This is a genomic window from Planotetraspora phitsanulokensis, from assembly GCF_016863295.1.
Lineage (GTDB): Bacteria > Actinomycetota > Actinomycetes > Streptosporangiales > Streptosporangiaceae > Planotetraspora > Planotetraspora phitsanulokensis.
This window is the reverse complement of sequence record NZ_BOOP01000013.1, coordinates 284468-339964: the sequence shown is the minus strand read 5'-3', so window position 1 is coordinate 339964 and position 55497 is coordinate 284468. Positions and strand designations below refer to the sequence as shown.

Genomic DNA, 55497 nt, shown 5'->3' with positions numbered 1-55497 from the left:
TCACCCCCGATCTGCTGGACATCCTGCCGAAGATCACATGGCACTTCGACGAGCCCTTCGCCGATTCATCGGCGATACCCAGTTTCTACGTGGCCTGGTTGAGCCGCCAGCACGTCACGGTCGCCCTCAACGGCGACGGCGGCGACGAATGTTTCGGTGGATACAACCGCTACACACTGGCCGCCGGCAGCGGCCGGATTCCGGTTCTTCCCCGCGCGCTGGCCAGAATCCCGCTGCGAGTCGGCGGCTTCTTCGCCGAAAAGGGCGCACCGGGCACCGTCACCCGGCGTCTCGGCAGGGTACTGCAGTTCACAGCTGAGCCGCCGGCCCGGCGTTACGCCTTGATGATGTCCGCCTTCACCGGTGAAGGAAAGCACGCGCTCTACGGCGACGAGTTCCGGACGCAACTGGCCGGTGTGGACAGTTACAGCCTCCTGGAGGAGGCCTACCGAGAGTCGCGGGCGGGCACAGACCTCGGGCGGCTCATGGATGTGGACGTCAACACCTACCTTCCCGGGGATCTGCTGGTGAAGGTGGACATCTCCACCATGGCCAACTCTCTGGAGGCGCGGTCCCCCTTCCTCGATCACCACCTGATGGAATGGGCAGCACGCCTTCCGCTGCAGCTCAAGGTGCATGAAGGTCAGACGAAGCGGCTGCTCAAACGCGCGGTCGCCCCCTGGCTTCCGCAAGAGCTCATGCACCGGCCCAAACAGGGGTTCGGTGTTCCGCTGGCCACGTGGCTCCGACGGGAGTTGCGCGACCTGGCCTTCGACATGCTGACCGACCAGACCGCGCGGAGCAGGGGGATATTCCGCCCGTCGGCGGTGCGAGACCTGCTCCAGCGCCATCAGAGGGGGGCCGACCACTCCGTGAAGCTCTGGGCGCTGCTGCAGTTCGAGCTCTGGCATCGGGCACACGCCGTCCCCAGTGCGCAGGGCCCGAGCGAGGTGCGATGTTCCGCAGCTCACACGTGAACTCGTCGCTCAGCAAGGTCGCCCAGACGATGGCGAGCCGAGTGCTTCGGCTGCTGCTGGCCACGGTGACGGGCTTGCTGATCGCCCGCAGTCTTCAACCTGAAGGCAGGGGAACCTACGCGATCATCGCGACCACGGCGGGAATGGCCATGGTCATCGGGCACTTCTCTGTCGAGCAGACGCAGATGTCCCTTTGGGAGGAACCGAAGCGGCGCCACCGGCTTTCCGCGAACGGACTGCTCCTCGGTCTGGCGCTGGGGACCGCCACCGCGCTGGTCGCGATGACACTGACGTTCCTCGGCGTCATGCCGACGACGTCCCCGCTGCTCTACCTGGCACTGCTTGCCGTGCCGTTCGGTGTGATGACCACCAACCTGAGGAGCATCGCGCTGCTGCGGTCAGAAGTCGGCCTCGCCAACCGCGCGACGGTCGCAGCGGCCCTGACCCAGTGCCTCCCTCTTCTGTTCCTCATCGCCACCGGCAATGTCACGGTGACAAGCGTCGTGGTGTGCTGGACGATCTCCATGGCCGTCCCATCTCTCATTTTCATCAGGGCGCTGAGCCTTCGCCCCCTCAGAGGCGGAGGTCGGCTGGCCTGCCGCCAACTGGCCCTCGGGAGCCGCTACCACGTCGGGGTGGTGGCCTTCCACCTTCTGCTGACGGTGGACATCCTGCTGCTCCACGCCCTGGACTCCGCGACCGCGGTAGGCCTCTATACAGTGGCCGTCACAGTGCTCGAACTCGCGCGCATCCCAGCCGAGGCGATCACGCAGGTCGCCCTCCCCGGGCAGGCTGCGGGCACCATGAGCGACGCCGCGGAGGTCACCGCCCGCACCATCCGACTGAGCCTGCTCCTGTCCGCGGCCTTCGTCGGAATGCTCGCGGCACTCTCCCCGACCCTGATACCGCTTCTCTACGGCCAGGCTTATGCGGGTAGCGTCGCCCCGTTGCTGGTTCTGGCACCTGGAATGATCGCGCTCTTCCTGATGCGGCCGGTCGAGCAATATCTCGTACGCCTCGGCCGGCCCATCAGCATGACTGCCATTCCCGCCTGCGCCGTGGCCGCGAACGTTCTGCTCAACGTGGCACTGATTCCTCAATGGGGTGCAGTGGGCGCCGCACTCTCATCCACCGTCACCTACGTTCTCATGGCCGCATTGGAGATCTCATGGTTCGCACGGTCGGCGGGAATCCCCATGTCCGCGCTGCTGCCTCACCCGGCCACCATGCGGTCGGCGCTGGATCCACAGGTCGAGCCCGAGAGCATCTCCTGATCATTCGACGACCTGCGGTGCTGCAGGCAGGCGCGTGGATTCGGGCTCAGGCGCAGGACACGGAGCTTCTCGCAGCCGTATGGGTAATACCGGGGGCATAACTGCACAATGTGTTGGGGTCGTATGGTGCTGTCGCCGACGCCGTTCGCTCCATGACGGCGATGCTGATTCAGGTGAGCATCGAACATCACGCCAAGGGGATTCAGAACGGTTTCGGCCGCGCATCAGAAGAAACCGGGATGCACCGTGCCCACCTTTCATTCCGCCATCGTCGGCATGGGGAGTCTTCCGAGGCCGCATCGTGATGAAATTGCACGTCTGCGAAGTCATCGAAAACCTGGGGACAGGCGGCGGCGAGGACTTGCTCGTCAACTTCCACTTCCCTCTCCCCCGCGGCGGTGCTCCGATCGGCGTCACGGCTCTGGGGGCAGGGTCCTGCTCCTGACCGGGCCTGGAGATCCCCACGTGCTCGCGTAGACCATCCTGCGGTGATGCATGCCGAGAATCACGCGCGGTTTCGCGGATGGGCACGGAACAGCGCAGATCTTGTGGACATCAGCCAGACGGCGGAATCCTCGACCGACTTTATGACGAAGTCTGTGCTTGGAGCTGATTTCGACGGACCCGCCTCAGGGTCGACCTCAAGGCGTGTGGAGGAATTTTCCGGTGGAGTACCTTATCGTTGCCATCGCCGCAGCGATGCTCGGCGTGATCGTGCAAACGACGTTCGCTCCTCAGATGGCTCGACGCATACTACCGGTATTGCTGGTCGCCTTCGCCGTGAGAATAATTCTTCATGTCCTGGTGATGCAGGCCGATGTCATCGATTATGGCGGCGACGACGCCGCGTATATGGACCTGGCCACAAAGATATTGGCGCGCTGGGAGTGGGAGGGCTTTCATTACGTCACAGCAGAACAACTGCCGGGTCTATATTCAGTCGGCGCGGTCTGCCATCTCTTCGCGGCCATCATGTACGTATGCGACGGCCCAGCCGAACTAGCATGCACAGCGGTTGTGGCACTGATTTCGTGTGCGCTGTGCGTTGTCATCTACAAGATGGCGACACTGGTCGGGGCCGACGAGTCCGCGGCATTTCGGCTGCTCGTCATAACGGCGTTCATGCCGTCGTTCGTGCTGCACTCGTCCGACACGTTCAAGGATGGCATAAATGCTTTCCTGGTCGTTTCCTGCCTCGGCCTCGGCCTGTCGAACCTGCGACGCTTCGACATACGAAAGGTGATGCTGGCCGGACCGCTGCTCTGGACCCTGTGGCAAGTGCGGCCGTACATGGTCTTCATGTGCGCACCACCACTCCTCCTCAGTGCGCTCAGCCCCAAGCGCATCTTGTCATTGCGTAGCACTGCCGTGCTCATCGGACTGCTCGTGACCGGCCTGATGGTTCTCGTCGGAACAGGAGACCAACTCCTCACGGCGCCGATACAGGAAGAATTGCTTCATGCTCAGTCCACCCAGGTGCGCATGTTCAGCGCCGGCAGCGGAAGCTCCGGGGTGACCTTCGACGACGGCGGCAACGCATGGGGAGCTCTCGCGCCAAAGCTGCTCTACACGCTCCTGTCGCCGTTCCCGTGGACTGATGGGAGCCTTGTACTGCAGCTCGGCAAGATCGAGACGGCCATCTGGTATTACCTACTCTGGAACGCGATGATCGGGGCCCGCGAGTTGTGGCGGCGGGATCGAAGACTGCTGTTGGTGCTCGCACTGTTCATCGTTTCCGGCTTCATTATCTACGCGACCACAGTCGCCAATATCGGTCTGATCTTCCGGCAACGGATGCCACTCATGATGATCACGAGCCTGCTGGCCGCGGTCGCCTGGACAAGATGTCGGGCTCGAAAAGAGAGACCTGGCTTCCGAAGCCTGCCCCCATTCCATGAAGCGGTGACTGACGTCGATTCCCACCGTGACTCGGATTCCGTGAGGAGCGAGGGATCGCCGGCACGCTTCGGGTAGTCGGCGAGGGTGTGGACCGCTCGGCTCTCGAAGAGCAGGCACGGCGACTCTCCACGGACATCCGATCCTCGGCGTCCGTAAAAGACCTCGCCGCATCGTTGCGGCGCACGGACGTCGTCGTTCTGCCGTCAGGGCTCAGTGATGATCTCCCTGGGTGACGCGCATTCCCCATAGCGCCGGCCCAGGGCCGCATTCTCATCGCTGTAGCAGTCCTCAGCACCGGACCCCGGTGCACGATCACATCGCACCTCCGCCGCACGCTCTCGGGATCCGGCGTCGCCGTCGAAGCGATCCCCGTTATCCGCGCATCAGGCCTTCACGTCCCTGGCCAGTTCCGCGTAAAGCTCCTCGAACCACTCTGCCGTGTCGGCCATGTCCACACTCTCCGCACTGGCCAGGGCTCCGGCACGCAATTCACGGTGTGTCTGCGGCTCCATCGCCCGGAGCATCGCCTCTGCCAGGGCGCCGGCTGAGCCCGGCTCGGTCAAGATCCCGTTCCGGCCGGAGGCGATCAGGTCCGGCACTCCCCCGACCCGGGTGGAGACGACAGGCACCCCGGCCGCCAGCGCCTCCATGACCACCACCGGCAGCCCTTCATGGTCGGAGCTGAGCACCAGCAGGTCGGCTGCTGCGACCAGCCGCGCGGCCCGCGGAAGCCTCCCCAGCACGCGTACGTGGTCGCCGAGGCCCCGCGCCTCCACGTCGCGGACGACCTCGTCCCGCAACGGCCCATCACCTGCGAGCGCGAAAACAGCATCCGGCCGGCGCCGCACGACCTCTGCGGCCGCCTGAAGGAGCAGCCGGTGATTCTTCTGCGGGCGGAAGTTGGCGACGCAGGCGAACAGGAACGAGTCTTCCGGCAGGTTGAACTCACGCCGCAGGAGGCTCGCCCGGGCGGCCCACCACCGCTGTCCCTGCACGTCGACCCCGTGCATTCGGGTGAGCACGCGACGAGCGCCGATGACGGCACGCGACCGGGCCACGAGCGGCGACACGGCCACCGTGCAGTCGTCCAGCCATCGGGTCAAGCGGTCAAGGTGCATCGTTTTCGGCCAGCGTTCGTTGTGAACGGTCGAAACGAGAGCGGGACGCCGCCTGGCGAGCCGGACGAACGGCCGGAGGACGATGATGGGCGCCGGAGAGTGCACATTCAGCACATGAGGCGCGACTCGGCGGATCGCCGTGACGAGCCTGGCGTACACCAGCGGCCGGGGACACGCAGTGAGATCGATGACCGTTATCCCTGCCGAACGCAACCGCCGTATGAGTTCATCCGTCGATGCCCGCAGGCAGATCACCGTGTAGTTCACGATTCCTTCGCGAGCCTTCAGAAGCCGCTCGACGAGCAGCACCTCGACCCCTCCGAGGTCAAGGGTCTTCGTGACCTCGCACACCCGAAGATCACTCATCGTGCTCCAACGCGTCGTGCCTGCACTTGAAATAGGAATGGCCATTCACGTGCCCCCACTTGCCGATCCTTTGTCTGCGCCATCAGGAATCCCGGCACAGGACGGCCGGGAAGCGCTTTGAGCAGCCGACTCCCGAGTTCACCGGTAAACGTAAGGAAAATCGTCGAAACGGCCGGCCTCAAGCGAAACACGGTCCCTTGACTTTCTTTTTCCCCTCGAACTCCGGCCGCCCAGACCCAGGGGGAACCGCCCGGTCGACAATGCGTGACCAGGGCGTTCGCCGCTGATGAAACAGCGGCTACTCGATCATGTTCGGGTACCGAATTCGGAAACTCTTCGCCGTCACGGTGAGCGCGTCCCGGGGGAGACGCGCGTCTGAGTTAGTTTCTCCGGCGTGAACCACATCTGTCAGCGAGGGGCCCGTGATGACGCCAGACGGCCGTATTCGTGTCATGGAAATCATCGCGCGGATGAACGTCGGCGGCCCTGCGGCTCTGGTCATGGGACTGCACGAGCGGCTGAACGCCGATGAATTCGACCGTCGCCTCTATACGGGATATGTCGATGGCGCCGAAGGCGACCATCTTCAACTCCTGGACGCGACGCTACAAGTTCATCGGATCCCGGGCCTCGGCCGAGCGGTCAAGCCGGCCGATGACTATCGCGCGCTCCTGCGGCTGGTCAGCGCCATGCGCAGTTTCCGGCCGCACATCGTGCACACGCACACCGCCAAGGCCGGCGCGCTCGGTCGGATGGCCGCCCGCCTCGCCGGCACCGGTTCGGCCCGGGTGCACGTGTTCCATGGACATCTCCTTGAGGGCGGCTACTTCTCGCCGTCCAAGCGCCGCCTCTACATCTGGACGGAACGGCGCCTCGCCTCCATGTCCGATCGCTTGGTGACCGTCGGAGCCAAGGTCCGCGACGACCTGATCGCCGCCGGGATCGGCCGGCCGGAGCAGTACGTCGTAATCCCGCCCGGCCTGCAGCTGGGCCGGATTCCCGACCGCGAGGCGGCCCGTACCGCTCTGGACCTCCCCCTGGACGCGCCCGTCGTCGCATTCGTCGGCCGGCTCACCCAGGTGAAGCGGCCCGACCGGTTCCTCGCCGCCGCGCGGGCCGTACTCCAGCGCATGCCCACCTGCCGGTTCGTCGTCTGCGGAGGCGGCGAGCTCAAGGAGGAGGTGGAGCGGGGCATCGCGGACATGTGGGGCTCCTTCCGCCTGCTGGGGTGGCGACGAGACGTCGAGACCGTCTACGCGGCGGCCGACGTGGTCCTGATGACCTCCGACAACGAGGGCACGCCGCTGACCCTCATCGAGGCGGGGATGGCCGGGACTCCCGTCGTCTCCACGCGTGTGGGAAGCATCCCGGAGATCGTCCGCGACGGCGTCACCGGTCTGCTGGCCGGCCTCGACGCGGGTGAGCTGGCCGAGCACACCCTCCGCCTGCTGTCCGACCCAACGCTAGCGCGCCGGATGGGCGAGTCCGCCCGCGACTGGACGACGAGCTCCTACGGAGTGGAGCGCCTGGTGGCGGACACCGAAGCGCTTTACCGGTCGCTGCGCGCCGCGCCGCGACACCAACTAACACCGGGAAGCACACCATGAGAATCCTCGTAACGGGCGGCGCCGGCTTCATCGGCGCCAACCTCTGCCGGACGCTCACGACCCGGCCGGAAGTCGACAGCATCACAGTGCTGGACGATCTCAGCAGCGGGAACGTCGACAACCTCGCAGACGTGGGGGTCGACTTCGTGACGGGCAGCATTCTGGACCGGGAGCTGCTGGCGGAACTCATGGCCGGCGTCACGCATGTGATCCACCTCGCGGCACGGCCTTCGGTGCCCCGGTCCCTGATCGACCCCATCGCCTCGCATACCGCCAACGCGACGGGAACGCTCCACGTCCTCGAGGCGTGCCGGGACACCAAGCCGCACGTCATCCTCGCGTCCTCGTCCTCGGTGTACGGCGACTGCCCGGAGCCGTACAAGCACGAGGACCTCCCGACGCGGCCGCTCAGCCCCTACGGCGTCAGCAAGCTCGCCACGGAGGCCTACGCCCTGGCATACGCCGAAAGCTTCGGCCTGCCAGTCCTGCCGTTCCGCTTCTTCAACGTCTACGGGCCCATGCAGGCCGCCGACCACGCATACGCCGCCGTCATCCCGGCGTTCGTGTCCGCCGCTCTGCACGGCCGGCCACTCCCGATCTACGGCGACGGGAATCAGGCACGGGACTTCACCTATGTCGGATCGGTGACGCACGTCCTGGCCGACGCCGCCGTCCGCCGCGTCACGAGCAGGAAGCCGGTCAACCTCGCATTCGGCACGCGTGTGTCGCTGCTGCGTCTCAAGGACGTCTTGGAAACCATCCTCGACCGGCCGATCGAGACGGACTTTCTGCCCCCGCGCACGGGCGACATCCGGGAGTCACAGGCTTCTTCCCGCCTGCTGCTCGGACTGTTCCCCGCGGTGCGGCCCGTGCCACTGGAGGAGGGACTCCGCCTGACCGTGACCTGGCTCGAGAAGGCGATGAACACGAATCTCCGCAACGAGAGTGGCCCGGGCGAAGGCGCCTGACCGACTCACACCTCGTTCGTACGCACCTATCCAACGATCCTGTCAACCGCCATATGGATGGAGAGAAGTCGTTGACCATGTCAAGCGGAAACACCTACCTGATAACGGGCGGAAGTGGCTTCATCGGGTCCCATCTGACGGACGCGTTGCTCGCCCGCGGCGACTCCGTAATCGTTTTGGACAACATGTCGACGGGGCGTCCCGCCAATCTCGCACACCACGCGGACAATCCCCGACTGCGCGTGGTCCAGGGCTCGATCCTCGACCAACTCGTGGTCGACGAACTGGTCCACACCTGCGACGTGGTCGTACATCTCGCCGCCGCCGTCGGGGTCAAGCTGATCCTGGACCAGCCGCTGCGGTCTCTCATGACGAACATCCGCGGCACGGAGATCGTCATCGAGGCCGCTCACCGATATCGCCGGAAGATCCTTGTCGCCAGCACGAGTGAGATCTATGGGAAGAACTCCAGCGGACCGCTTCCGGAGTCATCCGATCGCATCCTGGGCAGCCCTGCCGTGGCCAAATGGTCGTACAGCACGGCCAAGGCCGTCGACGAGATCCTGGCCAACACGTATCACAAGGAACGCGGCCTATCGACGATCATCGTCAGGTTCTTCAACACGGTGGGACCGCGGCAGAGCCCGGCCTACGGCATGGTCATCCCACGGCTCATCGAGCAGGCGATCGGCGGACTCCCGCTCACCGTCTTCGGCGACGGCACCCAGACCCGCTGCTTCATCCACGTGCGGGACGTCGTGGAGGCCCTGGTCCTGCTGCTTGACAATGGTCAGGCGATCGGCCAGACCTTCAATATCGGTGCCGGCGACGAGCTCAGCATTCTGCAACTCGCCAAACTGGTCACGGAACTCAGCGGGAGCACCTCCGGGATCGATCTTGTTCCGTATGCCGAGGCCTACGGGCCGGGCTTCGAGGACATGACGCGCAGGGTTCCCGACACCACCAAGCTTCGCGAGCTCACCGGATGGGCACCACGGCGATCGCTCATGGACATACTGGTGGAGACCATCGCCGAGGCCCGGGCTGATCTGGCGGCACCGCAGCGGTGAACGCCACCCCCCTCCTCACTGCCGGAGCGGCCGGCCTTGTGCTGGCCGCCGGCGGCACCCATGTCCTGGGGCGTCTCGCACTCCGCTGGGGTATCACCGATCGCCCGGCCGGCTACAAGGCCCATGGCCGGCCCGTCCCCTATCTGGGTGGAATCGCGATCATGCTGGGAACCACCGTTCCCCCGGTCGCGTTGCTCGGTCTGGCCGATCGCCGGGCCAGTGCGATCATCATCGCCGCGGTGGTGATAGCGCTGCTCGGCCTGATCGATGATCTCTCCCCGCTCACCCCATTCACCCGACTGGCAGTCGAGTCGGTGGTGGCGAGCGGAGTCGTACTGAGCGGGATCCAGGCGACGGTCACCGGCGGATGGCTGGACGGTCCGATCACCGCACTGTGGATCGTCGTGGTCGCCAACTCCTTCAATCTCCTCGACAACATGGACGGCAACCTCGGAGCCATCACAACGGTCAGCGCCGCCTGTCTCGCCGGGACGGCCTTCGTATACGGGCAGCCCGTGGTCGGACTGCTCCTGTGCACGTTGGCCTTCGCCGGGCTGGGCTTCCTTCTGCACAACTGGGCGCCGGCGAAGGTGTTCATGGGCGACGCCGGATCGCTGTTCATCGGATTCGTCCTCTCCAGCTCAGCGGCCCTGCTGGTCACCGGACGGAGCACGGAAACGGTGATCGCGGGGTTGCTTCTGCCTGCCTTCGTCGCGATCGTCGACACGGGAATCGTCGTCGTGTCGCGGAAGAGGGCGGGCCGACCGATAATGCGGGGCGGAACTGACCATCTTTCCCACCGCCTCCGCAAACTCGGCCTCAGCACGAGGCTGACGGCCCTCGTACTCGCCGCTGCCGCGGCTGCGGCCGGCATGGTCGACCTGGCGATGACGCTGGGCTGGATCTCACCGCTCATCGCGACGATCAGCGGAATAGCGGCCGCGTGCGTTCTGATCGGCCTGCCGCAACGGGTACTGGTCTACCCGTCAAAACGTCCCGAGAAGGCTCCTGCGATCATTCGAGAAAGGCGGCAATGATCAGATGGATCTGCTCTACTACATGCGACTCGCGCGCAGGGGCTGGCTGTTCCTCCTGCTCTCGCTGTCCATCGCGGTCGGTGCCGCCTTTGTCGTGACCTCGAACACGCCGCCTGAGTACGATGCGACGACCACCATGCTGTTCTCCAGTTACGACAAACAAGGCAGCCTCTCCCCCGCATACCAGGCTGGGGCGCTGTCCCAGGGAGTGCAGTCCTACGCCAGTCTGCTGACGAGTCGTCGACTGGTCAGCCGGATCACCACGGGCGAGGACGTCGAGCGACTCCAGGCGAACATCACGGCGGAACCCGTCCCCGGCACCGTGCTTCTACGCGCCAAGGTCAGTGACCACGACCCCGCGCGCGCGGCGCTGCTCGCCAACAACCTGGCATCCGAATTCGGCCGGATGATCGACCAGATTGAGCGGTCGACCCCGGACAGCCGTCCGGCGGTCAAGGTCACGATCGTGGATCGGGCCGAGGTCCCGGAGGAACCGGTCAGTCCCCGGCCAGTGCTCAACATCGCGATCGCCGTGCTCATCGCGTTGCTCGTCGCCTTCAGTTCGCTCGTGGTCCAGGATCGGCTGGACACGACCGTCAAGACCTCAGAGGCGCTGCAGCAGGCGTCGAAGAGTTCGGTTCTCGGGGTCATCGGCTACGAGAGGGACGCGCGGCGGCACCCTTTGATCGTCCGTAGCAACCGCCGATCCTCGAGGTCCGAGGCGTTCCGCTCGCTGCGGACCAACCTGCAGTTCATCGGGGTGGACAAGCAGCCGAAGTCACTCATCGTGACCAGCTGCCTGCCGAGCGACGGCAAATCCTCCACCTCGGCCAACCTGGCGATCACGCTGGCCCAGGCGGGATGGCGCGTGATCCTGGTCGACGGCGACCTCCGCCGCCCTCGCATCCCTGATTACCTGGGCATCGAGGGCTCCACAGGCCTCACCGACGTTCTGATCGAGAAGGCGCGCCTGGCCGACGTCATCCAGACCTGGGGCCAGCCCAGCCTCTCTGTGCTTCCGAGCGGCCAGATCCCGCCGAACCCCAGCGAGTTGCTCGGCTCGCAGGGGATGCGCTCGCTGCTGGCCCAGCTCACGAGGGACTACGACATGGTGATCCTCGATGCGCCGCCGCTGCTGCCCGTAACCGACGCCGCGGCGCTCGCGGCGATCTGCGACGGCGCTCTCCTCGTCGCACGGTACGGCAAGACCCGGCGTGAGCAGGTGGCGCGCGCCACAGAGCTGCTGTCGTCGATCAACGCTCGCCTCCTCGGGACCGTCCTGAACTTCGCGCCGGCCAAGCACGGCCACTACTACGGCTACGGCTATGGCTACGAGGCCGAGGTCAAGACACCGGTGAGTGCGAGAGGAGCTTGAGCGGGACAGCGAGCGACTCCGAGATTCGGCGGGCCGCCGCCCTGTAACCCCTACGGGAGCCCCCGTAGGGGTCGGCGATGTCGGGCTGGTCCACCCGGACCAGCCCGCGCAATGCCCTCGCCTCCGCGACCAAAGCGTGGGCCCGCCGTACGGGATCCTGATGACGGACGAGGCTCTCCGCGGGCACGGCCCGGGCCAGCGCACCGAACTCGGCGATGGTGAACGTGCGTGTGGCCGCGAGGGGATGCAGGGCGACCGCTTCGGCACGGTGCTCGGACGAGGCCGTGAGCACGAGATCGGCATCGACCACCATCGCGGAGGTGAGCGGGCGCGAGGCGAAGCCCTCTGGGTTCCCGCCGAGCCGGACCAGCACGCGCCGCGCCCGCTCAGCCATCGGACGCCCAGGCTCGGCATGGGTCCCCGCGCTGGTCACCAACAGTGGGGAACCTGACCCGAGGGCTGACAGGGTCAGCCGCTCCGCCAGCGCCGACCGGCAGATGTTGCCTGTGCATACGAACAGGATGTGGAAGCCGGGCCGGGTTTCCGACACTGCTCGTGTGTCACGCGTACCTTCCATGAGCGCGACGGTAGATCCTGCTCGCCAGGCCACTGTTCGCGGCACGCCGGTCTTTGCGGTCTACGTCGCCATCGCTTCACACGCGGAGAACCGTCAAGGGGCACAGCCCTGGCGGTCTTGGGTGATCCAGGTGTGCTGGGGGCGGACAAGCGGCTGCACCGGAACCGCCGGCGCCGCGGTGGAGGAGGGTTCCAGCAGGTCGAATTCCAGTGTCCTCGACTGCCTGGGGGCGAACTCCAGGACGGTCGAGTAGACGGGGTGGGATCGTTCGACCTCACTGATGATCCCAGTGGGACGACCGTCGAGGCGCACCGCGCTCACCTCCGTGCCGACCCCGGCGTAGAGGGACACCCACAGCAGGTTGGAACCGACGGTGTGGGGACGCTCCGGGGAGTCGAGCCGGTCGGTGACGTAGGTGGGAAGTCGCCCTTGCGGCACGTCGTTGTCGAGCCGGATCCGCACTCTTGTGGACCGCAGCCCGTCGTGGCACATGCCAAGGGTGTACGTGACGGAACGCTCCAGGTAGTAGTCGAGTTTGCTGCCGGCCGAATTGTTGATCACCAGCCCGGCGAACGGTCCCGGCTGCTCCGGCAGGACGCCGCCGACCGGAGTCGTCGCGAGGCGTTGCTCCTCGGCGTCTCTGCGGCTCCAGATCTGGATCCTCCGCTCGTCCACCAGCCGGGACAGGACCGGCAACAACCGTGTGGGCTCGGGCCGGGATCTGATCAGCGCCTCGCTGACGGCACCCGCGATCTGGATGAGAAATCGCTTGCGTTCTCCCGGGTCCTGGTACCGGGCGTAGGCCGCGCGCTCGGTGAGGTCGACGACGTTCCCCGCGGTCACCGTCTCCCCGCTGGGGAGCTTGACCGCCCCGATCAGTTCCAGCAGGTAAGAGAGGCCGATCGGGTCGGTCGCGATGGCTCCGTCCAGTCGCCGGCCGGTCTGCCGTTCCCAGAGCCCGGTCCAGGTGGTCGCCGCGTACGGGAAATGCGGGGAGAGGTTGGAGATGGAGAGCAGGGAGGTCGCGCTGGGCCCGTAGCGCGCCCGGAACTCCGGGCCGTTGTCGGCGGCGGGGTGGGAAGACTCAGGGAGATCGTTGTTCGGGGACAGCCGCTCGATGCCGAGCTTGCCGCGGTCGGCTTTCAGGATGCCGAACGCACCGACCAGGCCGCCGGTTCCGCGCGCCTCGGCATTGGTCTGGAACGCCAGGAAATAACGGCGCGGACCATCCAGGCCCAGCATCGGAGGCATGAGTTCGGCGGCGCTCGCCGCCGAACCCAGCCAGCCGCGCAGCCGATCGACTTCGGAAAGCGTCGTGACGCGCGCTTGGTCCAGAGCGTCCACGCCGCTCTGCGCCGGCGTCTCCGCCACGCGCGATCTCACCGTGGCGAGCCGGGCCGCGGCATCGGCCAGGACAGGCGCCGCCGCGTCGAGACCCGCCAGCACCGGCCGCAGATCGCCCATCGAAAGCGCATTCGCCGTCATGAACGGCGCGCCGGCCCGGTGAACTCCGACCAGTACATCGGTGAGTTCCGCAGCGGCCTCGGCCAACCCTCGCACGGTCGTGGCACCGTCTCCCACCACGGGAGCGTGGGTGATCAGTGACCAGTCGAGACCGCCGGTGAGCCGCCGCGCTTCGGCCGCATGCCGCTGTGCGTCCGCGAGCGCCCCGGCCAGCGACGTGGGGTCGCCCGCACGTAGCCGTAGCAGCGCGGTCCTGGTCGCCTCCAGTTGATCCCGCACGCTCAGACCGAGGTATGCCGACCAGCCCCCGGCCATTGCGAGGCCGAGGGCTAGTGACGACAGGCCGATGACGACGAGTCGGCGCCTACTACTTCTCACAAGTAGACCGGCGACGCCGTACGGAGATCAAAATGCAGGTGATGGCGACGGCCAGCAGGCCCGTGCCCGCCGCGGCCACGGCCCCCACCGGCGCGCCCGTGAACGGCAGTTGGCCGGCACTGGGGCGCGGCACTCCGCCTGCGGCGACATGGGAATGCGGCCTTCCGCCGCCGACACAGTCACCGCCATCGCAGGGACCGCGACCGCCGATGCCACCGGCGTCGCAGTCACCGCCGGCGCAGGGACCACCGATGCCGCCGGCGTCGCAGTTGTCGCCGGCACCGACATCACCTCTGTCACCGGTCTCGCAGCCGTCTGTGTCGCACTCGTCGTCCGCGCAGGCCGGGGCGGGAGGAACAACGACGTGCAGGTTGTCTTCCTGTTCTTCCTGCTCGACGGGGAACGGCGGATAAGGGTGCGGGTTCTCCCTCACGGCCTCTGGCGGCAGGCCGGTTTCCGCGGTGGCGGTTCCGGTGGATCCGAGCATCAGTCCGCCGGCGACCATCACCGCCAGAAGAATAGGTGTCGTTCTTTTTCGCGCCATTTCGGACTCCCCGATAGCGGTCGTTCAGTTCATAGAACATTTCGCGCGGAATACCAGCGAATGTTCGGCACCCGACCTGTTGTACGGCATCCGGTCAAGAGGAACGCCGTCGCCGCACGAGGCTTACTGAATGATCGGTGACCGTTCTCGGTTTGTTGACAATCGGCTTTCTTTCACCGGCCACCGTGCGATGGCGACGCGCACCGACCGTCTTCAGGCCTTGCTGACGCGACCATTGCGGTGAGCTCTTGGCCGATCGCGGCGATCAGAAAAGGTACCGCCTGCGGTGAGCTGTCGCAGGGTGGCACGCCGCGGCAGCGGGCCCAAGCCGGGCCCGGGGGCAGCGCAGCGGTTGTCACGCACGCCCTATTCGGATGCCGAGGAGGTTCGTGAAGTATGCGCATCTGATTTGAGCCGCGCGGCATTCCAAAGAATTCCCCAATGCCCTTGTCGGAAGCCCGGGCCCCGCACTCCGGTGGGGCAATATTCTGCGCGTGCTCGACAACCCGAACCTGATTGCGCCATGAGGACGGCTCTGCGGATCGTCGGCGAGCTCAGCTTCACCTTCGGGCTGGTTCTACTGATGTTCTGCGCGTATTTGCTCTGGGGCACCGGCTCCTACACCACACAGCGCCAACGCGCCCTCCAGCAGCAGCTTGAGCAGGAGTTCGGTCAGGAGAAGGAAAGCAGAGGGCTCGGGAGGGTCCATCTTGGCGGCGCCCTGGCGTTGCTGCGCATCCCCCGATTGGGCACTGACTACAAATACGCGATAGTCGAGGGCACCGATGCCGAGCAGCTTCGCTCGGGACCCGGACATTACCCCGGTACAGCAATGCCAGGTCAGATAGGAAATTTCGTGATTTCCGCGCACCGGACGACCTATTCAGCGCCGTTCAACCGTATCGATGAGCTACGGCGCGGAGACGACATCGTCGTGGATGCACGAGACGCCCGCTATATCTACCGAGTCAGCCAGAAGGAAGTCGTCGACCCCACCCGGCTGGATGTCGTCGACCCGGTGCCCGGACATCCCGCGCAGAGGCCCTCTCAGGCGCTGATCACCATGACCACCTGCAACCCCGAATACTCCGCTCAGCAGCGCCTGATCGTCCACGGTGTGCTCGTCACTCGTGAGGCGCGCCGTGCGTGATCGCCACGAGAGAGCCTGACATGTACGCATTCATCTGGCGACGACTGCCCGGCGGCACCGTGGTCCGGCTGGTCGTCTCCCTGCTGCTGGTCGGCATCGCGGCGGCACTGCTCTGGTATGTCGTGTTCCCCTGGCTAGAACCCCGGTTGCCGTTGGACGGGACCATGTGAGCTTCCGCCCCTGATGCCCCCGTGACAACGGCCAGATCGCCGCAGCAGGTCGGCTCCTGCCGGCGGCGATCTGGCCTCTAAAGATTTGTCCCGCGGCTCAGGCGCCGACGTTGGCCTCGTGGCCGATGGACAGGCCCGAGTCGACGTCGAAGAAGTGCAGGTTGTGCGTGTCGATGACCAGCTCGATGTCCTGACCGGGACGGACGTGGCTGCGGGCGTTGACGCGGGCGGTCCACAGGGACTTGTCGCCGGCCAGGGGCAGCGCCGCCGCCTCCTCCTCGTCACCGTCATGCTGCGCGGCCACGGTGTCCTTGTGCTCGACCGGCGGGGCGTCGATCGTGAACAGGACGTTGATCTCGGAGCCGAGTTCCTCGGTGACGTTCGCGCGGACGGGGATGCGCACCCAGCCCGAGGCGCTCCCGTTGGCGGCCACGGAGTCCTCGAAGTCCGACGGGCGGATGCCGAGGATGATCTTCTTGCCGATGTAGCCGTCGAGGCCGGGCTTCTCGGCGAAGGTCGAGTCGGGGACCGGCAGCTTGTGGCCGGCGAAGGCGACGGCCGCGCCGTCGTCGTCCTTGGTCAGCTCGGCGTAGGTGAAGTTCATGGACGGGGAGCCCATGAAGCCGGCGACGAACAGGTTGACCGGGCTGTCGAACAGGTTCTGCGGGGTGTCCACCTGCTGGAGCAGGCCGTCGCGCAGGACGCAGACGCGGTCGCCGAGGGTCATGGCCTCGACCTGGTCGTGGGTCACGTAGACGGTGGTGACGCCGAGACGCTCGTGCAGCTGGTTGAGGGAGGCGCGCATGGAGACGCGGAGCTTGGCGTCGAGGTTCGACAGCGGCTCGTCCATGAGGAAGGCCTGCGGCTCGCGGACGATGGCGCGGCCCATGGCGACACGCTGGCGCTGGCCACCGGACAGGGCGGCGGGCTTGCGCTTGAGGTACTGCTCGAGGCCGAGCATCCGGGCGGCGTCGTTGACCCGCTTCTGGATCTCCGCCTTGGGCATCTTGCGCAGCTTGAGGCCGAACGCGAGGTTCTCCTCAACGGTCATGTGGGGGTACAGCGCGTAGTTCTGGAACACCATTGCGATGTCCCGGTCCTTCGGGGGCAGGTGGTTGACCACCCGGTCGCCGATGGAGATCTCGCCGCCGCTGATGTCCTCAAGGCCGGCGATCATCCGCAGGGCGGTGGACTTGCCACAACCCGACGGGCCGACCAGCACCATGAACTCGCCGTCCTTGATCTCAAGGTTCAGGCCGTTGACGGCCTTGACGCCTCCCGCGTAGATCTTGTCGACGTTGCTCAGAACGATTGAAGCCATGCCAGTCCTTCGCGGTTCCCAAACAAGGTACTTGGATACGTTTTCAGGAATCTCACCCGAACTACCGTCTAATGTCAAGGTTTTGGTCGCATAAGGGATGGAAGCATGATGGAATCGTTTCCATGAACATGGCGCAACGCCGTACGACGATCAAGGACGTCGCGGAGGCGGCGGGAGTCGGGGTCGCCACGGTGTCCCGCGTCCTGTCGGGGGGGTCGGCCAGCGCCGAGACGCGCGAACGCGTGCTGGCGGCGACGGCCCGGCTCGACTACCGGCCGAGCGCCCTGGGACGCAACCTCCGGCAGCAGCGGTCCGGCGGGATCGGGCTACTCGTCCCCGACATCACCGACAGCTTCTACGCCCGGCTGGCCGACGGCGTGCTGTCGTGTGCCAGGTCGTACGGCGAGCCGGTGACGATCGGGGTGACCGGGGACGACCCGGAGCGGGAGGCCGAGCTCATCGGCACGCTCATCGAGCAGAGCATGGACCGGGTCATCGCGGTCCCCTCCGGCGACGGCGAGACGTGGGCGCCCGCGCTGCGCGCCGGCCTGAACGTGGTCTTCGCGGACAGGCAGGTGCGCGACGACGTCCCCGGGGTGGTCGCCGACGACCGCGCCGGGGTTCGCACCGCGGTGGAGTACCTCGTCGCCCTCGGCCACAAGAAGATCGCCTTCCTGGCCCGGCATGGACAGTCGCAGCGGGTGGCCGCCTTCACCGACACGCTCGCCTCGCTGGGCCTGCCGGCGGACCCGGAACTCGTCGTCCACGCGCGCGCCAGCCGCGACTCGGCGTACGCGGCCGCCGCGGGACTGCTGCAGCACCGCGCCGACCTCACGGCGGTGCTGACCGGGGGCAACATGCTCGGCGAGGCCACGGTCCTGGCCGCGCGCGAACTCCACGTGCGGATCCCGAGGGACGTGTCGCTCATCATGTTCGACGACGTGCCCTGGGCCGAGTTGTGCTCTCCCCCGCTGACGGTCATCGCACAGCCCGCCCAGGACGTGGGCTACCGCGCCGCCGAACTGGTCCTGCGGCAGGGACGCCGCCCGCGGACGGTGACCCTGCCGACCGAGCTCATCGTGCGGGCCAGTTGCGGTCCTAGGAGATGACCTTCTCGATCGCCCCGACGACCTCGGCCGACTCCGGCTCGACGCGGGGACGGAACCTCGCCACGACCTCGCCGTCGGCGGTGAGAAGGAACTTCTCGAAGTTCCACTGAACGTCGCCGGCGGTGCCCTCCGTGTCCTCCGTCGTGGTCAGCTCCGCGTAGAGCGGATGCCTGTCGTCCCCGTTGACCTCGACCTTCTCCAGGAGGGGGAAGTCCACGCCGTACGTCGTCGAGCAGAACTCCATGATCTCCTCGGCCGAGCCGGGCTCCTGGCCCAGGAACTGGTTGCACGGCACGCCGAGGACGGTGAACCCGCGGTCGGCGTAGCTCTCCTGAAGCCGGACGAGCCCGGCGTACTGCGGCGTCAGGCCGCATTTCGAGGCCACGTTGACCACGAGGGCCGCGCGGCCGCCGAGGATCTCGCCGAGGGTGGTGGGGGCGCCCTCAAGGGTGGTGACGGGCGTTTCGAGAAGGCTCATGGAGCGGACTATACCGAATGATGTTCGGTGCTGGACGCGCCGGTGGCGCTCCCGAACTCCAAGGTCAAGTGGCGGCGGGCAACGTCATCGCCGCCCCGCGAGACGCCCGCCGTCCGTGACCGAATCGGCAAAGAACTGTCCGCCGCGTGTCTCAGGTGACGGCCGCGAGCCGCGTCGGCGTACTTCAATCCGCCTAAAGGACCCGTCGCGGTGCCTGCCGGAAGTTGTCTTGGAACCGGTGCAGGCCGAGCGGACGACCGCGCTCACGCCATGGGCGCGGTGCGACCGGCGAGCGTGTGCAATGCGCCCGCCCTTCCGCACGCGACCCGACGACAAGGACCGATTTGGACAGTTTCAGTGTTCTGCGCAACACAGCAGTGGCCGTGATCGCGATCAGCGTGATCGGCGGCGCGAGCGCCGCACCGGCGATGGCCGAGCAGTCCACGACCACCCAAGGCGCGCAGACCAGTCAGGGCATCCATGTCGCGACGTGGAAGATGCGCGTCACGGTGAAGGCCCACAAGATCCACCGGGCGCCCGCACCGACGAGGACCATGAGCAAGGCCTACGCCTTCCGCCTCGTCAGCCGGCGGGCATGGCCGAGCACGCAGTTCCAGTGCCTGGACAGCCTGTGGACCCGGGAGAGCAACTGGAATCACCGGGCCTACAACTCGGGCTCCGGAGCCTACGGGATCCCGCAGGCTCTGCCCGGAAGCAAGATGGGGTACGTCGCCGAGGACTGGCGGTTCAACCCGCAGACCCAGATCCGTTGGGGCCTGCGGTACATCAAGGGCCGGTACGGCTCACCATGCGGCGCCTGGGGGCACTTCCAGTCGCACAACTGGTACTGAGCAGGTCCGGGAACGCCCAGGGGAAGGGACCGTTCCCTCGAAGAGCCCGGGGGGTCACCCCCGGGCTCTTCGCCTTCCGGACTGTTCTCCCGCCCGCACGGCCATGGCCTGGACGAGCAACTCCAGCCCGAACTCGAACTCCTCGTCGTGGTCGCACGAGGTCAGGAGCGGCGCGAGCGAGCTCACCTCGGGGAACAGCACCGGATCGACCTCGGCCACCGTCGCGTCGCCCCGCACCGGGGCGAAGGTCGGCGTGACGCCGACCTCCCTCAGCAGCGAGCCGACGATGTAGGCGACGAACATCCGCAACATCCGCACCGCCTCGCTCCCCTCGAACCCCGCGTCGCGCAGCGTCGACAGGGCCCGCTCGACCGGCAGCAGCCCGGCGGAGGAGTGGAGCTGGCGGCTGAACACCACCATCGTCGAGCGCGGGTAGTGATGGGCGATCTGCCGGAACGCCCTCGCCTGGACCCGCACCCGGTCGGTCCAGGGCGCCGACGGGTCGTCGGTGAACTCGATCTTCGACAGGATCGTCTCGGAGATGGCGTCGAGCAGCGCCGCCTTGTTGGGGACGTGGTTGTAGAGCGACATGACCCCCACGCCCAGCCCTGCCGCGATCCCTCGCATGGACACGGCGTCGGCGCCCTCGCGCTCGATGAGGTCGATGGCTGCGTCGACGATCCTGCCGCGGCTGAGCATGAGCCGATTGTCTCCCACCCCGTTGACGGACGTACAGCGTACGTGCCAGTCTCGAAATCACTACGTACGGTGTACGTCGAGGAGGCCCCCCGTGTCGACCCACGAGCTCTACACCATCCCCCCCGAGCTCTCCACATGGGACGTGGAGATGAGCGGTGCCGCGCGGTTCACCTGGGAGTACGACGACGGCAGGGATCGCATGCTCGCCCTCTACCAGAAGGGCAAGGACAAGCAGTGGGACTCCGTCAAGCGCATCGACTGGGACCTCGAGGTCGATCCGTACGACGTGCTCGGCGTCCCCGACCAGTCGATCTCCATCTACGGCACGCCGCTGTGGGAGCGCATGGACGATCGGCAGCGCAAGGACGTCCGGCTGCACAGCGCCTCCTGGCAGTTCTCCCAGTTCCTGCACGGCGAGCAGGGCGCCATGATCTGCTCGGCCCGGATCGTCGAGTCGGTGCCCGATCTGGACTCGAAGTTCTACGCCGCGACGCAGACGATGGACGAGGCGCGGCACGCCGAGACCTACGCCCGGTTCCTCCAGGACAAGGTCGGGCTCGTCTACCCCATCAACCAGCACCTCAAGGCGCTGCTGGACAGCACGCTCAGCGACTCCCGGTGGGACATGCCCTACCTCGGCATGCAGGTGCTGATCGAGGGCCTGGCCCTGGCCGCGTTCGGCGTGATGCGCGACATCACCACCAAGCCGCTGCCCAAGCAGATCCTGGCGTACGTCATGCAGGACGAGGCCCGGCACGTCGCCTTCGGCCGGATGGCGCTGCGGGACTACTACCGGAACCTGTCCGAGACCGAGCGGCGCGAGCGTGAGGACTTCGTCATCGAGGGCTGTTACCTCATGCGGGACCGCCTCCGCGGCCAGGAGACGTGGGAGACGCTCGGCCTCGGCAAGGACGAGGTGGCCCAGGCCATGGAGGCCACCGACCGGTCCGAGTACCTCAGGCTGTTCCGCTCGCTGCTGTTCAGCCGCATCGTGCCCTGCGTCAAGGACATCGGGCTGTGGAGCCCGCGCCTGCAGGAGGCCTACGCCGACATGGGCGTGCTCGACATGGCGGGGCAGAGTCTCGACGCCCTCATGAAGCAGGACGAGGACATCGCGGAGAAACTCGACGCGGAGCGCTTCGCCCAGGAGGAGACCGAGCGGCACGCCGAGGTCGCCGAGACCATCGAGGCCGCACGCGACGGGAGCTGACGGGTCAGCGGGTCAGGACCAGCGCGAGCGCCCCGGCCACCACGCAGAGCACGCCGGCCCAGGCGAGGCGGGCGTCCGTCGTGTCGTCCAGCGGGGCGCCCTCGCGCAGGGCCCGCTCGACGCGCCTGTACCGCGCGCCGGTGCGGAGGAGCAGGATCGCGCCGCAGAGCGCGGCGACCGCGAATGGCACGATCATCACCGGTCCTTCGCCGCCGCGCAGACCCGCTCCGGTCGCGACGAGACCCGCGACGGCCAGGAGGGTCGCCGTCCTGACCCAGGCCAGCCGCGTCCGCTCGCTGTGCAGGCCGGAGGTCATCGCCCGAGGAGGATGAGCAACAGGGCCACGACCGCCACCGCGGCGACTCCGTAGCCGAAGACGGGTGCGAGCGCGGGCGGCGGAAGCGGGTCGCCGCGGCGCAGCGCCCGCTGGATGTGCCGCCACCGCGGATAGGCGGTGGCGGCGGAGACGGCGGACAACGACACGAGCACCAGGGCGAGCAGCGTGCGGACCCACGGCACGAACACGCCCTCGGGCACGACCGCCATGGCGATGCCTCCGGCGCTGAGGGCCAAAGACGTGCTCAGCCAGGTGAGGTACGTGCGTTCGTTGGCCAACGTGAACCTGGGGTCCGGCTCGTGCCCATCCATGGAACCAGGCTAATTTTGCCCCTTTTCCCCTGGATATGCCGGGTTACAGGCAGGCCTCCGTGATCTCCTTCAGGTAGGTGGCGCTGTCGGTGGCGGCCTTCTGCGCGGCGTCGACGGCCGCGTTGGCGTCGTCCACGTTGAGCTTCTGGAGGCTGTCCGCCATCCCCTGCAGGGCCTCGTTGAGCGTGGTGTCCCCCGCGTCGGCGGCGAGATCGTTCAGCTTGGCGGCGCCGTCGGAGATCTCTTTCTGCATCGCCTCGGGATCATTGGCCGCAGCGGTGATCTTGGTGATCGTCTCACTGATCAACTTGGGGGCCTCGACGCAGGACTGCGCCTTGTCGGCGGCGGAACATCCGGAGACCAACATGACTGAGGCCGCCACAACGGCGGCCGCGAGCGGGAGGGATCGCATACACAGACCCTACCCAACCGGGTATTCACGGCGGACTAGCATGAACATCATGGGGATCTGTGAACACATGCTGACCACGCCCGACCCTGAGCCGCAGACGACTCTGGGATGCGAGGAGTGCCTGGAGATGGGCTCGCGCTGGGTCCATCTGCGTAAGTGTCTCGAGTGCGGCCACGTGGGATGTTGCGACTCCTCCCCCAACCGCCACGCGACCGCGCACTTCCACAAGGACGGACACCCGGTGGTGCGTTCCTTCGAACCGGGTGAGGACTGGCGGTGGTGCTTCGTGGACAACGTCCTGGGCTGAGTCTCTGGGCGGTCAGTTCCGTTCGAGCGTGGCCTCCTCGAAGTCGAGTTCCTGCATCACCCGGTGCAGCACCTCGTCGTCGATCCGACGTTCGTCCCTCAACCGCACGAACACCTCACGCTGAGCGGCGATCATCTCTCTGCGCATGCGCCGGTAGAGCGTCGACGGCGTCTCGGCGCCCTCGAGGCCGGTGCCACCGCCGAGCCGCTCCCACGCGCGCAGCGCCGTACGCTCGGCGCGGGAGCGCAACTGCTCGACGACCTCCTCGTGGACGTCGAGGACGCCGTCGGCGATCAGCTCGTCGAGCCGGGCCAGCGCGGCCGCCGCGGCGGCCTGCTGGGCGGCCGCCTCCGAGAGGTCGTCGGAGTAGCGTTCCGCGTCGTTGGAGACGCCGAGCCTCCTGATCAGCCACGGGAACGACAGGCCCTGCACGATCAGGGTGCCGATGACGACGGCGAACGTCAGGAACAGCAGCAGGTCGCGCTGGGGGAAGTCCTTCGGCAGAGCGAACGCGGCGGCGAGCGACACCACCCCTCGCATGCCCGCCCAGCTCGTGAGCGTGACGTTGCGCCAGGCGGGCACGCCGGTCCGCTCCCGCATCCGCCTGAACAACATCGGCGCGTAGACGGTCAGCGGCACCCACAGGGCCCGGAGCACGACGGCCAGCAGGAACAGCACGCCCGCGTAGATCCCGACCCGGGCGAAGTCCTTCTCCGCCAGGCCCATGACGATCGGGCGCACCTGCAGGCCGATCAGGGCGAACACGATGGACTCCAGCACAAGGTCGGCGACCTTCCACACGGCGCCGGACAGGATGCGGGTGCCGTAGCTCGTGCGGCTCATCTCGTGGCCCAGATAGATCCCGGCGATCACCACGGAGATCACTCCGGACGCGTGGGCGGCCTCCGCCGCGACATAGGCCCCGTAGGGGACGAGCAGTGAGATCCCGTTGGCGATCAGTGAGTCGCTGAGCCGCCGCAGCAGCACCCCCACGGCGTACGCGATGACGAGCCCGACGACGATGCCGGTCCCGGCCGAGTAGAGGAACTCCCCGCCCGCGCCGAGCAGGTCGGCCGTCGTTCCCGCGACGGCCGCGGCGACGGCCACCCGGTACGCCGTGAGCGCCGTGGCGTCGTTGAACAGGCCCTCCCCGACGAGGATCGTGATCGACTTTCGCGGCAGCCCCAGCTTCCTGCCGACCGCGATGGCTGAGACGGCGTCGGTCGGCGCCACGATGGCCCCGAGCGCGAAGGCCGCGGCCAGCGGAAGCCCGGGGATCAACATGTGCGCGACGAGCCCGATCGCGACCGTGTTGAACAGGACGAGCCCGACCGCGAGCAGGCCGACCACCTGCTTCACGTCACGCAGACGCAGGTAGGAGCTGTCCAGTGCCGCCGAGTAGAGCATCGGCGGCAGGAAGACCGAAAGAACGATCTCGGGGTCCAGCTCGTAGGCGGGCATGCCCGGGACGAACGAGGCGACCAGTCCCGCGACGACGAGCAGCAGCGGCGCGGACCAGCCCTGGCGTCTCGAGACGCCCGCGATCGCCAGGGCTCCGGCGGGGAGCAACAGGAACTGCAGTGCGGTGGAGATGTCCATCAACGGATGAGCGTACTTACACCGGGGACTCCAGATAACCCATCCAACGCGTCACGTCACCAGACGCGCTGGTCGTCTCGCGGGTCGTCCGGCCGCTGGTCCGGCCGCAGGCGCTCGCCCGTGGCGTACATCGGTTCCTGCGGGTGCTCCTGCCGGTAGTCGGGCGGGTACTCCTGCTGGTACTCCTGCTGGTAGTCCTGCGGGTACGGCCGGCCCTGGCCGAGACCGAGCGGATCGCTCGGATCGACCCTGCCCTGCTGCTGCTGGTACACCGGGTCCTGAGGGCCGGTGTCGTACTGGTAACCGCCGCCCTGACCGGGATGCCCGGCGGCGGGGGGCTGACCCGGATGAGCGGGCCGGCCGCGGCCGGACTGGCCGGGCTGTCCCCCGGCGGGAGGTGCGGGGCGGGCCCCGGCGGGCGGTGCCTGACGGCCGGGCTGACCCTGCTGACCCTGCGGACCGGGATGAACGGGCTGGCCAGGCTGTCCCGGGTGCCCGGGCTGACCGGGATGAACGGGCTGGCCGGGATGTCCCGCGGCGGGCTGGCCGGGCTGCCCCTGACGGCCCGTGGGCGGCGCGCCGTACTGGCGGGCGGGGTCCTCGTAGGCGCCGGGGGCGAACGGCCGCTCGCGGGGCACCTCGCGCGGGGGCTGGCTGGGCGGCGGAGCGCCGCGTGCCACGAGGACGTCGTTCGAGCCCATCGGCGGCTGCGGGCCGCTGGGCCCGCCGTACTGGTCGGGCACGGGACCCCCGTACTGGGGGTCGGGCGCGGGTCCGCCGTACTGGGGCTGCGGGCCGCTGGGCCCGCCGTACTGGTCGGGCGTGGGCCCCCCGTACTGGGGGTCGGGCGCGGGCCGCGAATACTGGCCGGTGCCGGGGTACTCCGGGTACTCGGCCTGGGGAGCGGGATAGTCGGAAGGGCGCCCGGCGTACTCGGGCTGTCCAGGCTGTCCGGGGTATTCAGGCTGGCCGGGGTATTCAGGCTGTCCGGGCTGTCCGGGGTGGACCGCGTCCTGGCGGGGCATCGGGCCGGTGCCGGGGTCCTCGCCGTCGTCGGCGTACTGGCCGCCCGCCTCGGCGTATCCGTCGTCGAGACCGTCGATGAGGCGGCCCACGTCATCGAGGCGCATCCGGAAACTCCCGGTGCACATCTCGCCGCGCCACAGGCTCAGGACCAGCGTTCCCTCGTGCCAGGTCACCCGGAGGACCCGGTCCTGGCCGCGGGCATCGAAGAACACCTCACCGAACGATGGCAACGGGACAACTTCCGACATGACAGACATAGTGCCTTTACCGCCCTTATCCGTCCACTCGACCTCGGGAAACCCTACCGAACGTCTCCCCTGTCCTTTTTGTCCCCGACTCGGTAGATCGACGTTGACCTCGAGAGTGTGACGCCTAGTGTGCCACGAGAGACGATTTCCGGCTCCTGGAACGCCAGGATGCACCCGGCCGCTCACGCCTCGGATGTCGGCGACAGCGGGTAGCGTTCTCCCGTGCCCAAGGACAGTCGCGACCTCCCGCCCGTCGAAGAACTGCTCACCACCGCGGTGAAGGAGCTCGGCGGCGCCGAGCGCCCCGGGCAGGTCACGATGGCCCAGGCGGTGCGGGACGCGGTCGAGAGCGAGGAGCACCTCGCGGTCCAGGCGGGCACGGGCACCGGCAAGTCGCTCGCCTACCTGGTCCCCGCGATCAGGCACGCCGCGCAGACCGACAGCGCCGTGGTGGTCTCGACCGCCACGATCGCCCTTCAGCGCCAGCTCGTCGACCGCGACCTGCCGAGGCTCGCCGACGCGCTCGAGGACCTGCTCCCGCACCGGCCGGAGTTCGCGATCCTGAAGGGCCGCCGCAACTACCTGTGCCGCCACAAGATGGCCGCGGGCATGCCCGACGACGAGGAGGACCAGCTCTTCGATCCGCGCGAGGTGAGCGCGACCGGCCGGATGGTCCAGCGGATCCAGGAGTGGGCCTCGGAGACCGAGACGGGCGACCGCGACGAGCTCGTCCCCGGGGTCAACGACCAGGCGTGGCGGCAGTTCTCCGTCCACGCCAAGGAATGCCTCGGCGCGCAGCGCTGCCCGAGCGGCGCGGAGTGCTTCGCCGAGCTCGCCAGGGAGCGCGCCGGCCAGGCCGACGTGGTCGTCACCAACCACGCGCTGCTGGCCATCGACGCCATGGAGGACTTCCCCGTCCTGCCGGAGCACGACGTCGTCGTCGTCGACGAGGCCCATGAGCTGGTCGACCGGGTGACCTCGGTCGTCACCGACGAGTTGTCGGAGGCCACGGTGGGCGTCGCCGTCCGCCGGGTGGGACGGCTGATCGAGCAGGGGCTGGCCGACCGGCTCCAGGAGGCCGGGGAGGACCTGGCGGCACTGCTCGCCGCCGCCCCGCCCGGCCGGGTCGACGACCTGCCGCAGTCGCTGGGGCTCACCCTCGCCCTGGTGCGCGACGCCGCCTTCGCCTGCATCACGGCCCTTGGCCCGCGGAACAAGGACAAGGACGATCCGGAGAACGCCGGCCTGCGCAAGGCGACGTTCACCGCTCTCGACGAGGTCCACGACACCGCCCAGCGGATGCTGGACGCGTTCGGCGCCGACTCCGAGGCCGACCGGGCGGAGGTCGTCTGGCTCGACGAGGGGCGTGGCCGCATCCCCCCGACGCTGCGCGTGGCGCCGCTGTCGGTGGGCGGGATGTTGCGCGACAAGCTGTTCGGCGACCGCACGGTCGTCCTCACCAGCGCCACCCTCGCGCTGGGCGGCTCCTTCGACGGCATGGCCCGCCAGTGGGGGCTGAGCGGAGACGACTGGACCGGTCTCGACGTCGGCTCGCCGTTCGACCATCCGCGCAGCGGGATCCTCTACGTGGCCAAGCACCTCCCGCAGCCCGGCCGCGACGGCCTGCCCGAGGAGTACCTCACGGAGATCACCGAGCTGATCGAGGCGGCGGGCGGCCGGACGCTCGGCCTGTTCTCCTCGATGCGGGCCGCGAAGGCCGCCACCGAGGCGCTGCGCGAGCGGATCGACGTCCCGTTGCTCTGCCAGGGCGACGACTCGACCTCTCAGCTGGTCAAGCAGTTCGCCGCCGACCCCGCGACGTGCCTGTTCGGCACCCTGTCGCTGTGGCAGGGCGTGGACGTGCCCGGTGAGTCGCTCACTCTGGTCATCATCGACCGCATCCCGTTCCCCCGGCCCGACGACCCGCTGGCCTCGGCCCGGCAGCGGCACGTCGCCGCGACCGGCGGCAACGGCTTCATGGCGGTCGCGGCCACGCATGCGGCGCTGTTGCTCGCGCAGGGCGCGGGCAGGCTGCTGCGCTCGATGAACGACCGGGGTGTCGTCGCCGTGCTCGACCCCCGGCTGGTCACGGCCCGCTACGCCGGATTCCTGCTGAACTCGTTGCCGCCGTTCTGGCGCACGACCGACCCCGGCAAGGTCCGCGAGGCGCTCCGGCGCCTCACCGCGGACGCCTGACGGGGTCGGCCGCGGGCGGTCGTTACTTCTCGGTCACCGTGAACACGGCCGACTGCGCCACCGAGACCAGTCCGTCGTCGGGCAGAAGCCTGACCACGTACTCGCCCGGGGCCAGCGGCCACGAGGAGTCGGCGCCGATCGACTTCGGCCCGATCTTCGCCTGTCCCTCGATTGCCGAGCCGGTGTAGGTGTACACGAGATATTCGGAGGTGTCGGTGCACGCGCCGTCCGGGCAGGCGTAGACCGAGACCCAGTCCAGACCCATGCCGGGCGCGTTCGACCAGTCGATCGTGATCGGCTCACCCTGCCTGTAGCGGCTCTTGCCGGCCGACACCGTGGTCGGCTCGCCGGCGGGGTAGAGCCAGACCTGCGCCTCGGAGACCGCCTTGCCGCCGGAGACGAGGGCGACGTCGTAAGCGCCGCGGCGCAGACCCCTGGTCGGCAACGTGACCGTGCCGTCGGTGCTCCCGGCCTTCGTCGGGCGCGAGGAGACGACCCGGCCCTTCGCGTCGCGCAGTTCCACACGCTCGCCGTGCCGTCCGGACGCGTGGTAGGTGACGGGGAGGTCCTCGCCGATCGTGACGCGACGGGTGGCCGGTGACACCAGAACCTGAGGCACGGCAGGCACGACGTCCAGGGTGGACACGACGCCCCGGTGGTCGGTCGGCCAGGGGGACACACCCACGCCGACGTCAGGCCCGCCCTTCTCGCCGACCACGGTGCTGTCGATCGTGCGGGTCGGACCGGCGGTCAGCACCCAGTCGATCCGGTCGAACACCTCGTGCGGGTCGGCCTCGGGGCTGCCCGGCGTCCAGGTGAAACCGGGGACGGCGACGGGATCCGGGTGCGCCTCGCGATAGGTGTCCCGCAGTCCCGCGGCCGCCAGAGCGCTGCTGGCCGGCCACTTCACCGGATAGGGGACGTCCGCCCGCTCGGCCGCGACCGCGGGCGTCCAGTCCAGGTGGGAGGGGCTGTTGAAGTCTCCGGTCAGCATGACGGGGATGCCCTTGCGGGCCAGCGCGGGGAGCACCTTGACCAGGTCCCGCACGGCGGGCAGACGGGTCTCGCGCTCAAGGTCGAGCACCTGCTTCACGGTGCCGCCGTCCCGGACCAGATACGGGCCGTAGGGGTCGGACGGCAGGTGCGTGTTGGCGACGGCCACGACGCGGCCCGGAGCCACCTCGACGAACACGTACAGGCCGTCGCCGCCCGGCGGGTCGATGATGGGGAACCGGGACATCACGTGGGCCCGGTTGCTTCCGTACCAGCCGAGGGCCGACGCGATTTTCTCGACGTTCCGCTCCGGCTCCTGCACGCCAACGATGTCGGCATGCGCCTGCGTGATGGCACGTTCGATCTGCATCAGAGTCTGCGGGCACCCGTTCGCCTCCGCGCAGAACTCGCCGGTCTTCAGATCGAGGTCGTCGCCACCGTAGAAGATGTTGAGTGTCATCACCCGCACTCGTTCGTGCCCGGCGGCACCGTGCTCGTCGGTCGTCGTGGACGCGGATGCCGCCCCCAGCGTGAGCGTCGCGGACGCGAACAGCGCCACGGCGAACGCCACCGTCCGCCGTCGGTTCAGAATCATCGGTCCTCTCCTCGCTCGCGCCTCGACGGGCCGGCCGGCCGGCACGAGCAGGCCCCAACGTAGGAGCGAGCAGGAGACCGCCGCCCCCCACTACCCCTGTCCGCTGGGCGAATCTGTTCTGAACCGCGATCGAACAACGTCGCGGGGCGTCATCACAGAGGTGTGACGGGATCCCCCAGGCGGACGGTTCCGGGGTTCCTCGGCACCAGGCGGACGCCGAACCAGGTCCTGCCGTCCCATCGGCGGTGCCTGGCCAGCGTCCGCAGCGGCTCCTTGCCCTTGAGCTGCGTGTCCGGGTCGATCGTCGTGACCGCGCACCGGTCGCACAACTCCGAGACGCGGAAGTCCACCTCGCCGATGCGGACGCCGGCCCAGCCGTCCTCCGCGTACGGCTCGGCCCCGTCGACGACCACGTTGGGCCGGAACCTGGCGACCGACAGCGGACCGGGCATCTCCTCCCCCCGTTCCACCGCCTCTTCGGCGATCCAGTCGTCGAGCCGGCGCAACGAGGCGGTGGAGGTGAGCAGCAGCGGAGCATCCCAGGCGAAGCTGACGACCTCTCCGGGGAGCCCGCCGTGCCGGACGGAGACCGAGCGGCGGCGGGGATCGTCCAGCCACACGAGCCGGGCCGGGCATCCCAGCAGCCGGGTGAACCACGCGTGCGCCGCGTCGTCGGCGGCCACGGCGCGGTCGAGACCGGAGAACCCGACGGGAACGGCGGGGCCGGCCGCCGGGCGCACCGCCAGATCGGGGAGGCCCGCGGCGGAGAGCGCGAGACCTCCGTCGCCGAGCTCGCGGGCGCGCACCGAGACCATGCGGGGGAACTCCCCCAGCCACAGGTTCTCGCCGTCCTCGCCGATCACGGCCCAGCGGCGGTCCCCCTCGAGGCCCCACGCATGCACGAAAGCGCTCTCACGCGCGAGGCCGGCTGCGGACTTCAGCGGATACACACGGATGTCCGTCAGTTCCATCGGCCCAGCCTACGTCGCGAGAGAGCGCTTTCAGCGGCAGCGGCCGAAGTCAGCCGAGCGGCGTCAGACCGGGGCGCTTGGCGTCGAGATCGTCGCCGGACGACGTGCCCCGCACGCGGCGGCCGACCCATGGGGCCAGGTGCTCGCGCACCCACTGGACGTCCTCCCGGCGCTTGACCTTCGCGTCCACCTTCTCCCTCGCCGGCCAGACCTTCCGCCAGTCGTCCGACGGGACGCCGAGCACGTCGAGGACCTTCCCCGCGACGATGCGGTGGCCCTCGGCGTTCAGGTGCAGCCTGTCGTCGCTCCACGCCCGCCAGTCCCGCAGCGGCTGCAGCGACCAGATGTCCACCAGGTGGCAGCCGTACAGGTCGGCGATCCCGCGCACGTGCATGAAGAAGACGGCGAACTTCCCGCGCGCCACGCGCATGATCGGCGTGTCCCGGGGGTCCATGCCGGTGAACAGCACGACCTCGGCGCCGGTGCCGCGCAAGGTCCGCACCGCCGACGCGAACTTCTTGGCCATCTGGTCGGGGTCGGCTCCGGGCCGGAGGAGGTCGTTGCCGCCCGCGCAGAAACTGATCAGGTCCGGGCGCATCTCGACCGCCTGCGGCACCTGCGACTCGACGACCTGGTCGATGAGCTTGCCGCGGATCGCCAGGTTGGCGTACGTGAACCCGGGTTCCCGCTCGGCCAGCCGCTCGGCGACCCGGTCGGCCCAACCGCGATATCGGGTCACCTGGCCAGGGCCGACGGGTGGACCGGCGAGGAGCGGGTCGTTCAGGCCTTCCGTAAAACTATCTCCTATTGCGACATATGACCCGTAGCTCATCGAACCCGCCTTGCTCTGATGTTTCAGTCGTTACTCACCAGTATCGGCGATGGCGCGGAGTGCGAGTTCATAGGACCGCATGCCGAAACCGGCGATCGTCCCCGTCGCGACGGCCGCCACGACCGACGTGTGGCGGAACTCCTCACGAGCGCTGGGGTTGGACAGATGCACCTCGACCAGGGGCGCGGTCCGCTGGGCGATCGCGTCACGCAGCGCGTAGGAGTAGTGCGTGAACGCCGCCGGGTTGAGGACGACCGGCGTGCGGGAGTCGGCGGCCTCGTGGATCCAGCCGACCAGTTCCGCCTCGTCGTCGGTCTGCCTGACCTCCACCGACAGGCCGAGCTCCCGGCCCGTCTCCCGGCACAGGGCCGACAGGTCGTCGAAGGTCTGCGCGCCGTAGACGTCGGGCTCACGGCTGCCGAGACGCCCGAGGTTGGGACCGTTCAGCACGAGCACGGGCCTCATCGGCCGACCTCCCGGTAGGCCGCTTCCAGCAGTTCCTCCGACGGGTTCTCCAGGCGTGAGACCTTGGCGATCCCGTCGAGCACCACGAAGCGCAACGTCGCCCCGCGGCTCTTCTTGTCGACGCGCATGTGGTCGCGGAGCTCGGGCCACGCCTCCTTGCGGTAGGCCGTGGGCAGCCCGACCGAGGTGAGGATGGACCGCGTGCGCTCCACGATGTCCTTGCCGATCCGGCCGTCGAGGCGGGACAGTTCGGCCGCGTACACGAGGCCGATCGCCACGGCCTCCCCGTGCCGGATGTGGAAGTGCTCCACCCGCTCGATCGCGTGGGCGAGGGTGTGGCCGTAGTTGAGGATCTCCCGCACACCGCTCTCACGCAGGTCGGCGCCGACGACGTCGGCCTTGACCTGGATCTTCCGCTCGATCAGCTGGCGGGTGTGGCCGCCCTCCGGAGTGCAGGCGCCGGCCGGGTCGTCCTCTATGAGCATGAGGATCGTCGGGTCGGCGATGAAGCCGCCCTTGATCACCTCGGCGAGCCCGGCGACGTAGTCCTGGCGGGGCACGCTCACCAGCGTCGCCAGATCGCACAGGACGCCGGCGGGTGGGTGGAAGGAGCCGACGAGGTTCTTGCCCTCGGGGGTGTTGATGCCGGTCTTGCCTCCGACGGCGGCGTCGACCATCGCCAGCAGCGTGGTCGGCACCTGCACCACCTGCACGCCGCGCAGCCAGGTCGCCGCGGCGAAACCGGCCAGGTCGGTGGTCGCTCCCCCGCCGACGCCCACGACCGCGTCGGACCGCGTGACGCCGTACCGGCCGAACGCCGACCACAACTCGGCCGCGACGGCGACGGACTTGGCCGCCTCGCCGTCGGGGACCGGCAGGGAGACCACCTCGAGCCCTGCCGCCTCCAGCACCCCGCACACCGGCCGCGAGATCTCGGGCAGGCTCGCCGGATGCACCACCGCCACCGTCCGCACGCTCGGGGCCAGCAGTCCGGGCAGCTCGCCCAGGACGCCGGTGCCGACGACGACGTCGTAGGGGCTCTCGCCCCGGACGGTGATGCGGGTGGCGGTCACAGCGCCGCCGCGATCTCGGCGACGACGTCTTCGGGCTCCCTGTCGTCGGTCTCCACCGTGGTGACGGCCAGCCGCTCGTAGACCGGGCGGCGCTCCTCCATCAGCTTCCTGAGCTGGCTGCGCGGGTTGAGCACCAGCAGGGGCCTGGCGGAGCCGAGACCGACCCGCTTGACCGCCTGGTCGAGACCGACCCGCAGGTAGACGACCCGGTGGCCGGCCAGCAGTTCCTGGGTCGGGCCGTGCAGGACCGACCCGCCGCCGAGCGACACCACGCCGTCGTGGCCCTCCAGCGCGGCCCGTACGGCCACCGCCTCCATCTCGCGGAACGCGGCCTCGCCGTCCTCGATGAACACGTCGCTGATCGGCTTGCCCGCGACGGCCTCGACGTCGGTGTCGGTGTCGCGGAAGGACACCCCAAGGTGGTCGGCGAGGAGCCTGCCGACGGTCGACTTGCCGGAACCCGGCGGTCCGATGAGGACCACTGCGGGTTGTTGAGACGCCGAACTCATGATCACAGACCTTATTACTTGATCACCAGAGAGGAGAGGTAACCCGCCAGGTTGCGGGCGACCTCTTCGACCGAGTCGCCGCCGAACTTCTCGACGGCGGCGTCGGCCAGCACGAGCGCGACCATCGCCTCGGCGACGATCGCCGCGGCGGGCACGGCGCACACGTCGGAGCGCTCGTGGTGCGCGGTTGCCGCCTCACCCGTCAGCACGTCGACGGTCGCGAGCGCCCGGGGGACGGTGGAGATCGGCTTCATGGCGGCGCTGACCCGCAGGGGCTCCCCGTTGGTCATGCCGCCTTCGACGCCGCCGGCCCGGTTCGTGATCCGCCGGACTCCTCCGGCGGTGTTCTCGATCTCGTCGTGGGCCCGCGAGCCCGGTCGGCGCGCGGTCTCGAAGCCGTCGCCGACCGCCACGCCCTTGATCGCCTGGATGCCCATCAGCGCGCCGGCGAGCCGGGAGTCGAGCCGCCGGTCCCAGTGCGTGTAGCTGCCGAGACCCGGCGGAAGGCCGTAGGCGAGGACCTCGACGACGCCGCCGAGCGTGTCGCCGTCCTTGTGCGCCTTGTCGATCTCGGCCACCATCGCGGCGCTCGCCTCGGGGTCCACGCAGCGCACGGGGTCGGCGTCGACCGCCACCATGTCACCGGGGCCGGGGACGATCCCGCCGGGCGCGGACGCCGAGCCGATGGCCACCACGTGGCTGACGATGTCGACGCCGAGGGCCTGCTTGAGGAAGCTCCTGGCGACCTGGCCGAGCGCCACGCGGGCGGCGGTCTCGCGGGCGCTGGCCCGGTCGAGCACCGGGCGCGCGTCGTCGAAGCCGTACTTCTGCATGCCCGCGAGGTCGGCGTGGCCGGGCCGGGGACGCGATCGGGGCGCGTTGCGCGCCTGCCCCTCGAGGACAGCGGGGTCGACCGGGTCGGCGGCCATCACCGTCTCCCACTTGGGCCATTCGGTGTTGCCCACCCGGATGGCCACCGGCGAGCCCAGCGTGCGGCCGTGCCGTACACCGCCGGAGATCGTCACCTCGTCCTGCTCGAACTTCATCCGCGCGCCCCGGCCGTATCCGAGGCGGCGGCGGCGCAGCGCCTCGTCGATCTCCGCCGTGGTCACCGCCACCCCCGCGGGGAGGCCCTCCAGGATCGCGAGAAGCTCGGGGCCGTGCGACTCCCCTGCCGTCAACCAGCGCAACATGCTGACAAGTCTTCCATGTGTCACACGCGGGTCAGCACCGCCACGAGGGCTGCGACGAGCATGAACGGGCCGAAGGGGAACTCGGTGGTGCGATTCGCCCGGCGGGTGACCAGCAGCCCGGCCGCGTAGATCGCGCCCAGGAAGTGGCCGCCCAGACCGGCGATGATCGCGGCCTGCGACCCGAGCGCACCGGTGAGCAGGCCGACGATCCCGGCGAGCTTGACGTCTCCGAGCCCCAGCCCGGTGGGGCGGATGAACCACAGGACGGCGTAGACGCCGCCGAGGACCAGCCCCCAGATCACGGCCGAGGCCAGCTGCCCGGAGGGGATGAGCAGGGCGAGGACGATCGGGTAGGACGGCAGAGTGATCATGTCGGGCAGCCGGAAGGTCCGCCAGTCGATCACGGCGAGGGCGACCCCGGCCACGGCGGCGTAGAGCCACGGGGCGAGCAGCCAGTCGTCGTGGAGCCGCCAGGTGACCAGTCCGGCGGCGAGCGCGGTGGCCCCCTCGACCAGGTACGGCCGGCGGGGCAGCGGGACGGTGCGGATCGCCCGCGCGAAGGCCTGCCGGGCCTCCTTGCGATGATCTTCCACGTCCGCGCCGAACCCGTCGGCGACCGCACGAGCGTAAGAACCGGCGATCAGCCCGAGGACGGCCGCGACGGCGACGGGCACGGCCACCTGAACGACCATGGCCCCGCCCCTTATCCGCGCCGCCTCCGGGACCACCATCGTCGCGGACTCTCCCCCACCCGCGCCACCGTGGCGCCGGGAAGCGACTCCACCAGCCGGTCGACGGCCGACGGGTCGCGCCTGGCCTCCTCGATCGTGGCCAGCGCCTGCAGCATGCCGCCCTCGATCACGAAGGGGACGGGCCCCGCGACGTCGACGACCACGGCGGACGCGTTCTCGTGCCGGGCGGCCTGGCACACCTGGGGAGCGGTCGCCTGGACCGGACGGGCGTCCGCCCGCCACCTGGCCATCGGCTCGGCGCCCGTGAAGGCGAGGACGGCCTCCCTGCCGTCCTTGCCGACGAGCTTGGGGAGCGCCATCTCGCTCTCCTTCTCCTGCCTCAGCCCGTGCTCCCCCACCTCGGACTCGGTGAGCAGGGCCACGACCGGCACGAGCAGCCTGGCCTCACCCATGGCCGCGAGCACATCGGCGGCGGTCGCCGTCCCGGCCTGGTATCCGGCCAGGGCCGCGGAGACCGGCGCGTCCGCGCCGCCGTCGTCGTCGGGTCGCAGGGGCTGCGGAATGGCGGGCACGGCTCAGGAGCCTATCCAGCGAGGTCGGCTATGGCGATTACGGGGCCGCCTCCCGAGGGGCCCTGGTGGACCGCCGCGACGGAGACGAACACGGCGGGGTCGCCGGTCACGCTCGCCGCGACGCCGCCGACGGTGGCCTTGATCTGCCGGTGCCAGTGCACGTCGGAGTCGTCGAGCATGATGTTGCGCCGTCCGCGGACCCGCCCCGAGGGGTCGGCCTCGCACTTCATGAAGACGTTGACCAGCCGGTCGCCCAGGTCGGAGGGGTGGGGCCGCTCGGGGAGCTCGATGCCGGAGTCGCGGATGGCCGCCCAGATGCCGTCGGCGTCGAGGGCGTCCTTCATCACCGAGTGGCCGGCCCGGTAGCGGCCGCCGATGCCCCGGACGTTGCCGACCACCACGATCTGGGCCACGTCGAGCTCGACGCCGCTGGAACACGAGGCGACCGACGAATAGAGCGACAGGTCCTTGTGGATCTGCTCCGCCGAGGGCATCTCGATCTCCCCCAGCGCCACGGCGATGCCGAGGGCGGTCGTGGAGTTGGAGATGTCCATCGACTTGAGCGTGTCCTCGGTGACGACCGTGTGCCCGCGCTCCTTGGCGTCGGTGATCGTCGAGAGGGTGAGGAGCGGGGTCTTGGTCTGTACATAGTGGACGTCGGCCGGGTCGTCGATTCCGGCGATCTTCATGGCCTCCCGCACTCCGGCGGCCACCTTCTCCACCATCGCGGGCCTGCCGATGTCCTCGGGCAGGATGACCTCGCTCATCGCGACGCCGACGCTCAGCCGCGGCTCGTCGGTCGGCACGGCCTCGGCGGGGTCGAGGGTGGCGAAGATCGTCGCATGGGGGCTGAGCACGCCGTCGGTGCCGCCGGACCAGACGAGGGGCACCTGCTTGACCTCCTCGAGCGTCCGCGTGCCCTTGGCCACGAGCACCTCGCGGAACGCCCGATCGGCGAGGATGCGAGTGTAGTCGTTCACGCCTCCGTTGCCCTCGGTCTTGCCGACCACCGCCAGGACCCGGTCGGCGTCGATGACCCCGTCGTCGATCAGCCTGGCGAGCCCGGACGCGTCGGTGACGCTCTCGATGGCGACCTTCCGTACCTCGATCGGATCCGGCATCTATCTCTCCGCTCCTCTGGATACCCTTGTCCCGATATTTCCTGATAGCGCCTCGCTGATGTGCTCCAACGAGGTGATCACCGCCTGCCCGCCGTCCTCGGCGAAGCGCAGCGCCGCCTCCACCTTCGGCCCCATGCTGCCGTCGGCGAAGTGCCCGGCGGCCTGCAGCGCCCGGAGCCCGTCCGTGGTGATCTCCTCGATCGGCCGGGCGGCGGGCGTCCCGAACCCGACGACCGCGTTCGGCACGTCGGTCGCGATGACCAGATCGGTGGCGTGTACGGCTCTCGCCAGCGCCGCGGCCGCGAGGTCCTTGTCGATGACGGCCTCGACGCCGTCGAGCGCGCCGTCGGCGCCGCGGACGACGGGCACTCCCCCGCCCCCGGCGGCGACCACGGTGTACCCCGCCTCCATGAGGGCGATCGCCGCGGGCGCGTCGAGGATCTCGACCGGCTGGGGCGAGGCAACGACCCTGCGCCAGCCGCGCTCGAACCGGCGCCAGGTCTGGCCGTGGCCTTCGAGGCGACGGGCCTCGGCCTCCTCGAAGTACTGCCCGATGGGTTTCACCGGCTCGCGGAACGCGGGGTCCTCGCGGTCGACCAGCGTGCGGGTCACCACGGTGGCCAGCCGGATCGGTTCGGGCGCCAGCGCGCGCTCCAGCGCGTTCATGATGAGGGTGCCGATCGTGCCCTGCGTCTGCGCGACGCACCAGTCCAGCGGGACCGGCGGCACGACGTGCGCGGTGAGCTGGTTCTTCAGCAGGATGTTGCCGACCTGGGGACCGTTGCCATGGGTGAGCATCACCTCGTTGCCGGCCCTGATGAGGCTCGCGACGTGTGTCATCGCCCGCCCGATCGCCCGGTGCTGGTCACCCGGCGCGGCACTCCCGTCGGGAGCCGTCATCGCGTTGCCGCCCAGTGCGATCAGTATGCGTCCGCCCACATCGCGAAACTATCCAGCTCGCGACGGCCCTTCATTGGCGAATATCGCCCATCGAAGGCCCATCCTTCGGCAAGCCTTCGCATCCTTGGCGCGGATCTGCCGCAGTGGCGCGAAATGACGGCAGAATCGATCTATGCCCCCCGAGAAGCTGGAACCCAACGAAGTAGGCGCGGCCTTCGCCGCCCGCCGCGAGCTCGGCCCTCAGTACGAGATGGAGCTGGCCGAATCGCTCGTCGACAGGGTCAACGCCGTGATCGACTCACGGCTGGCCGAGAAGAAGGGCAAGCGCCCGCCGCTCGACTGGGCGCAGATGACGCTCGGCCTGGGTTCGCTGGCGTTGGCCATCCCCCTCGTGGCGATCGTGTCCTCCAACGTGCCGGGCACGCTCGGCCTCATGCTCGTCTTCGGCGTCCTCGCCGTGGTGAACCTGGCCTACGTGCTCACGCGCGCCCTGCACAACAACCGCGACTGAGCGCGCCCTACATGTAGTCCCATTTACGGCTGATGTCGTGGAGCGCCTCCGGCACGTCCTCGGGGGACGGGAGAGTGCGTCCCCGCTGGACGGTGCCGGAGCGGATCTTCTCCCGCCAGTCGCCGATGCCCTTGACGAACTCCCCGTCCTGCCGGTCGCCGTACCGCAACATGGCCGGCTCCCACTCCACTCCGAGGAAGTCGCAGATCCTCCTCAGCTGGGTCTCCGGCTCGTCCGTGAGCTCCTCGTACCGTACGGTCAGCCCCTTCAGCCGGTTCCTGGCGTTCTCCAGGTACGTCATGTAGTTCAGGGTGTGCCGGACGGCCTCCTCGGGAGGGCGCCGCTCGGGATCGGCCTCCGACCAGGACTGGGCGATCGACATCGGGTGCCTGATCAGGAAGATGAACCGGGCCTCCGGCCAGCACGTCGAGATGCGCCGCCAGGCGAAGACGTTGCTCGGCGTCTTCTCCACGAGGATGCGCTTGCCGCTCCTGGCGAGCTCTCGGTGCAGCATCCGGTCCCAGAGGATGTGCTCGATGTCGCTCTGCGTGTGCCCGAGGGTGTCCATCGCCTGGCGTAACGGCTCGGTGGGGAGGTTCACCGACAGGCGGCGCACGTGCAGTTCGTGGGGCGCGTGGATCTGGGAGTGGCAGTTCAGCATGACGCGCAGCAACGTCGACCCGGACCGCACCGAGGACAACACGAACACGGGGTCACGCAGGAGGCGGTCGTTCTCACGATCGGCCGGGGGCCGCACGGCGTCGTTCGGCATCCGCATGAACGTCTCGGGGATGGAGTCGGGCCGCTTGATCGTGTACCCGGTCAGTCCGACGAGTTTCGAGTTGACCTTGCGCTTCCAATTCATGACCTTGAAACCTTAACGCCCGGTTAAAAACGGTGCCAAGTCCATGCAAGCACTTCACAGGCGTCCCACAGGCGGATTTCAGCCAAGTCGCAGCAGGCGCGCGACGGCCTCGTCGATGACCTCGTCCCTCTTGCAGAAGGCGAAGCGCACGAAGTGGCGCCCGCGCTCCGGGCGGTCGTAGAAGACCTGGGTGGGGATCGCGACCACGCCCGCCAGCTCGGGCAGGCGCATGGCGAACTCCATGCCGTCGTCGAACCCCAGCGGGCGGATGTCGGTCTGGACGAAGTAGGTGCCGGCGGGCCGCAGGACGTCGAATCCGGCCGTCCGCAACCCGGCCGCCAGCCGGTCGCGCTTGGCCTGCAGAGCGGCCCGCTGCGCGGCCACCCACTCCATCTCCTCGCGCAGCGCGTACGCCACGGCCAGCTGCCAGGGCGCGCTGGAGGTGAAGGTCAGGAACTGCTTGACGGTCTGGACCGCCCGCGTGAGCGACGGGGGCGCGCAGATCCAGCCGGTCTTCCAGCCGGTCACGCTGAAGCTCTTGCCCGCCGACGAGATCATGATCGTCCGCTCCCGCATGCCGGGAAGCGTCGCGAGGGGGATGTGCTCGACGTCGTCGAAGGTCAGATGCTCGTAGACCTCGTCGGTGACGGCGATCAGGTCGTGGTCCCTGCAGACCGCGGCGATCTCCTCGAGTTCCGCCCGGGTGAAGACGGTCCCCGTGGGGTTGTGCGGCGAGTTGACCAGCACGGCCCTGGTCCGGGGACCGACGGCGGCGGCCAGCTCCGCGGGGTCGAAGGTGAAGCGGCCGGCGTCCACCCGCAGGGTCACGGGCCTGCGCACGGCTCCCGCGAGCGCCACGGCCGCACCGTAGGAGTCGTAGAAGGGCTCGAAGACGATCACTTCGTCTCCCGGCTCGCAGACGGCGAGCACGGCGGCCGCGATCGCCTCCGTCGCGCCGACCGTGACCAGCACCTCGGTGCCGGGGTCGTAGGCCAGGCCGTACCAGTCCTTGCGGTGGTCGGAGACGGCCTGCCGCAACTCCGGGACGCCGGGACCCGGCGGGTACTGGTTCAGCCCGCCCCTGATGGCGTCGACGGCGCGCTCCAGCATGCGGGCGGGCCCGTCGGTGTCGGGGAAGCCCTGGCCGAGGTTGATCGCCCCCGTGTCCATGGCCAATTTCGTCATCGTCGCGAAGACGGTCGTGCCGAACTCGCGCATCCGTCCCACCAGCGGCTCTTCCACGCGGCCACTTTATGCCCGGCGGCACGCGGCCCCCACCCCCGGAGGACCGCCTTCGCGACTCGTTCCGACATCTAGGGACATTTACCTATTAGGCATTAAAGACGGGATTTGTCGTGATTGCCGCGCTTCGCGGATGACAGCTCTAGATCGGCCCGTTTCGCCGGGTTACTTTCTAAAGACAGCTCGTTTGGCACGTGCCACTCAGCGAAGGAAGAGAGGAATGACGTTTTCCGCGACCTTTGTGGTACGTGTCACCTTCGTGCTCCTCGGGCTCGCGGCGCTGGCGGCCGGGTACATCGGGATGGCCGCCTACGCGCCGTACATCGACGGCCCGCCCCCCACCCGCCTCGACCTCCTCTACTGGGACCTCCAGCTGTTCGTCTTCGACTCCGCTCCTCTCGGGGGGAGCGGTCCCCTCCCCGGCGCGCTGGAATTCGCCCGGTTCGCCGCACCGGGGGTCACCGTTTACACACTGGTCGAAGGCGCACGACTGCTCCTTTCATCGGAAATGCGGCGGATACGGGCGCGTGAATCCCGCGACCACGTCGTCGTATGCGGATCCGGGGCCGTCGCGATCGCCCTGGTCGAGAAACTCCGCCGCACGAGCGAGCGAATCGTGATGATCGGCTCCTCCGCCACCCCTCCCATGGGCGACGGGAAGGTGCTCTACGTCAACGGGGACGCGCGGAGCCCGTCCACCCTGCGGGCGGCCGGCGTGCACCGGGCGTCGGTGTTGTACGCATGTGAATCCGACAGCTCCGTGAACACCGCCATCGCGCTGGCCGCGCACGGCATGCCCAGGATCGGTGAGCGGCATCCCCTCTCCGCGTACGCACACATATCGGACCCCGATCTGTGCGCCGCGTTCCGGGCGCGGCGGCTCAGCCTTCCCGGCACGCCGCGCCTGCGCCTCGACTTCTTCAACCTCGACGAACTGGCCGCCCGCGTCCTGCTCGAACAGCACCCCATCGTGAACGACCGCCCCATCGTGGTGATCGGTCTCGACGCGTTCGGCCGCAGCCTGCTCACCGAGATCGCCAGGCGGCGACGGCTCCAGGGCTCGTCCCCGCGCCGCCTGCCGGTGACGGTGATCGACACCCGCGCGAGCCAGGCCGCGCCCGCCCTGTGCCAGAGGTTCGAGTTCATCGGCGAGGTGTGCGCGCTGACGTGTCACGACGTCGCGCCCGGCGACCTGCCGCTGACCGATCTGCTCCCCGGAGAGACGCCGCAGCGGGTGTTCGTCTGCTACGCCGACCAGGACCTGGCGCTCAAGACGGCGCTCACCTCGCTGAGGTTGTGGTGCTGCGGCCCCGGCTCGCTCGTCGTGCGGGTCGAGCAGACGGCCACGTTCGGCAGCGCCTTCGACGACGTCCGGCTGCTCGAGGGACTGTCCGGGGCCCTGCGCATCTTCGCGATCAACGAGGCCGCGGGCGATCCCCGGCTGATCGCCGAGGATCTGGTGGAGACGCTGGCGCGGGCGATCCACGAGAACTACCTCCTCGTCAACACCGCCCGGCACACCGGTCCCGCCGCGAACGTCTCCATGGTCGGCTGGGACGCGCTGCCGCCGCGCCTGAAGGCCGCCAACCGGGCGCAGGCGGAGGACATCGGCCGCAAACTCGCCGCCATCGGCTGCGCGCTCGCCCCCCGGGTCGAACCGGACCTCGCCTTCGCCTTCAAGGACCACGAGATCGAACAGCTCTCGCAGATGGAGCACGAGCGCTGGCTGAAGGACCTGATCAGGAACGGCTGGACCTGGGGCCCGATGAGGGATGCCGAGCGCAGGAGGCACCCCGACCTCGACAGCTGGGACAGGTTGTCGGCGGAGGCCAGGGAGAAGGACCGCGACACCGTGCGGAGCCTGCCGGGGATCCTCGCCGACGCGGGCTTCCAGATCGTCAGAATCTCGTGATCGGCGACAGGTCCGTGGTGGACTGGGCTGTATGAACCACTCCGCGGTGACCGGCCGCGTCCGCTCGCTCGACGCGCTCCGCGGACTCGCGATCTGCGGGATCATGCTCGTCAACACCTGGCAGCACACGCTCGCCTACCGGAAGGCGACGTCCGTCGACTGGGTGATGGGCAACCTGTTCCAGAGCCGCTTCTATCCGATCTTCGCGTTCCTCTTCGGCATGGGCTTCGCCCTCTTCCTGCAGTCGGCCGGTTCGCGGACGCCTCGTCCGCGGCTGGTGCTGCTGCGCCGGCTCGCCGTCCTCGCCCTGCTCGGCGCCGTCCACACGCGGATCGAGCCGGGAGAGGTGCTGCTGCCGTACGCGATCCTCGGCGTCACCGTCCTGCTCCCGGCGAGCTTCCTCCCCAGGCCGCTCGTGCTGCTCGCCGGCACGGGCACGATGGTCGCCGCGATGGTCACGGGCAGGCCGTATGTGCTGATCGCCGCGCTGTTCCTGCTGGGCCTCGCCACCGTCGGGTACGGCGCTGCCGGCCGCCTGGCGTCGCCGGTCGTGTTCGGGACGAGCGCGGTGCTCGCCGTGCTGCTGACGTGGTGGTGGAACCATTCACCGCCCGGCGGCGGGGTCTACCAGGCGGCGGCCCTGTGCGGCGCGGCCGCGTACGGCACGGGCTTCCTGCTGGCCGTACGGCGGACCGCCCTCTTCGAGGCACTCGGCAGGATGGCGCTGACCAACTACGTGAGCAGCACGGCCGCCATCCTGGCCGCGGCGCCCCTGCTGCGCGTGGACGACACTGGCTCGGCCGTCATCGCGGTGACCGTCGTCACGCTCGTCGCGCAGGCCGCGTTCAGCCGATGGTGGCTGACGCGCTACCGGTACGGCCCCCTCGAATGGATCTGGCGATGCCTCACCTGGTGGGAACCGGTCGCCAACCGGCAGACTGGGACACGTGACCCGCATAGCCCTGTGCCAGATCCCCGTCGACCACGATCCGAAGACGAACCTCGAGACCGTTCGTGAGGCGCTCGCCCGGGCGGCGGGCGCCGACCTGGCCGTCTTCCCCGAGTCGACGCTTACGCGTTTCGGCAGGGGTGTCACCGAGGCGGCCGAGCCTCTCGACGGCCCGTTCGTCACCGGGCTCGCCGAGGCGGCCAGGGAGCACGGCACGGCCGTCATCGCGGGGGTGTTCGAACCGGCCGAGGGGGGTCGCGTCTACAACACGGCCGTCGCCCTGGACCGGACGGGACGGCTCGTCGGCGCCTACCGGAAGATCCATCTGTTCGACTCGTTCGGCGCCCGGGAGTCCGAGATCGTGGCCCCGGGAGACGCCCCGGTGGTCGTGGAGCTGGCCGGGCTGAGGGTCGGCCTCATCACCTGCTACGACATCCGATTCCCCGAGCTGGCCCGGCAACTGGTCGATCAGGGAGCCGACGCCTTCGCGGTCATCGCGGCGTGGGGCTCCGGCCCGATGAAGGAGGATCACTGGGTCACGCTGGCCAGGGCGCGGGCGATCGAGAACACCACCTGGACGGTCGCCGTCGGCCAGGCGCCGAACCCGTCCGCCCGCGACTCCTTCGGCGTGGGCCGCAGCATGCTGATCGATCCGATGGGCGCCGTCCGGCACGACCTCGGTCCCGGGCACGCCGTACAGGTCGGGGAGATCGACCCTGGTCTGACCGAATCCGTGCGAAGGACCCTTCCGTCACTGGAACATCGCCGGCTTGGAATCACCAGCTCGTAAACTTGGGCCCATGAGCGAGCCGGGACACAGGACACAGATGCAAAAGGTGATCCCGCCCAGGCTGCTCGTGCCGTACCTGGGGAGCAAACGGACGATCATCTCGGGGTACGTCTACCGCGTGCAGGACTGCGGCCGCCTCACCACCCCCGGGTCGCTCGTGGAAGCCCTCGACCTGGGCTTCGAAGGATCGGAGCTGACGCCGGACGTGCCCGAGCTGTACATCATGCGGTGGTACGCGCGTGACATCGACACCTACGTCGTCCCGTACGGCCCGCACATGGGCGGGGATTGGAGCGATTCACCGCCGTTCACCGGCAACGGGTTCACGACCTCCCGGGAGCATGTGGTGCCCCAGTTCCACACCATGCCGATGCCGATCCCGGCCGGGGCGGAGATCACCCACCTCACCGGCGCCGGGGAACGCTCCTTCGCCGGCTACGACGGCCTGACCTGGCGGCCCGCGTCATGACGGACATCGAACCGGCCGGCCTGGGGTTCGTCGCCGAGTACCGCGGCCAGACCTACGCCGCGGCCATCGGGCCGGAAAGCGACGACGTCGTCCTGTTCAGCGAGTCCGCCGACGAGGGGTTCGCCAAGGTCGGCAGCTACTGGCGGCTGAGCGTGCGCCGGTCCGACCTCCAGTCGCTGACACTGCTGCGCACGGTCGGGGCGTTCGGCGGCGAGCCGTGCCTCGTCCTGGACGAGGACGACGGCGGCGACGCCGACGGCCTGCACATCGCCTACACCGGTCACAGCGGCATGAAGGCGGAGGCTCTCGGCTACTGGCTGGTCGACCACGGCGCCTACGAGGTGGTCGTCCCCCGGGACGAGGTGCACTCGATCCGGGTCGAGCGGGTGCCCGTCCCCACCACCGAAGATCAGGACCCCAGCGACCGGTAGCGCTCCAGACGAGCGGCGAGGCGCTCGGGGGCGGGCGTGTCGAGCAGGCCGATGATCTCGTACTCGAGCGTCCGGGCGACCCGGCGGCAGAAGGCCTCGGGCTCGTAGGCCGCGTCAGGGCGTTCCGGGACGATCCGGTCGACGATGCCGTCCCGTAGCAGGTCCGCGGCCCGGACACCCTGGGACCGCGCGATCTCGGGCGCGAAGTCGACGGTCCGGTAGAGGATCGCCGACGCGCCCTCCGGCGGGAGTGGGGACAACCATCCGTGCTGGGCGCACACGACCCGGTCGGCGGGCAGCAGGGCCAGCGCCGCTCCGCCCGCGCCCTCGCCGAGCAGCAGGCACACGGTCGGCGCGTCCAGCATGACGAGGTCGGCCAGCGAACGGGCGATCTCCGCCGCGAGGCCGCCCTCCTCGGCGGCCTTGGACAACGCCGCGCCCGCCGTGTCGATCACGGTGACCAGGGGCAGGCCCAGTTCGGACGCCAGACGCATGCCGCGGCGCGCCACCCGCAGCCCCGCCGGGCCGAGGGGTGCGCCGGCCCGCTGGCGCCTGCGATCCTGGCCCAGCACGACGGCGGGAGCCGCGCCGAACCGGGCGAGGGCGAGCATCAGGCCGGGCTCGTGCTCCCCCGTGCCGGTGCCGTTGAGCGGCGTGACGTCGTCGGCGCCCAGCTTGAGCAGGCTGCGTACCCCCGGCCGGTCGTCGCGGCGGGAGCGCATGATCGCCTCCCACGCCTCCGCCGGTTCGCCGGCGTCCTCCGGTTCCGGCCCACGGACCAGCCCCCTCCTCGGGGCGCACAACACGGCGAGCGCCCTGATGGCGATCTCCCGCGCGTCCTCGGCGGACACCACGGCGTCGACCAGGCCGTGGGCGTACAGGTTCTCGGCGACCTGCACGTCCTCGGGGAACGGATAGCCGTAGAGCGACTCGTAGACCCGCGGGCCCAGGAAGCCGATGAGCGCCCCCGGCTCCGCGGCGGTCACGTGGCCGAGCGAGCCCCACGACGCGAAGACGCCGCCGGTGGTGGGATGGCGCAGATAGACGACGTACGGCAGGCCCGCGTCGCGATGGCGCGTCACCGCGACTGTGATCTTCACCATCTGGGCGAAGGCGAGGGCGCCCTCCTGCATGCGGGTCCCGCCGCTGGCCGGGGCCGCGAGCAGCGGCAGTCCCTCGGCGGTGGCCCGTTCGACCGCGCGGACCAGGCGCTCGGTGGCGGCGACGCCGATGGACCCGGCGAGGAAGGAGAATTCGCAGGCGACGACGGCCACCCGCCGGCCGTCGAGCGTGCCCTCCCCCGTGATCACCGCCTCGTCGTAGCCTGTGGCGGCCCGGGCGGCGGCGAGTTCCTCGGCATACTGCGATCCCGGGGCAGCGCGGTCGAGGGGCGGTTCGTCCCACGGCTTCCACGAGTGGGCGTCGAGCACCCGGACGATGAGGGCTCGCGCGTCCGGGCGTGAGGTCATCGTTCGCGCTCGCGAAGCCATTCGAGCACGGCGTCGTTGTCCTGGCCCAGGGCCGGAGGCGGCGTGTGGTCCCGCGGGTCGTCCCCGTCGAAGCGCAGGGGCGGGCCGGGCAGGTCGATCGGGCCGAGGACGGGGTGGTCGACGGTCACCACCAGGCCCTGCGCGTGCACCTGTTCCCAGGCGTAGACCTCGTCGATCGAGCGGATGGCGCCGGCGGGCACTCCGAGCTCACCCAGCGTCGCCAGCCAGTGCGCCCGGGTGTGCGCGGCCAGCGCTTTCTCCATGTCGGCGATCAGCTCCTCTCGATGCGCGAAGCGATCCCTATTAGTCGCATATTTCGGGATATCTGGATCTATGTCTAGGAGCTCGGCGATCTTCCGCCACTGACCGTCGTTGGCGACCGCGAGCTGGATCATGCCGTCCGCGCAGTGGAACGCCCCGTACGGCGCGATCGAGGCATGGTGGTTGCCGCTGGCGCGCGGCACGGTCTCCCCGACGGTCCAGGCCGTCCCGTGGTAGGAGTGCACGCCCACCACCGAGGCCAGCAGCGACGTGCGCACCACCGTGCCGCGGCCGGTCCGCTCCCGCTCGTAGAGGGCGGCGGCGACGCCGTACGCGCCGTGCACGCCCGCCAGCAGGTCGGCGATCGAGGCTCCGACCCGGTACGGCTCCTCCGGCGACGGCCCCGTGAGCGACATGAGGCCCGCCTCACCCTGGGCGATCTGGTCATAGCCGGGCCTGCCGCCCTCGGGCCCGTCGTGCCCGAATCCCGTGATCGACAAAACGATCAGGCGCGGATTGAGCTCGTGCAGGCGCTCGACGGAGAACCCGAGCCGGTCAAGCACTCCCGCGCGGAAGTTCTCGACCAGCACGTCGCTCTGCCGTACGAGCCGTTCGACGAGGTCACGGCCCTCGGCGGACTTCATGTCGACGGTGATCGACTGCTTGTTGCGGTTCGCGGCCAGGTAATACGTCGAAATATCGTGATCTGGTCCGACAAAAGGTGGACCCCAGTTCCGTGACTCGTCCCCGGACGGGTGCTCAACCTTGATCACGTGTGCTCCCAGGTCCCCGAGCATCTGGGCGCCGTGCGGACCGGCCAGAGCCCGGGACAGGTCGAGCACGACGACGCCGCTGAGAGGTCCCTGGTTACGGAGAGGTCTCTGCACGGTCAGCCTCCACGGAAGACGATTCGGGTCCTTCCGGCAAGACTGCCAGGTGACCCGGATCACTTCCACCGAAGGCGCCGCCCGTCGCCAGGCGACCTCGTCATGAACACCGCGCCGTCCTCACGGTTGTCCGGTCGCGACGAAGGTCCGCAGCGCGCGAACGGCGGTGCGGAATCGGAACCGTGAGGTCAGTGGGGCTGCTTGTGCCTGCGCATTCGGTCCATCAGCCGCTGGAACCGCTCCTTGTTGCGCGGGTCGCGGGCCATCGTCTTCGCCTTCTCCGTCATCCGCCGGCCCTGCGGACCGCGGAAATATTCCTTGATCCGCTCGATTATCTTCGCCATCTGCCCGTTCACCGTCCCTTGTGTCGTTTTGTCATTATTCGGCTACCCAGGGGTGTCGCCTCCAATCACAAGATCACACCTAACGGGCGCCATACGGTTCCCGGCCAATGGCTCGGCACGCCCATGTGCGAGGCGTTACGTTGGTGCGCCTGGGACGTCGGAGAGGCGATCGGAACATGGGAAATGTGCCGCCGGGGACGGGACCGCTCTCTCCGGACTTCAGCGGGATCGACCCCGTGCTGCTGGCGGGCTTCGTCACCGAGCTGGAGCACGCGCGCGGCGTGATCGGCGAGCGAGCCGAGATGGTCCGCCGCATCTTCGCCGCCAACGGCGTTCCGGCGGCGTCGCTGGACCCGGTCGGCGAGGCGGAGCGGTGGATCGACGAGAACCTGCCGGAGTTGCGCAGGCGCCATCAGATGGCGAACGGCATCGCCCGGCTGCCCGGCTGGAATCCCGGGGCGCCCGGCGGGCTCCTGCCGTACGAGGAGCAGGCGATCCTCCCCGGCGCGGAGGCACGGCGCCTCGGCCGCCAACTGGCCTCGGACCTCCTCGACATCGATCCGGACGCGTTCTTCGACCTCGCGCTGAACGACAAGTACGCGGAGATCGTCGAGCGGCTGGCCGGGCATGTCCACGATCCCGAGTTCACTGCCGCGTTCTTCGCCTTCCTGGGGCCACGGCTCACGCTGGACCTTCCGCGTCGGCTCAGGAAAGCGCTGCAGGAGGGTGAGGAGACCGCCCTCGCAACCGTGAGCCGCGCCCTCGGCACAGCCGTCGGAGGGGCGAGCGACATGGCGGGCTTCTCCGCGGTTCTGGACGCACTCGGCACACGGGCGCAGAGCGCCGAGGACCAGAAGGCCGTGGGCGACCTGCTGTCGGCGGGTCGTTTCCCCACCGAGTGGCTGGCGAAGGTCGTCGCGACGCAGGTGTTCCCTCCGGACGACACACTTCTCGCCTCCGCTCTGACGCCGTACTTGAACGCGCTCGCCCGGGATCCCGAAGCCGCTCGCTTGGCGTTGAGCCTCGCGACTCGCGACAGTCCGCGACCCCGTGACGTTCCCCGGTTCCCGCTGCTCGCCCGGCCCGGCTTCCTATCGGCCGACGGCAGGCCGGATCTCGCGACGCTCCTCAAAGATCTCAGCGGTCGCGCTTCGGAGGACGCCTCGTCCTCCGACGCGTTCGGACGCCTTCTGGCGTCGGCATCCGGCGCCTACGACGAATCGGACGGCGAGCACAGCGATGTAGCCGCCCGTTTCGCGTTCATGGTCATCGCGGGCGTGGACGACCTTGAAATCGCGCCTCCAGCCCGGATCCACCTGGCCGAGATCGCCGGAGCGTATGCGACCGAAATCACCGAAGGGGCCAACCTCGGCGACGACAACCAATTGCTTCCGAGTTCCTTCGGAGCAATGACGTCACGCATTCCCGGACTGAATCCCGCATTTCGCCTGAGTCCGGAGGACACTTATCGCTTCATCGCGGCCTTCGCCGGCACGGCGGCCGATCGGAGGCCGTTCGACGACGGGATGGGGAACTTCACCCGACGGCTGATCGACGAAAACGTCCCGATCATGATCAGGAGCAAGGACCCCTCTCACTTGGATGACGTCTTCGCCGCACTGGGCAACGTGCGCGGCTTTGAGCTCGCGGCCGCGGAAAAGTCCGCAAGAGCTATGGACGAGGCCACCGCTGAGGCATCCGACGACGCCAGCTTCGCGCTCGGCACGACACTTGGTTTGGCCGGTGTGGGTGTCCCCGCCGGCCTTGCCGGAGCGATGTTCTGGACGCTCCTGAGCACCGGCGTATCCGCTTCGGACACCTACAAACCGGATGCGCAATCTGAGGTGGGCAAAATCGCCGACACCGACAATCTCGAGACCCTGGGCCGTCAGCACACGATCGTTGGGGCCATGATGGATGCCGGTTTCGCCCCCCGAGTCTCGCCAGAGGAATACGACACAGATCATTCTCTTGGCATCGCCGACGGAAGCGGCCGCCTTCGCCCGTTCGCCGAGATCGCCCGAGCAGGTGAAAACAGCCTGCGTTCGCTCGATCAATGGTTCATCGCCAACGGCATGGGAACCGGAGACAAACAAAGCCTCGGAGAAAGTGCGAGCGACTTCGCGACCGTGTTCGAAGGACGCAAGACCCGTGCACGGAGTCGCGCGCTTACGTTTGACTGACCACCTTAAAGCGCCAGGCACTGAGTCTGTCCTTTGATGTCGATGCGGCCATTGCCCGGAGATCCGATGAACACGACTGTCGCAGCGTCGGCATTCTCAACCTTAATCGGCTTGTCATCGAATTCATCTGAAACTATTCGGTAATTTCCGACATGACCGAGGGCCGAGATGAAGCCGTCCTTGATGATCTGCGGCTGCGTCCGGGCATCGGCATCTGCCGCCACAACCGCGAAGGTCTGTTTCGCCTTGCCGTCACCGCAGGGGATGTTCTTGCCGCCGGGATCGGTGATGGTGACGTCCTGCGCGTCACGCTCCTTGAGGAGCTGCAGAATGTGATTTTTCAGGGTTTGGCCGGCTTGGGCGGCGGTGGGGCCGTCATCGGAATCACAACCGGCGAGAACCAGCGGAAGAGCAACCGCCAGAACCACGAGCAGACCGCGAAGCCGTACGTGACCGGAATGGCCGAGCATTCTCTTCGCCTCCGCGAGTGGCAGTGATCGGGTCCAGCCCACATAATCTCAAGCAGAACCGCTGCGCCACCCCGAATATCCCTACAGCAGGAGTCCGGCGTTGCCCCTCGACGACGATCTGGTCCCCAACCCGAGATATCGGGACCTGGAGACGGCGCTCGCGGCCGCACGAGAGCACCTCCACGTGCTGGAGGCGGCCCTGGACAACGCCTGCGCGACCTTCGGCGGCCGCGCGGTGTGGGTGGGACCAACAGCGAGGGCGTTCGGCGACGAGCTCAACGGGCGCAGGGCGCGCATCAGAGCGGCCGCCCGGCACGTGCTCGCCGAACTCGAGGCCGAGCTTCGCTCCACCCCGCGCATGGTCTCGCGGGCGGCCGCGTCCGGCATGGGCGTCTGGGGATAGGGCCACCGGGACCGTTCGCGGCCCTTCAGGTCCACACTTCCGGGGGCCGCACCACGAGAAGCTGGGCGACGAATTCCCGCCGGCTTCGGACACCGGACTTGGTGAAGATCGACTTGAGGTGATCCTGCACGGTCACCGGCGTCATGCAGAGCACCTGGGCGATGTCGCCTGTGCCACGCCCCTGGACCACCTGCAGAGCGACCTCGCACTCGCGGTGGGTGAGCCCGTAGGAGGCGAACACCACAGGCATGATCTCGGCGCGCGACGCCGGGCTGATCACCACCGCCGCTGGTCCGTCAGGCCCTTCCCTGAGCAGGGACGCGTGCAACACGAACCATCGCCCACCACGTCCCCGTGCCCTTAGAGGCATGGGGGTCCGGGTGCCGGCGACCGCGGCCCGGGCCTGCTCGGCCGCCATGACGAACGGCGTCGGCACGCTGAAGATGCCGGTCGAATCGTCGGCGAACTCCGCGAGCAACCGCTCCGCCTGCTCGTCGGCGTCGATCAGGTGGTTGTCCGGCCCGAGCAGCACCACGGCCGGCGGGAGAGCCGCCTGCGAAGGCGGCTCGCGAAGCTGACTGCGCTGGAGCGCGACGCCGATGTACCGGGCGGCGCGTCGGGCCAGCGCCAGCTCGCCGGGCCGGTACGGGCCCCGGTCCGGTGCCCGCATGAACGCGGCGCAGCCCCACATCCCGCCTCCGGCGTCGAACACCGCGCGCAACTCGTCGCCGAACCCCGCGGGGGCGATCTGCTCACGGAAACGCAGGCTGCGCCGGAGAACGCCGCCCGTGGCGCGGCTGAGCGTGTCGGCGACGCGGGCGCTGAGCCGGATCTCGGGGAACCTCGCGACGTCGTCGCCCCAGATCTCCAGCTGCACCGCCTGCCGGAAGTCGTCCAGCTCCAGATCGTCGGTGAGGACCGACGCGACCAGGCCCGAAGAGGGATCGGTGGCGTGCCAGCACACCGCGTCGTATCCGAGCAACTTCCGGAGCACCAGGTCGGCCTGCCGGAACACCTCCGGGGCCGTCAGCGGCGCACCGGCGAGGTCCTTGAGATCGGAGATCGCCCGTCGTTCGGCTTCCCTGCGGGATGTCACGGCGGCAGCCTAACCAGCTGCCAGGAATATCCCAGGAATCTGGGATATTACGTGCCCGCTCCGCGACTGATCATGAGCTCGTCATCCACCATCACATGAGGGAAGCTCATGACCACTCGCACAACCCCGCCGTTGCGCCTGCTCGCCGCCGTTCTCCTCATGATGACGTTCACCCTCTCCGCCATCGCCCTCACATCCACGCCGGCCCACGCCGACCCGCTCCCCGACCCCTGCACCACTACCCCCGGCAGCCCCGGCACTCCCGGGGGCGGAGGCTACGACCCCGAGGCCCCCGACCCCGCCGAGCAGGGCCCGCAGCTCACGCTCTTGGAGATGAAGACGTACATCGCCAACAACGAGAGCCTCCATGGGCTCGCCGGCGACCCTCACGTGTACCCGGACAGCAAGGGCAACCCCACGGTGGGCATCGGCTTCAACCTCAACCGACCCGGCGCGCAGGCCCGCATTGAAAGTGTCGGCGCCAACTACGCCGCGGTGCGCGCCGGGACTCAGGATCTGACGCCCCTTCAGATCATCACCCTGTTCGAGAACGACTTCTACGCCGCCATCGCGAACCTCAGGACAGTGATCTACAACTTCGACCGTCTGACATCGGCGCGGCAGCTCGTGCTGATCGACATGATGTACAACATGGGCGCGGCCAGGTTCCGCGAGTTCACCCGCATGATCGCCGCCGTGAACGTCGGCGACTTCAACCGTGCCGGGCTGGAGATGAAGAACTCGCTCTGGGCGAAGCAGGTCGGCGCCCGGGCCACCAGGAACATCAAGTTGATGCAACAGGGCGCGGTGTGCGACCCCAAGGACCTGCCGAAGGGCGTGCCCAGCACCGGTGTCGGCGGAGCGGCCTACCCCAACGGCGTCGTCGTCGTGGGATCACCGTTCTCCGGCGGAGGGGGCGCGCTCAACTACATCTACTGGGAGACGACGACCTGCGTCACCACGGTGGGCACGATGAACGGTGTCACCTACGAAGGCACCACCTACTGCTACACCACGTACTCGTAACCTCGCCGGCCACAACGAGCGCACATTGAAGACGGCCCGCTGGTGATCGGGCGTGCGGCGGCGGGACGGACCCGCCGCCGCACATCGATGCCGGCCACGCACATCCTCAGAGGTGGTCGACGTCGGCGTGCGTCAGGCCGCCGGACAGCCTCGGGTAACCCGGCCCCCGGTCGAAGAAGGCGTCCCGTCGCGTCCGCTGCTCCGCCCGTGCGGCCGCCCGCAGCCGCCGCGTGGCCTCCTCGTCGATCCGCAGATCGTCGCGAGGGCCGTGCAGAACGACCCCGTAGTCGTCCTTCGCCGCCTCGATGGACACCTTCCCGTCGCGGACGTCGGCGGCCACCCGCGTGGCCTCCCGTTCGTACGGCGAGCCCCACCCGCCGCCTCCCGTGGTCCGGACCCGCACGATCTCCCCTGCCCTCACGGGGAAGTCGTCCACCAGGCCCTCCATCTCCTCGCCGTTCACCGTGACGAGGAACGGACGGCCCGCCCGGCCGCCGTTCACGCCCCAGCACGCGAGGATCGACCGATCGGCGATCGACATGAACGACGCGTCCCGCAACATGCGGATGTGCTTGTCGTAGCCGAGACCGCCCCGGAACTCCCCCGGCCCGCCGCTGTCGACGGCCAGCCCGAGCCGTTCGACCAGGAAGGGCCACCGCGCCTCGGCGAACTCGACAGGGATGTTGCGCGAGTCGGGGACGACGTGGATGGTGTCCTCCCCGTCGGCGTACCAGCGGCCGCCCGAACCCCCGCCGAGCACTTCCCGCATCAGGTACGGGCCGTCGTCGGACTCGCCGTAGACCCCGGTGTAGCGGATGGTCTCCTGGTCGGCCGGCATGCGCCCGCCGGTGGCCTTCGCGAGCACGCCCGCCAGCACCCCGAGGAGCCGGAGGATCACGAACGTCCTGGCGTTGGTCGGCGCCGGGAAGATCGGCGTCAGCAGCGTGCCCTTCTCCGGGAACACCATCCTGATCAGCGGGACGACTCCCTCGTTGACGTCGAGTTCCGCCATCCGCTCGGGCGTGTCGGCGAGGTTGCGCAGGACCGGCGCGAGCCACTTCTTCAGGAAGACCCCGTCGGCGTAGTCGCCGGCGTGGTTGATCGGCCCCTTGGCCTGGGCGGACGTCCCGGTGAAGTCGATCGTCAACGGCACGTCGGCCGAGTGGTCCACGGTCAGGGTGATCCGCTGGGTGTGCAGCCTGGGCTCGTCGACGCCGTCGTGCTCGGCGTAGTCCTCCCAGACGTGCACCCCCTCCGGGATCTTCGACAGCAGCTCCCGGCGGAAGGTCTCCGTCGTCTTCGCGATGATCGCGTCGAAGCAGGCCTCGACGGCCGCGCGCCCGTAGCGGTCGAAGATCTCCCCCAGTCTCCTGGCGCCCATCAGGCAGGCGGAGCACTCCGCGTCCAGGTCGCCCGCGAGCGAGTCGGGCATCCGCGAGTTGCGCGTCATGATCGTCAGGGCCGCCCGGTTGGGCACGCCCTGGTCCCAGAGCTTGATCGGGGGGACCATCAGGCCCTCCTCGAAGGCGCTGCGCGCGTGGGACGGCATCGAGCCCGGCACGGCGCCCCCGATGTCGTCGTGGTGCCCGAACGCCTGGACGAAGGCCACCACCTCCCCCTCGTGGAAGACCGGCACGGTCACGCACAGGTCGGGCAGGTGGCCGATCCCGCCCTCCGACAGGTAGACGTCGTTGTGGAAGTAGACGTCGCCCGGCCGCATCGTCTCGATCGGGAAGTCGCGCACGACCGGCTGGACCAGCGCCGAGTAGGACCTGCCGGTCAGCTTGCGCAGCCGTACGTCGTGGATGCCCGCGCGGAAGTCGTGCGCGTCGCGGATCATCGGCGAGCGGGCCGTCCGGGCGATCGAGGTCTCGACCTCCATCTCGACCGACGCGAGCGTCCCCTCGACGATCTCCACCAGAATCGGATCGACGTCGGTCATCGGTCGCTCACCACTCCTCGTTCGCTGCGCGGGCCGCTCGCACCTCACGGACCACTCCGCTCACTGCGTCGGGCTCGCTCCAGGTCATCGGTCGCTCACCACCACGAGGTTGCCGTAGTCGTCCATGGTCGCCGTGAAGCCGGGGTGCACCGGCAGAGTTGAGCCGTACTCCTCGATGACCGCGGGACCGGTGACCACGGCTCCCGCGCCGAGGTCGGCACGGCGGTAAATC

General features: G+C 69.0%; 57 protein-coding genes (2 of these 57 only partly in view). 25 read left to right on the top strand and 32 right to left on the bottom strand.

What is annotated here, in order from left to right:
• The 4 genes from asnB to Pph01_RS17225 all read left to right on the top strand — a co-directional run.
• Positions 1–977: the 3' portion of an asparagine synthase (glutamine-hydrolyzing) gene (gene asnB, locus Pph01_RS17240; RefSeq protein WP_204074090.1), read on the top strand. Its footprint begins 919 nt before the window's first position; only the last 977 of its 1896 coding nucleotides appear in the window; its start codon lies off the left edge, out of view; the stop codon is at positions 975–977.
• A complete protein-coding gene (locus Pph01_RS17235; protein WP_204074089.1) occupies positions 956–2251 on the top strand; it encodes a lipopolysaccharide biosynthesis protein in 1296 nt (431 codons plus the stop codon). Before asnB ends, Pph01_RS17235 begins: the two co-directional genes overlap by 22 nt.
• Before the next feature lie 152 nt (positions 2252–2403).
• The gene (locus Pph01_RS17230; RefSeq protein ID WP_204074088.1) at positions 2404–2556 is read left to right on the top strand and encodes a hypothetical protein; all 153 of its coding nucleotides are present in this window, start codon (positions 2404–2406) and stop codon (positions 2554–2556) included.
• A gap of 361 nt (positions 2557–2917) precedes the next feature.
• A complete protein-coding gene (locus Pph01_RS17225) occupies positions 2918–4225 on the top strand; it encodes a hypothetical protein (protein WP_204074087.1) in 1308 nt (435 codons plus the stop codon).
• A gap of 308 nt (positions 4226–4533) precedes the next feature.
• On the opposite strand, the gene Pph01_RS17220 is transcribed toward Pph01_RS17225, so the two are convergent.
• Positions 4534–5634 carry a glycosyltransferase gene (locus Pph01_RS17220; RefSeq protein ID WP_204074086.1) on the bottom strand — a complete coding sequence of 367 codons (1101 nt, stop codon included), beginning with the start codon at positions 5632–5634 and terminating at the stop codon, positions 4534–4536.
• Between the two features lie 452 nt (positions 5635–6086).
• Between Pph01_RS17220 and Pph01_RS17215 the strand changes: the two genes are divergently transcribed.
• The 5 genes from Pph01_RS17215 to Pph01_RS17195 all read left to right on the top strand — a co-directional run bounded on the left by Pph01_RS17215 (position 6087) and on the right by Pph01_RS17195 (position 11691).
• Positions 6087–7241 (top strand): glycosyltransferase, encoded by a 1155-nt coding sequence (locus Pph01_RS17215; RefSeq protein WP_239116765.1) that lies wholly within the window; start codon positions 6087–6089, stop codon positions 7239–7241.
• Positions 7238–8209, top strand: a complete 972-nt coding sequence (locus tag Pph01_RS17210) for an NAD-dependent epimerase/dehydratase family protein (protein WP_204074084.1) — start codon at positions 7238–7240, stop codon at positions 8207–8209. Before Pph01_RS17215 ends, Pph01_RS17210 begins: the two co-directional genes overlap by 4 nt.
• A 77-nt stretch (positions 8210–8286) precedes the next feature.
• Positions 8287–9279: an NAD-dependent epimerase/dehydratase family protein gene (locus Pph01_RS17205; protein WP_239116764.1), complete on the top strand. Its 993-nt coding sequence runs from the start codon at positions 8287–8289 to the stop codon at positions 9277–9279.
• On the top strand, positions 9276–10316 hold the full coding sequence (locus Pph01_RS17200) for an MraY family glycosyltransferase (RefSeq protein ID WP_204074082.1): 1041 nt from the start codon (positions 9276–9278) through the stop codon (positions 10314–10316). Before Pph01_RS17205 ends, Pph01_RS17200 begins: the two co-directional genes overlap by 4 nt.
• Positions 10317–10320: 4 nt before the next feature.
• A complete protein-coding gene (locus Pph01_RS17195; protein ID WP_204074081.1) occupies positions 10321–11691 on the top strand; it encodes a tyrosine-protein kinase domain-containing protein in 1371 nt (456 codons plus the stop codon).
• Here the strand turns inward: Pph01_RS17195 and Pph01_RS17190 are convergent.
• From Pph01_RS17190 to Pph01_RS17180, 3 genes are all read right to left on the bottom strand, one after another.
• The gene (locus Pph01_RS17190; protein ID WP_204074080.1) at positions 11660–12268 is read right to left on the bottom strand and encodes an arsenate reductase/protein-tyrosine-phosphatase family protein; all 609 of its coding nucleotides are present in this window, start codon (positions 12266–12268) and stop codon (positions 11660–11662) included. The two genes, Pph01_RS17195 and Pph01_RS17190, sit on opposite strands and share 32 nt — an antisense overlap.
• A 93-nt stretch (positions 12269–12361) precedes the next feature.
• Entirely contained in the window at positions 12362–14011 is a 1650-nt protein-coding gene (locus tag Pph01_RS17185) for a DUF4012 domain-containing protein (RefSeq protein ID WP_204074079.1), read from the bottom strand.
• 88 nt (positions 14012–14099) lie between these two features.
• Positions 14100–14618, bottom strand: a complete 519-nt coding sequence (locus Pph01_RS17180) for a hypothetical protein (RefSeq protein ID WP_204074078.1) — start codon at positions 14616–14618, stop codon at positions 14100–14102.
• A 559-nt stretch (positions 14619–15177) separates the two neighbouring features.
• Between Pph01_RS17180 and Pph01_RS17175 the strand changes: the two genes are divergently transcribed.
• Positions 15178–15804 (top strand): class E sortase, encoded by a 627-nt coding sequence (locus Pph01_RS17175; protein WP_204074077.1) that lies wholly within the window; start codon positions 15178–15180, stop codon positions 15802–15804.
• Positions 15805–15824: 20 nt separating this feature from the next.
• Positions 15825–15974 carry a hypothetical protein gene (locus Pph01_RS17170; RefSeq protein WP_204074076.1) on the top strand — a complete coding sequence of 50 codons (150 nt, stop codon included), beginning with the start codon at positions 15825–15827 and terminating at the stop codon, positions 15972–15974.
• Between the two features lie 97 nt (positions 15975–16071).
• Here Pph01_RS17170 and Pph01_RS17165 read toward each other — a convergent pair whose 3' ends face one another.
• Complete coding sequence (locus Pph01_RS17165) at positions 16072–17295, bottom strand: ABC transporter ATP-binding protein (protein ID WP_204074075.1); 1224 nt, start codon at positions 17293–17295, stop codon at positions 16072–16074.
• Between the two features lie 122 nt (positions 17296–17417).
• Between Pph01_RS17165 and Pph01_RS17160 the strand changes: the two genes are divergently transcribed.
• Positions 17418–18404, top strand: coding sequence for a LacI family DNA-binding transcriptional regulator (locus Pph01_RS17160; protein WP_204074074.1), 987 nt, complete (start codon positions 17418–17420; stop codon positions 18402–18404).
• Here the strand turns inward: Pph01_RS17160 and Pph01_RS17155 are convergent.
• Complete coding sequence (locus Pph01_RS17155; RefSeq protein ID WP_204074073.1) at positions 18394–18882, bottom strand: glutathione peroxidase; 489 nt, start codon at positions 18880–18882, stop codon at positions 18394–18396. The genes Pph01_RS17160 and Pph01_RS17155 overlap by 11 nt on opposite strands.
• Positions 18883–19226: 344 nt before the next feature.
• Here Pph01_RS17155 and Pph01_RS17150 point away from each other — a divergent pair, with 344 nt between their 5' ends.
• Positions 19227–19733, top strand: coding sequence for an aggregation-promoting factor C-terminal-like domain-containing protein (locus Pph01_RS17150; RefSeq protein ID WP_239116763.1), 507 nt, complete (start codon positions 19227–19229; stop codon positions 19731–19733).
• A gap of 54 nt (positions 19734–19787) precedes the next feature.
• Here the strand turns inward: Pph01_RS17150 and Pph01_RS17145 are convergent, their stop codons facing one another.
• On the bottom strand, positions 19788–20432 hold the full coding sequence (locus Pph01_RS17145) for a TetR/AcrR family transcriptional regulator C-terminal domain-containing protein (protein WP_204074072.1): 645 nt from the start codon (positions 20430–20432) through the stop codon (positions 19788–19790).
• A 91-nt stretch (positions 20433–20523) separates the two neighbouring features.
• On the opposite strand from Pph01_RS17145, the gene Pph01_RS17140 reads away from it, so the two are divergent.
• Positions 20524–21642: a ferritin-like domain-containing protein gene (locus tag Pph01_RS17140; protein ID WP_204074071.1), complete on the top strand. Its 1119-nt coding sequence runs from the start codon at positions 20524–20526 to the stop codon at positions 21640–21642.
• A gap of 4 nt (positions 21643–21646) precedes the next feature.
• On the opposite strand, the gene Pph01_RS17135 is transcribed toward Pph01_RS17140, so the two are convergent.
• The 3 genes from Pph01_RS17135 to Pph01_RS17125 are packed head-to-tail and all read right to left on the bottom strand — an operon-like array spanning position 21647 to position 22702.
• Positions 21647–21958 (bottom strand): DUF202 domain-containing protein, encoded by a 312-nt coding sequence (locus Pph01_RS17135; RefSeq protein WP_204074070.1) that lies wholly within the window; start codon positions 21956–21958, stop codon positions 21647–21649.
• Positions 21955–22290, bottom strand: coding sequence for a YidH family protein (locus tag Pph01_RS17130; RefSeq protein WP_204074069.1), 336 nt, complete (start codon positions 22288–22290; stop codon positions 21955–21957). Before Pph01_RS17130 ends, Pph01_RS17135 begins: the two co-directional genes overlap by 4 nt.
• A gap of 43 nt (positions 22291–22333) precedes the next feature.
• The gene (locus Pph01_RS17125; RefSeq protein ID WP_204074068.1) at positions 22334–22702 is read right to left on the bottom strand and encodes a DUF8711 family protein; all 369 of its coding nucleotides are present in this window, start codon (positions 22700–22702) and stop codon (positions 22334–22336) included.
• 49 nt (positions 22703–22751) lie between these two features.
• Here Pph01_RS17125 and Pph01_RS17120 point away from each other — a divergent pair, with 49 nt between their 5' ends.
• Positions 22752–23009: a ubiquitin carboxyl-terminal hydrolase 14 gene (locus Pph01_RS17120; RefSeq protein ID WP_204074067.1), complete on the top strand. Its 258-nt coding sequence runs from the start codon at positions 22752–22754 to the stop codon at positions 23007–23009.
• A gap of 12 nt (positions 23010–23021) precedes the next feature.
• Here Pph01_RS17120 and Pph01_RS17115 read toward each other — a convergent pair whose 3' ends face one another.
• A complete protein-coding gene (locus Pph01_RS17115; RefSeq protein ID WP_204074066.1) occupies positions 23022–24608 on the bottom strand; it encodes a Na+/H+ antiporter in 1587 nt (528 codons plus the stop codon).
• Positions 24609–24664: 56 nt separating this feature from the next.
• The gene (locus tag Pph01_RS17110; protein WP_204074065.1) at positions 24665–25882 is read right to left on the bottom strand and encodes a hypothetical protein; all 1218 of its coding nucleotides are present in this window, start codon (positions 25880–25882) and stop codon (positions 24665–24667) included.
• 222 nt (positions 25883–26104) lie between these two features.
• On the opposite strand from Pph01_RS17110, the gene Pph01_RS17105 reads away from it, so the two are divergent.
• A complete protein-coding gene (locus Pph01_RS17105) occupies positions 26105–28078 on the top strand; it encodes an ATP-dependent DNA helicase (protein WP_204074064.1) in 1974 nt (657 codons plus the stop codon).
• A gap of 22 nt (positions 28079–28100) precedes the next feature.
• On the opposite strand, the gene Pph01_RS17100 is transcribed toward Pph01_RS17105, so the two are convergent.
• From Pph01_RS17100 to Pph01_RS17050, 11 genes are all read right to left on the bottom strand, one after another.
• Positions 28101–29666 carry an endonuclease/exonuclease/phosphatase family protein gene (locus Pph01_RS17100; protein WP_204074063.1) on the bottom strand — a complete coding sequence of 522 codons (1566 nt, stop codon included), beginning with the start codon at positions 29664–29666 and terminating at the stop codon, positions 28101–28103.
• 152 nt (positions 29667–29818) lie between these two features.
• Complete coding sequence (locus tag Pph01_RS17095; protein WP_204074062.1) at positions 29819–30637, bottom strand: MOSC domain-containing protein; 819 nt, start codon at positions 30635–30637, stop codon at positions 29819–29821.
• Between the two features lie 49 nt (positions 30638–30686).
• Positions 30687–31469: an SGNH/GDSL hydrolase family protein gene (locus Pph01_RS17090; protein WP_204074061.1), complete on the bottom strand. Its 783-nt coding sequence runs from the start codon at positions 31467–31469 to the stop codon at positions 30687–30689.
• Positions 31470–31499: 30 nt separating this feature from the next.
• Complete coding sequence (gene aroQ / locus Pph01_RS17085) at positions 31500–31934, bottom strand: type II 3-dehydroquinate dehydratase (protein ID WP_203883120.1); 435 nt, start codon at positions 31932–31934, stop codon at positions 31500–31502.
• Positions 31931–33007: a 3-dehydroquinate synthase gene (gene aroB / locus Pph01_RS17080; protein ID WP_204074060.1), complete on the bottom strand. Its 1077-nt coding sequence runs from the start codon at positions 33005–33007 to the stop codon at positions 31931–31933. Before aroB ends, aroQ begins: the two co-directional genes overlap by 4 nt.
• Entirely contained in the window at positions 33004–33516 is a 513-nt protein-coding gene (locus Pph01_RS17075) for a shikimate kinase (protein WP_204074059.1), read from the bottom strand. The genes aroB and Pph01_RS17075 overlap by 4 nt, the downstream gene beginning before the upstream one ends.
• A 14-nt stretch (positions 33517–33530) precedes the next feature.
• Positions 33531–34709 (bottom strand): chorismate synthase, encoded by a 1179-nt coding sequence (gene aroC, locus Pph01_RS17070; protein WP_204074058.1) that lies wholly within the window; start codon positions 34707–34709, stop codon positions 33531–33533.
• 20 nt (positions 34710–34729) lie between these two features.
• Positions 34730–35401 carry a prepilin peptidase gene (locus tag Pph01_RS17065; protein ID WP_204074057.1) on the bottom strand — a complete coding sequence of 224 codons (672 nt, stop codon included), beginning with the start codon at positions 35399–35401 and terminating at the stop codon, positions 34730–34732.
• Between the two features lie 11 nt (positions 35402–35412).
• Positions 35413–35973 (bottom strand): SseB family protein, encoded by a 561-nt coding sequence (locus Pph01_RS17060; RefSeq protein WP_204074056.1) that lies wholly within the window; start codon positions 35971–35973, stop codon positions 35413–35415.
• Positions 35974–35984: 11 nt separating this feature from the next.
• On the bottom strand, positions 35985–37094 hold the full coding sequence (gene bar / locus Pph01_RS17055; RefSeq protein WP_204074055.1) for a barbiturase: 1110 nt from the start codon (positions 37092–37094) through the stop codon (positions 35985–35987).
• Entirely contained in the window at positions 37095–38033 is a 939-nt protein-coding gene (locus tag Pph01_RS17050) for a carbamate kinase (RefSeq protein ID WP_239116762.1), read from the bottom strand.
• A gap of 133 nt (positions 38034–38166) precedes the next feature.
• Between Pph01_RS17050 and Pph01_RS17045 the strand changes: the two genes are divergently transcribed.
• Entirely contained in the window at positions 38167–38505 is a 339-nt protein-coding gene (locus Pph01_RS17045; protein ID WP_204074054.1) for a hypothetical protein, read from the top strand.
• A 7-nt stretch (positions 38506–38512) separates the two neighbouring features.
• On the opposite strand, the gene Pph01_RS17040 is transcribed toward Pph01_RS17045, so the two are convergent.
• Positions 38513–39370 (bottom strand): sulfotransferase family protein, encoded by an 858-nt coding sequence (locus Pph01_RS17040; protein ID WP_204074053.1) that lies wholly within the window; start codon positions 39368–39370, stop codon positions 38513–38515.
• 78 nt (positions 39371–39448) lie between these two features.
• Positions 39449–40612 carry a pyridoxal phosphate-dependent aminotransferase gene (locus tag Pph01_RS17035; protein WP_204074052.1) on the bottom strand — a complete coding sequence of 388 codons (1164 nt, stop codon included), beginning with the start codon at positions 40610–40612 and terminating at the stop codon, positions 39449–39451.
• A gap of 220 nt (positions 40613–40832) precedes the next feature.
• On the opposite strand from Pph01_RS17035, the gene Pph01_RS17030 reads away from it, so the two are divergent.
• From Pph01_RS17030 to Pph01_RS17010, 5 genes are read left to right on the top strand one after another with little or no spacing between them, the layout of a single operon-like run.
• Positions 40833–42524 (top strand): RyR domain-containing protein, encoded by a 1692-nt coding sequence (locus Pph01_RS17030; protein WP_204074051.1) that lies wholly within the window; start codon positions 40833–40835, stop codon positions 42522–42524.
• A 31-nt stretch (positions 42525–42555) separates the two neighbouring features.
• Complete coding sequence (locus tag Pph01_RS17025) at positions 42556–43542, top strand: DUF418 domain-containing protein (protein WP_204074050.1); 987 nt, start codon at positions 42556–42558, stop codon at positions 43540–43542.
• Positions 43472–44263, top strand: a complete 792-nt coding sequence (locus Pph01_RS17020; RefSeq protein WP_204074049.1) for a carbon-nitrogen hydrolase family protein — start codon at positions 43472–43474, stop codon at positions 44261–44263. Before Pph01_RS17025 ends, Pph01_RS17020 begins: the two co-directional genes overlap by 71 nt.
• Positions 44264–44273: 10 nt before the next feature.
• Entirely contained in the window at positions 44274–44732 is a 459-nt protein-coding gene (locus Pph01_RS17015; protein WP_239116761.1) for a hypothetical protein, read from the top strand.
• A complete protein-coding gene (locus tag Pph01_RS17010; RefSeq protein WP_204074048.1) occupies positions 44729–45163 on the top strand; it encodes a hypothetical protein in 435 nt (144 codons plus the stop codon). Before Pph01_RS17015 ends, Pph01_RS17010 begins: the two co-directional genes overlap by 4 nt.
• Here the strand turns inward: Pph01_RS17010 and Pph01_RS17005 are convergent.
• From Pph01_RS17005 to Pph01_RS16995, 3 genes are all read right to left on the bottom strand, one after another.
• Entirely contained in the window at positions 45142–46632 is a 1491-nt protein-coding gene (locus tag Pph01_RS17005; RefSeq protein ID WP_204074047.1) for a carboxyl transferase domain-containing protein, read from the bottom strand. The two genes, Pph01_RS17010 and Pph01_RS17005, sit on opposite strands and share 22 nt — an antisense overlap.
• Positions 46629–47801: a CaiB/BaiF CoA transferase family protein gene (locus Pph01_RS17000; RefSeq protein WP_204074046.1), complete on the bottom strand. Its 1173-nt coding sequence runs from the start codon at positions 47799–47801 to the stop codon at positions 46629–46631. Before Pph01_RS17000 ends, Pph01_RS17005 begins: the two co-directional genes overlap by 4 nt.
• 188 nt (positions 47802–47989) lie before the next feature.
• Complete coding sequence (locus Pph01_RS16995; RefSeq protein WP_204074045.1) at positions 47990–48145, bottom strand: hypothetical protein; 156 nt, start codon at positions 48143–48145, stop codon at positions 47990–47992.
• A 236-nt stretch (positions 48146–48381) separates the two neighbouring features.
• Between Pph01_RS16995 and Pph01_RS16990 the strand changes: the two genes are divergently transcribed.
• Positions 48382–50328 carry a hypothetical protein gene (locus tag Pph01_RS16990; RefSeq protein WP_204074044.1) on the top strand — a complete coding sequence of 649 codons (1947 nt, stop codon included), beginning with the start codon at positions 48382–48384 and terminating at the stop codon, positions 50326–50328.
• 5 nt (positions 50329–50333) lie between these two features.
• On the opposite strand, the gene Pph01_RS16985 is transcribed toward Pph01_RS16990, so the two are convergent.
• Complete coding sequence (locus Pph01_RS16985) at positions 50334–50798, bottom strand: hypothetical protein (protein WP_204074043.1); 465 nt, start codon at positions 50796–50798, stop codon at positions 50334–50336.
• Positions 50799–50898: 100 nt separating this feature from the next.
• Here Pph01_RS16985 and Pph01_RS16980 point away from each other — a divergent pair, with 100 nt between their 5' ends.
• Entirely contained in the window at positions 50899–51201 is a 303-nt protein-coding gene (locus Pph01_RS16980; protein WP_204074042.1) for a hypothetical protein, read from the top strand.
• A 25-nt stretch (positions 51202–51226) separates the two neighbouring features.
• Here Pph01_RS16980 and Pph01_RS16975 read toward each other — a convergent pair whose 3' ends face one another.
• Complete coding sequence (locus Pph01_RS16975) at positions 51227–52297, bottom strand: helix-turn-helix domain-containing protein (RefSeq protein ID WP_204074041.1); 1071 nt, start codon at positions 52295–52297, stop codon at positions 51227–51229.
• 108 nt (positions 52298–52405) lie between these two features.
• Between Pph01_RS16975 and Pph01_RS16970 the strand changes: the two genes are divergently transcribed.
• On the top strand, positions 52406–53323 hold the full coding sequence (locus tag Pph01_RS16970; protein ID WP_204074040.1) for a glycoside hydrolase family protein: 918 nt from the start codon (positions 52406–52408) through the stop codon (positions 53321–53323).
• A gap of 106 nt (positions 53324–53429) precedes the next feature.
• Here the strand turns inward: Pph01_RS16970 and Pph01_RS16965 are convergent, their stop codons facing one another.
• Together Pph01_RS16965 and Pph01_RS16960 are read right to left on the bottom strand one after the other, a co-directional pair.
• The gene (locus Pph01_RS16965) at positions 53430–55265 is read right to left on the bottom strand and encodes a hydantoinase B/oxoprolinase family protein (RefSeq protein ID WP_204074039.1); all 1836 of its coding nucleotides are present in this window, start codon (positions 55263–55265) and stop codon (positions 53430–53432) included.
• An 84-nt stretch (positions 55266–55349) separates the two neighbouring features.
• On the bottom strand, positions 55350–55497 hold the 3' end of the coding sequence (locus tag Pph01_RS16960; RefSeq protein ID WP_204074038.1) for a hydantoinase/oxoprolinase family protein. 1895 nt of this gene lie beyond the right edge of the window; only the last 148 of its 2043 coding nucleotides appear in the window; the start codon falls outside the window, past its right edge; it ends in the stop codon at positions 55350–55352.

What these genes read in the sequence shown, in the direction of transcription:
- Pph01_RS17235 (WP_204074089.1), top strand. Translation starts at nt 956, where the DNA reads ATGTTCCGCAGCTCACACGTGAACTCGTCGCTCAGCAAGGTCGCCCAG.
- Pph01_RS17230 (WP_204074088.1), top strand. Translation starts at nt 2,404, where the DNA reads ATGACGGCGATGCTGATTCAGGTGAGCATCGAACATCACGCCAAGGGG.
- Pph01_RS17220 (WP_204074086.1), bottom strand. Translation starts at nt 5,634, where the DNA reads ATGAGTGATCTTCGGGTGTGCGAGGTCACGAAGACCCTTGACCTCGGA.
- Pph01_RS17215 (WP_239116765.1), top strand. Translation starts at nt 6,087, where the DNA reads ATGGAAATCATCGCGCGGATGAACGTCGGCGGCCCTGCGGCTCTGGTC.
- Pph01_RS17210 (WP_204074084.1), top strand. Translation starts at nt 7,238, where the DNA reads ATGAGAATCCTCGTAACGGGCGGCGCCGGCTTCATCGGCGCCAACCTC.
- Pph01_RS17205 (WP_239116764.1), top strand. Translation starts at nt 8,287, where the DNA reads ATGTCAAGCGGAAACACCTACCTGATAACGGGCGGAAGTGGCTTCATC.
- Pph01_RS17195 (WP_204074081.1), top strand. Translation starts at nt 10,321, where the DNA reads ATGGATCTGCTCTACTACATGCGACTCGCGCGCAGGGGCTGGCTGTTC.
- Pph01_RS17190 (WP_204074080.1), bottom strand. Translation starts at nt 12,268, where the DNA reads ATGGAAGGTACGCGTGACACACGAGCAGTGTCGGAAACCCGGCCCGGC.
- Pph01_RS17175 (WP_204074077.1), top strand. Translation starts at nt 15,178, where the DNA reads ATGAGGACGGCTCTGCGGATCGTCGGCGAGCTCAGCTTCACCTTCGGG.
- Pph01_RS17170 (WP_204074076.1), top strand. Translation starts at nt 15,825, where the DNA reads ATGTACGCATTCATCTGGCGACGACTGCCCGGCGGCACCGTGGTCCGG.
- Pph01_RS17165 (WP_204074075.1), bottom strand. Translation starts at nt 17,295, where the DNA reads ATGGCTTCAATCGTTCTGAGCAACGTCGACAAGATCTACGCGGGAGGC.
- Pph01_RS17160 (WP_204074074.1), top strand. Translation starts at nt 17,418, where the DNA reads ATGAACATGGCGCAACGCCGTACGACGATCAAGGACGTCGCGGAGGCG.
- Pph01_RS17155 (WP_204074073.1), bottom strand. Translation starts at nt 18,882, where the DNA reads ATGAGCCTTCTCGAAACGCCCGTCACCACCCTTGAGGGCGCCCCCACC.
- Pph01_RS17145 (WP_204074072.1), bottom strand. Translation starts at nt 20,432, where the DNA reads ATGCTCAGCCGCGGCAGGATCGTCGACGCAGCCATCGACCTCATCGAG.
- Pph01_RS17135 (WP_204074070.1), bottom strand. Translation starts at nt 21,958, where the DNA reads ATGACCTCCGGCCTGCACAGCGAGCGGACGCGGCTGGCCTGGGTCAGG.
- Pph01_RS17130 (WP_204074069.1), bottom strand. Translation starts at nt 22,290, where the DNA reads ATGGATGGGCACGAGCCGGACCCCAGGTTCACGTTGGCCAACGAACGC.
- Pph01_RS17125 (WP_204074068.1), bottom strand. Translation starts at nt 22,702, where the DNA reads ATGCGATCCCTCCCGCTCGCGGCCGCCGTTGTGGCGGCCTCAGTCATG.
- Pph01_RS17120 (WP_204074067.1), top strand. Translation starts at nt 22,752, where the DNA reads ATGGGGATCTGTGAACACATGCTGACCACGCCCGACCCTGAGCCGCAG.
- Pph01_RS17115 (WP_204074066.1), bottom strand. Translation starts at nt 24,608, where the DNA reads ATGGACATCTCCACCGCACTGCAGTTCCTGTTGCTCCCCGCCGGAGCC.
- Pph01_RS17110 (WP_204074065.1), bottom strand. Translation starts at nt 25,882, where the DNA reads ATGTCGGAAGTTGTCCCGTTGCCATCGTTCGGTGAGGTGTTCTTCGAT.
- Pph01_RS17100 (WP_204074063.1), bottom strand. Translation starts at nt 29,666, where the DNA reads ATGATTCTGAACCGACGGCGGACGGTGGCGTTCGCCGTGGCGCTGTTC.
- Pph01_RS17095 (WP_204074062.1), bottom strand. Translation starts at nt 30,637, where the DNA reads ATGGAACTGACGGACATCCGTGTGTATCCGCTGAAGTCCGCAGCCGGC.
- Pph01_RS17090 (WP_204074061.1), bottom strand. Translation starts at nt 31,469, where the DNA reads ATGAGCTACGGGTCATATGTCGCAATAGGAGATAGTTTTACGGAAGGC.
- aroQ (WP_203883120.1), bottom strand. Translation starts at nt 31,934, where the DNA reads ATGAGGCCCGTGCTCGTGCTGAACGGTCCCAACCTCGGGCGTCTCGGC.
- Pph01_RS17075 (WP_204074059.1), bottom strand. Translation starts at nt 33,516, where the DNA reads ATGAGTTCGGCGTCTCAACAACCCGCAGTGGTCCTCATCGGACCGCCG.
- aroC (WP_204074058.1), bottom strand. Translation starts at nt 34,709, where the DNA reads ATGTTGCGCTGGTTGACGGCAGGGGAGTCGCACGGCCCCGAGCTTCTC.
- Pph01_RS17065 (WP_204074057.1), bottom strand. Translation starts at nt 35,401, where the DNA reads ATGGTCGTTCAGGTGGCCGTGCCCGTCGCCGTCGCGGCCGTCCTCGGG.
- bar (WP_204074055.1), bottom strand. Translation starts at nt 37,094, where the DNA reads ATGCCGGATCCGATCGAGGTACGGAAGGTCGCCATCGAGAGCGTCACC.
- Pph01_RS17045 (WP_204074054.1), top strand. Translation starts at nt 38,167, where the DNA reads ATGCCCCCCGAGAAGCTGGAACCCAACGAAGTAGGCGCGGCCTTCGCC.
- Pph01_RS17040 (WP_204074053.1), bottom strand. Translation starts at nt 39,370, where the DNA reads ATGAATTGGAAGCGCAAGGTCAACTCGAAACTCGTCGGACTGACCGGG.
- Pph01_RS17030 (WP_204074051.1), top strand. Translation starts at nt 40,833, where the DNA reads ATGACGTTTTCCGCGACCTTTGTGGTACGTGTCACCTTCGTGCTCCTC.
- Pph01_RS17025 (WP_204074050.1), top strand. Translation starts at nt 42,556, where the DNA reads ATGAACCACTCCGCGGTGACCGGCCGCGTCCGCTCGCTCGACGCGCTC.
- Pph01_RS17015 (WP_239116761.1), top strand. Translation starts at nt 44,274, where the DNA reads ATGAGCGAGCCGGGACACAGGACACAGATGCAAAAGGTGATCCCGCCC.
- Pph01_RS17010 (WP_204074048.1), top strand. Translation starts at nt 44,729, where the DNA reads ATGACGGACATCGAACCGGCCGGCCTGGGGTTCGTCGCCGAGTACCGC.
- Pph01_RS17005 (WP_204074047.1), bottom strand. Translation starts at nt 46,632, where the DNA reads ATGACCTCACGCCCGGACGCGCGAGCCCTCATCGTCCGGGTGCTCGAC.
- Pph01_RS16995 (WP_204074045.1), bottom strand. Translation starts at nt 48,145, where the DNA reads ATGGCGAAGATAATCGAGCGGATCAAGGAATATTTCCGCGGTCCGCAG.
- Pph01_RS16985 (WP_204074043.1), bottom strand. Translation starts at nt 50,798, where the DNA reads ATGCTCGGCCATTCCGGTCACGTACGGCTTCGCGGTCTGCTCGTGGTT.
- Pph01_RS16970 (WP_204074040.1), top strand. Translation starts at nt 52,406, where the DNA reads ATGACCACTCGCACAACCCCGCCGTTGCGCCTGCTCGCCGCCGTTCTC.
- Pph01_RS16965 (WP_204074039.1), bottom strand. Translation starts at nt 55,265, where the DNA reads ATGACCGACGTCGATCCGATTCTGGTGGAGATCGTCGAGGGGACGCTC.